The organism is Pseudomonas sp. P5_B3, from assembly GCF_056400405.1.
The window spans coordinates 1-56,865 of the sequence record NZ_JBFULI010000001.1 but is presented as its reverse complement, the minus strand read 5'-3'; the positions used below and the strand labels follow the sequence as shown (position 1 = coordinate 56,865).

Genomic DNA, 56,865 nt, shown 5'->3' with positions numbered 1-56,865 from the left:
GACATCTATTACGAACTGCTCGACCCGGCCGACATCGACATGATCTGCCGCCCCGACCAGAGTGCGGTGTACCTGGTGCCGTGGGCCATCGAGCCGACCGCCATCGTCATCCACGATACCTACGACAAGCAAGGCAACCCGATCGAGCTGTCGCCGCGCAACGTGCTCAAGAAAGTCCTGAAACTCTATACCGACAAAGGCTGGCAGCCGATCGTGGCGCCGGAAATGGAGTTTTACCTGACCAAGCGCAGTGACGACCCGGACTACCCGTTGCAGCCGCCGGTCGGTCGCTCCGGTCGCCCGGAAACCGGTCGTCAGTCGTTCTCCATTGAAGCGGCGAACGAGTTCGATCCGCTGTTCGAAGACGTCTATGACTGGTGCGAACTGCAGGACCTGGACCTCGATACGCTGATCCACGAGGACGGCACGGCGCAGATGGAAATCAACTTCCGTCACGGCGATGCCCTGTCCCTGGCCGACCAGATCCTGGTGTTCAAGCGCACCATGCGCGAGGCCGCGCTCAAGCACAACGTCGCTGCGACCTTCATGGCCAAGCCGATGACCGGCGAGCCGGGCAGCGCCATGCACTTGCACCAGAGCGTCATCGACATCGAGACCGGCAAGAACATCTTTTCTAATGAAGACGGGACCATGAGCCAGCTGTTCCTGCACCACATCGGTGGTCTGCAGAAACTCATTCCCGAGCTGTTGCCGCTGTTCGCACCCAACGTCAACTCGTTCCGCCGCTTCCTGCCGGATACTTCGGCACCGGTGAACGTGGAGTGGGGCGAAGAGAACCGCACCGTGGGCCTGCGGGTGCCGGATGCGGGGCCGCAAAACCGTCGGGTGGAAAACCGCCTGCCGGGCGCCGATGCCAACCCCTACCTGGCAATTGCCGCGAGCCTGCTCTGCGGTTACATCGGCATGGTCGAAGGCCTGAACCCGAGTGCACCGGTGGTGGGACGTGGCTATGAACGCCGCAACCTGCGCCTGCCGCTGACCATCGAAGACGCGCTGGAACGCATGGAAAACAGTTCAACCATCGAGAAATACCTCGGCAAAAATTTCATCACTGGCTACGTCGCGGTCAAGCGGGCCGAGCATGAAAACTTCAAGCGCGTGATCAGTTCGTGGGAAAGGGAATTCCTGCTCTTTGCCGTCTGATACGCCAGGCGCCGCCGCTACCTGGTGGCGCTTACACCTGATTTTTTTAGGAGATTCACATGACCAGCAACAATCCGCAAACCCGTGAATGGCAAACCTTGAGCAATGACCACCACCTGGCTCCGTTCAGCGACTTCAAGCAGCTGAAAGAGAAAGGCCCGCGGATCATTACCAACGCCAAGGGCGTTTACCTCTGGGACAGCGAAGGTAACAAGATCCTCGACGGTATGGCCGGCCTGTGGTGTGTCGCGATTGGTTATGGTCGCGATGAACTGGCCGATGCCGCCAGCAAGCAGATGCGCGAGCTGCCTTACTACAACCTGTTCTTCCAGACGGCGCACCCACCGGTACTGGAGCTGGCCAAGGCTATCGCCGACATCGCGCCAGAGGGTATGAACCATGTGTTCTTCACCGGTTCCGGCTCTGAAGGCAACGACACCATGTTGCGTATGGTTCGTCACTACTGGGCGATCAAGGGCCAGCCGAAAAAGAAAGTCATCATCAGCCGCAAGAACGGCTATCACGGTTCCACCGTGGCCGGCGCGAGCCTGGGCGGCATGACGTACATGCACGAACAGGGCGACTTGCCGATCCCGGGCATCGTTCACATTGCCCAGCCGTACTGGTTCGCCGAAGGCGGCGACATGACTCCGGAAGAATTCGGTGTATGGGCGGCCAACCAGCTGGAAGAAAAGATTCTGGAAGTCGGCGTCGACAACGTCGGTGCCTTTATTGCCGAACCGATCCAGGGTGCCGGTGGCGTGATCATTCCGCCAGAGACCTACTGGCCGCGCATCAAGGAAATCCTCGCCAAGTACGACATCCTGTTCGTGGCTGACGAAGTGATTTGCGGTTTCGGTCGCACCGGCGAGTGGTTCGGCAGCGATTTCTACGGCCTCAAGCCAGACATGATGACCATCGCCAAGGGCCTGACCTCGGGCTACATCCCGATGGGCGGCCTGATCGTGCGTGATGAAGTGGTGGACGTGCTCAACGAGGGCGGCGACTTCAACCACGGTTTCACCTATTCCGGGCACCCGGTGGCGGCGGCTGTGGGGCTGGAAAACATCCGTATCCTGCGCGACGAGAAAATTGTCGAGCGCGTGAAGTCAGAAACGGCACCGTATTTGCAAAAGCGTCTGCGGGAACTGAACGATCACCCGCTGGTGGGTGAAGTTCGTGGGGTCGGGCTGTTGGGGGCCATCGAACTGGTCCAGGACAAAGCCACTCGCAAGCGTTACGAGGGCAAGGGCGTCGGCATGATCTGCCGTCAGTTCTGCTTCGACAATGGCCTGATCATGCGCGCAGTCGGCGACACCATGATCATCGCTCCGCCACTGGTGATCACGCCGGCGGAAATCGATGAGCTGGTGACAAAGGCTCGCAAGTGCCTTGACCTGACCCTGAGTGCATTGCAGGGCTAAGTGCTAGGCTCAGAGCGAGGGAGCTGCGGCGCTCTCGCTCAAAGCTGTCACAAAGGCCGGTCTTTTCTTGAAAGACCGCCTCGGATCTTGCCAGACTAGCTGCAGTTCCAGTTGTCCGGGTTCGGCCGCTGAACAAAGTGGTTCAAAAAAGAAAAATTTGGAGCATGACGCATGAAGGCATTAGGTAAAAAGCTTGCTGGCAAGACACTTCTCGCCCTGTCCGTCGCGGGCATGATGGCGGGTGCGGTTCAGGCGGATGACAAGGTGTTGCACGTATACAACTGGTCCGACTACATCGCTCCGGACACCATCGCGAACTTCGAGAAAGAGTCGGGGATCAAGGTCGTTTACGACGTATTCGACAGCAACGAGACCCTGGAAGCCAAACTGCTGGCGGGCAAGTCCGGCTACGACGTGGTCGTGCCATCGAACAACTTCCTGGCCAAGCAGATCAAGGCCGGCGTATATCAGGAGCTGGACCAGTCCAAGCTGCCTAACTGGAAAAACCTGAACCAGGATCTGCTCAAGGCCGTTTCGGTCAGTGACCCTGGCAACAAGCACGCCTTCCCGTACATGTGGGGCTCGATCGGCATCGGTTACAACCCGGCGAAGGTCAAGGCTGCGTTGGGCGTCGATACCATCGACTCCTGGGACGTGCTGCTCAAACCGGAAAACATTGCCAAGCTCAAGGGTTGCGGTGTGAGTTTCCTCGATTCGCCGACCGAAATGCTCCCGGTCGCGCTGCACTACCTGGGCCTGCCAACCGACAGTCAGAAGAAAGAAGACATCAAGAAAGCCGAGGAACTGTTCCTCAAGATTCGTCCTTCGATCACCTACTTCCACTCGTCCAAGTACATCTCGGACCTGGCCAACGGCAACATCTGCGTAGCGGTTGGCTACTCGGGTGACGTTCAGCAGGCCAAGTCCCGTGCCGCAGAGGCGGGTGACAAGGTCAAAGTCAGCTACGCCATTCCGAAAGAAGGCGCTGGCAGTTTCTTCGACATGGTCGCGATTCCCAAGGATGCCGAGAACGTTCAGGGCGCCTACAAGTTCATGACCTTCCTGCAGAAGCCTGAAGTCATGGCCAGTATCACCAACGCCGTACGCTTCCCGAACGGTAACGCCGCTGCAACAGCTCTGGTAGAAAAAGACATCACCAGCGATCCAGGCATCTACCCGCCAGCCGATGTGCAGGCCAAGTTGTATGCCATCGCCGACCTGCCAGCGGCGACCCAGCGTGAAATGACCCGCAGCTGGACCAAGATCAAATCCGGTAAATAAGCCGGTTTGATGCAACGGCCTGTTGTCGTCACCTGCGCGGTGGCGGCAACAGGTTGAATTAAATGACAAAAGTTTTGCTGGAACGGTTTTTCGAGGGTAAGTTGCGCGCCGGTTTTGTTGCCGGGCAACTACGGTTGTCATGTAACGCGGGGCAACTTGGGCCCAACTAATTTCAGAGGACCTCCACTTGCCTGTTTTTTCTTTCTTGCGCAAAGCCATGCTGGTCGGCGCCGGGCTGACGATTGCTGTCAGTGTCCAGGCCGCCGGTACCGTGCATATTTATAACTGGTCAGACTACATCGGCGAGACCACCCTGGCCGACTTCCAGAAAGAGACCGGTATCAAGCCGGTTTATGACGTCTTCGATTCCAACGAAACCCTGGAAGGCAAGTTGCTCGCCGGGCGTACCGGCTACGACGTGGTCGTGCCGTCGAACCACTTTCTCGGCAAACAGATCAAGGCCGGGGCGTTCCAGAAACTCGACAAGTCGCAGCTGCCGAACTATTCGAACCTCGACCCGGTGCTGCTCAAGCGCCTGGAACAGAACGATCCGGGCAACCTGTACGCCGTGCCGTACCTGTGGGGCACCAATGGCATCGGCTACAACGTCGACAAGGTCAAGGCTGTGCTGGGCGTCGACACGATCGATTCCTGGGGCGTGCTGTTCGAGCCGCAGAACATCAAGAAACTGCAAAGCTGTGGTGTAGCCTTCCTCGACTCCGCCGATGAAATGATGCCGACAGTGCTCAACTACATGGGCCTGAATGCCAACAGCACCGATCCCAAGGACTACGAAAAGGCCACCGCCAAGTTGCTTGCAGTGCGACCTTACGTGACCTACTTCCACTCTTCGAAATACATCGCGGATCTGGCCAACGGCGATATCTGCGTGGCGATCGGTTTCTCCGGCGACATCTTCCAGGCGAAGAATCGCGCCGAAGAAGCCAAGAAAGGCGTGAACATCGCCTATTCGATCCCGAAAGAGGGCGGCGCGCTCTGGTTCGACATGCTGGCGATTCCGAAGGACTCGGCCAACGTGAAGCAGGCCAACGCGTTCATCAACTATTTGCTCAAACCCGAGGTGATTGCCCAGGTCAGTGATTACGTCGGCTATGCCAACCCTAATCCGGGGGCGGACAAACTGATGGAACAGTCCATTCGCACCGACGAAGCGGTTTATCCACCGCAAGCGGTGCTCGACAAGACCTACGTGTCCATCGAGCTACCGCCGAATATTCAACGTTTGATGACCCGCAGCTGGACCAAGGTCAAGTCGGGTAAATAGTTTCAAGGCTCAAACTATCCAGGTTGGCTCACCTTGAGCGAACTGCACTCTTTTTTTCTGGGAGTTTCGTAAATGGCAGTTGCCTCCGGCGCCTATAAGAAAGCCCTCGAGGGCGACCAGTCACCTAAACAGGTACTGGTCAAAATCGACCGGGTCACGAAGAAGTTCGACGAGACGATTGCCGTGGACGATGTGTCCCTGGAAATCAAGAAAGGCGAAATTTTCGCCCTGCTCGGCGGTTCGGGATCGGGCAAATCCACGTTGCTGCGCATGCTCGCAGGTTTCGAACGGCCCACGGAGGGGCGCATTTTCCTCGATGGCGTAGACATCACTGACATGCCGCCCTACGAGCGGCCAATCAACATGATGTTCCAGTCCTACGCCCTGTTTCCGCACATGACTGTGGCGCAGAACATTGCCTTCGGCCTCAAGCAGGACAAGTTGTCGGCCGCTGAAATCGATGCACGGGTGGCGGACATGCTCAAGCTGGTACAGATGAGCCAGTACGCCAAGCGCAAGCCGCATCAGTTGTCCGGCGGGCAGCGTCAGCGCGTGGCCCTGGCCCGTTCCCTGGCCAAGCGTCCGAAATTGCTGCTGCTCGACGAACCGATGGGCGCCCTGGACAAGAAGCTGCGTTCGCAAATGCAGCTGGAGCTGGTGGAGATCATCGAGCGCGTCGGCGTAACTTGCGTGATGGTGACCCACGACCAGGAAGAGGCCATGACCATGGCCGAGCGCATCGCGATCATGCACCTGGGCTGGATCGCCCAGATCGGCAGCCCGATCGACATCTACGAAACCCCGACCAGCCGCCTGGTCTGCGAATTCATCGGCAACGTGAACATCTTCGAAGGCGAAGTGATCGACGACGCCGAAGGCCACGCGATCATTACCTGCAAGGACCTGGATCGTCAGATCTATGTCGGCCACGGCATCAGCACTTCGGTGCAGGACAAGTCGGTTACCTACGCGATACGTCCGGAAAAACTGCTGGTCACCGCCAACATGCCGACCTGCCAGTACAACTGGTCCAGCGGCAAGGTGCACGACATCGCCTACCTCGGCGGCCATTCGGTGTTCTACGTCGAACTGCCAAGCGGCAAGCTGGTGCAGTCGTTCGTGGCCAACGCCGAGCGTCGCGGGCAGCGTCCGACCTGGGGTGATCAGGTCTACGTGTACTGGGAAGACGACAGCGGCGTGGTACTTCGCTCATGAACATGCGCAAACTCAAACGCCGTCTCAATCGAATAATTCCCGGTGGCCGTCAGATGGTCATCGGAGTTCCTTTCATCTGGCTGTTCCTGTTCTTCATGCTGCCGTTCTTCATTGTTCTGAAGATCAGCTTCGCCGAAGCGGACGTCGCCATTCCGCCGTACACCGAAATCTACAGCTACGCCGAGCAGAAGCTGCAGTTGCTGCTTAACCTGGGCAACTACGCAATGCTGGCCGGTGACGAGCTGTACATCGCCGCTTACCTCGGCTCGTTGAAGATGGCGCTTTTCAGCACCATCCTCTGCCTGCTGATCGGCTACCCGATGGCCTACGGCATCTCCGTTGCCCGCAAGGAAGTGCAGACGGTGCTGGTGCTGCTGATCATGATGCCGACCTGGACCGCGATCCTGATCCGCGTTTATGCGTGGATGGGCATCCTCAGCAACAACGGCCTGCTCAATGGTTTCCTGATGAGCATGGGCTGGATCGACGAACCGCTGCAGATCCTCAACACCAACCTGGCGGTCTACATCGGCGTAGTCTATTCCTACCTGCCGTTCATGATCCTGCCGTTGTACGCCAACCTGGTGAAGCACGACCAGAGCCTGCTGGAAGCCGCGTCGGACCTGGGTTCGAGCACCTTCAACAGCTTCTGGAAAATCACCGTGCCGCTGTCGAAAAACGGCATCATCGCAGGCTGCATGCTGGTGTTCATCCCGGTGGTGGGCGAGTTCGTGATCCCGGAACTGCTGGGCGGTCCGGAAACCCTGATGATCGGTAAAGTGCTCTGGCAGGAGTTCTTCAACAACCGTGACTGGCCGGTGGCGTCTGCCCTGGCGGTGGTGATGCTGGCGATCCTGATTGTGCCGATCATTCTGTTCAACCGTAGTCAGGCCAAAGAAATGGAGGGCAAGGAATGAAGCGCTTCCGTTTCTCAAGTTTCATGCTGGTAGCGGGTTTGCTATTCATCTACGCGCCGATGCTGATCCTGGTGATCTACTCGTTCAACGCCTCCAAACTGGTAACGGTGTGGGGCGGCTGGTCGGTCAAGTGGTACGTCGGCTTGCTCGACAACAGCCAGTTGATGGGCTCGGTGGTGCGCTCGCTGGAAATCGCCTGCTACACGGCGGTGGCGGCGGTGGCACTGGGTACATTGGCGGCGTTCGTCCTGACGCGCATTACGCGCTTCAAGGGCCGCACCCTGTTCGGTGGCCTGGTCACCGCGCCACTGGTCATGCCTGAGGTGATCACCGGTCTGTCGCTGTTGCTGCTGTTCGTGGCCATGGCGCAGATGATCGGCTGGCCGCAGGAGCGCGGCATCGTCACCATCTGGATCGCCCACACCACGTTCTGTGCGGCCTATGTGGCGGTGGTGGTCTCGGCGCGTTTGCGCGAGCTGGACCTGTCCATCGAAGAGGCGGCCATGGACCTGGGCGCGAAACCGTGGAAGGTGTTCTTCCTGATCACCATCCCGATGATCGCCCCATCGCTGGCGGCGGGCGGCATGATGTCGTTCGCCCTGTCGCTGGATGACCTGGTGCTGGCGAGCTTCGTGTCCGGCCCGGGTTCCACGACCCTGCCGATGGAAGTGTTCTCGGCGGTGCGTCTGGGGGTGAAGCCCGAGATCAACGCCGTGGCCAGCCTGATCCTGCTGGCCGTGTCGATCGTGACCTTCATGGTCTGGTTCTTCAGCCGTCGCGCCGAAGAAAGCCGCAAGCGTGCGATCCAGCAAGCGATCGAGGAAGCGGCAGCCGACTCGTGGAAGCAACCGGACGTGCGTCGCGCACAGGCACCGGAAGCGGCTTGAGCCCGAATTGGGTAGACCACATTTGAGTGGTCTACCCAAATCCAATGTGGGAGCAAGCTCGCTCCCACAGGTTCTTCTGCAGTCAGGAAGTCCAAGGGGATTTACGGATGACCTCGACGAAGTTCATCGGCTTGAACCCCGGCTCCTGATCCACCAGCACATCGGTCTTCACATTGCCGAACGTGGTCTGCGGACGATGGCGCAAGCCGTCGGCAAACGCGCAGATGATGCACTCCTTGAATCCCTCGCCCCGTGGATGCGCATGCACCACCGCTTCGCGCTGCACGGAGGAGAACGCCGCGTAGTCCATGCCCAGCACGTCCATCTCGACGCCGGCCGTTACCAGCGCCACGGTGGGCCGCAAGTGCTGAGGCACGCCCGGCGTGGTGTGCAGGGCAATCGATAGCCAGACCTGTTCGATATCGTCATCGCTCAATCCGTACGGCTTGAGAAATGCGGCTGCCGCGTTGGCTCCATCGACTTCGAAGCGTTCGTTGTCACTGCGATGACCTTGCACCAGGCCCAGGTCATGGAACATCGCGCCGACGTACAGCAACTCCGGGTTGTAGGCCAATCGCTTGCGCTCACCGCTCAGTGCACCGAACAGGAAGACCCGGCGCGAGTGGTGGTAGAGCAGGTCCGACTCGATGTCACGGATGTATTCGGTGGTGGCCTTGGCCAGCGCGCTGTCCGGGATCCTGATGCCGGCGATGGTGCTGCTCATTGAGTTGTCCTCGTCGTGATGAGGGTTCCAGTCTGTTCCGGCCCCCGAAACCGGACAATCGATCCATGGCTGCGATCCCGGCCAATGAGCGTGCATATCGCGCCAACCTCGCTTGTTGCTTGTGGATTGGCTAGGGTGCATGCAGACCCTGTAGGAGCGAGCCTGCTCGCGATGGACGTCAACGATGACGGGGGCTGCCTGGATTTACGCGGCGCTCTCACGTTCATCGCGAGCAGGCTCGCTCCTACAGGTGTGCGTTGCCATTCAATGCCATCAGAGGCGTTTTGAACCATGAGTAAAACCGTAGCCATTGTGGTGTTCGCCGGCGTTCAGTCTCTGGATGTCACCGGCCCCATGGATGTGTTTTCCGAGGCCAATCGTTTCCTCGCCCCGCAGGATCACTACCGGCTGGAAGTGATCGGCGTCGAGCACGGAATGATGGCGTGCTCCAACGGTCTGGCGCTCAATGCCCATCGGCATTTCAGCGAAGCGCTGGAGGCTTATGACCTGTTGCTGGTGGCTGGCGGGCCGCAGTTGCCGTTCATGAGTTTCGGCGCGGCATTCGACACCTGGCTACGCAGTGCATGCGGGCGGGCGCAACGGTTTGGCTCGATCTGCAACGGCGCGTTCATGCTCGCCCGGGCGGGGTTGCTGGAAGATCGCACGGTCACTACCCACTGGAATGATGCGTCGTCGCTGGCAATTTTGTGCCCGTCGACCCGGGTTGAAGCGGATCGCCTTTACGTAGAGGACGGGGAGCTGTTCACCTCGGCGGGGGTCACTGCGGGCATCGATCTGTCCCTGTACCTGCTGGGCCGGGATCACGGGCCGGAAGTGGCGCTGAATGTCGCCAAGCGGCTGGTGGTGTTCACCCAGCGTTCGGGCGGGCAATCGCAGTTCAGCCCGTTTCTTACACCCCACGCCGAACCGGATTCGGCGGTGGCAATGGTCCAGCATTACGTGCTGGCCAACCTGACGGGCGACCTGACCATCGCCGACCTGGCCAATGCCGCCAATATGAGCGCACGCAACTTCTCCCGGGTGTTCGCCAGGGAAGCGAAAATCACCCCGGCCGAGTTTGTCGAGCGTGCACGGGTCGATGCGGCGCGGGTGATGCTCGAAAGCACCCGCGCGCCGCTCAAGACTGTGGCCTATCAATGCGGCTTTCGCAATGCCCAGCACATGCGCAGTGTGTTTAATCGCAGATTGGGGGTGACGCCGCAGCAGTTCAGGCTGAATTTTGCGGCGATGGTTTGAACTGAATTTGTGGGTGCCTTCCAGGGCCCCATCGCGAGCAAGCTCGCTCCCACAGGTTTTTCTGTTGTTCACAAAATTTGTGCTCAACAAAGATCCCTGTGGGAGCGAGCTTGCTCGCGATGGGGCCAGCCCGGCCAGCAAAAATCTACGGTACAGCCCGCGCCGGCAACAGCTTCAAGGTGCTGCGCGTATTGGCCGTGACTTCTTCGTCATTAAGATGCGCCTGGAAGTACATCCCCTCGATGTAGGCCTCGGCCTGATCATCATAGTGACTGTCGAACAGTACGCCGCTCTGGCCGACCGGGTTGACGGTCAGGCTGTGGGCCGGGTCGGCGAAGTCGATCAGGCGCCGGGTCGAAGGGCCGTAGGTGACAGGCCACGGAGCCGGGCCGATCTTCGCCGAGAGGTTGTTCGGCACTTCATGGGTGCCGGGTGCGGCGAAGGGGCCGACGTTGAAGATCAGGTCCAGCGGCTTTTGCTGCCCCAGCGGATGGCCATGGGTCAATGTGTGCGCCTTGCCCCACTGCCATTGCGCGAAGTCTGCACCGAGGGTGGTCTTGAGGTGCGCGATGCTGGCTTGCCAGGCCGCCTTGACCGTATCGGCACGGGTTTCCTTGCCGAGTGTGCCGCGGTTGTCCCACCACGGCGAATCGGCGCTGGCGGCCAGGCGGGGTAACGCGGCGTCGATCACCCGGGTCGAGAGCAGCGTCTCGAAGAAGTCGTTGCCCAGCTCATCGCGCATCGTCGCGTCAGCCAGGTTGAACAGGAACTGGTTGAACAGCGTGGCGCTGGTGGAGTCGAGCGGGTAATCGCCTTTCCACAGGGCCAGTTGCTCCACCAGTTTGAGTTCGGCGGGATCGCTCACCACTTCGCGCAACACCGGCAACAGCGGTGCCAACAGGCGCGGGCCATAGGCGGTGGTGGTGCCCAGTTGCAGCTGCTGGCTGTTTTCCAGGTTCCATTTGACGGCTTTGTCGCTGAGTTGGCGATTGAGCTGCTGGCCACGATCGGCAAGGTTGTAGTAGCCGGGAATTTCCATGCCGGTCGGCGATAGCGGCTGAAAGTTGGCCGAAACAATGTAGCCGCGCGCCGGGTTTTCTTCCTGGGGGTTGGCCGAGAACGGGTAGAAGCCGTCCTTGTCCGCCTCGGCGGTGCTGCCGTCGAGGATGAACCACGGACGTACGCCCGCCGGACGTTTAGGCAATTGCGCCGCCGCCCACCAGCCGATGTCACCCTTGGTATTGGCCCAGACAACGTTCAGGCCTGGCGCCTGGATTTTTGCCGCGGCACCACGGGCCTTGGCCAGGGTGTCGGCGCGATTGAGCTGGTAGAAGCCCTCCAGAATCGGATTCTGGCTTTCGAGAAACGCCCACCAAATGGCAATCGGCGTCTTGCCGACGCCGTTGCTCAGGGCATCGTTGACGATCGGGCCGTGGGGTGACTGGCGCAGCACCAGCGTGACCGGTGCCTGGCCCTTGACCGCGATCTGCTGCTCGCTGGTCGTCATGTCCACCCACTTGCCGCGATACCAGACCTGATTGGGGTTGTCCGGGTTGACCTTCTCGGCGATCAGGTCGAGGTCGTCGTTCTGGAACATGGTGATGCTCCAGCCGAAGTCGTGGTTCATGCCCAGGGAGGCGAACGGCATCAAGGCCTGATAGTGGCCGTAGAGTTCAAAGCCCGGAGCCGAGAGTTGCGCTTCGTACCACACCGACGGCGCGGAAAAACGGATATGCGGATCACCCGCCAGCAGCGGCTTGCCGCTTTGGGTCCGGCTGCCTGCGACGACCCAGGCGTTGCTGCCCTCGAACTGTGGCAGGCCGTTGTCGGCCAAGGCTTGTTCGCTCAGGCGGGCGAGGGCATTGAGGTCTTTCCAGTCGGCGCTGGCCAGGGAGGGTGCGGTCCCGTTGAGCACGCCTTTTGGCTGCCAGTCGAGATCGAAGATGTTCAGGTATCCGGGCCCCAGTTGATCGCGCACGAATGTCAGCAAGGGTTCGGTACGAAATGCGGCTGCAAAACTGTAGGCCATGTACCCGGCGATGCTGATGGTGTCCTGGGCCGTGAATGGACGTTTTGGAATGCCCAGCACGTCGAACTCCACGGGTTTTGCGTGACTGTCCTGATACTGGTTGATGCCGTCCAGATAGGCTTGCATGGCAATGAAGGCGGGCGACTGCTTGTCGAGATTCGCGAAGTAGGTTTCGGCGCGTTCGCGAATGCGCAGGCTGCGCATCAGTTTGTCGGTGTCGAGCAGTTTTGGCCCGAGCACTTCGGCCAATTCGCCACGGGCCAGGCGACGCAAGACTTCCATCTGGAACAGGCGGTCCTGGGCATGCACGTAGCCGAGGGCGCGGTACAGGTCGGTTTCGTTTTCGGCGTGGATGTGCGGGACGCCGCGCTCGTCGTAGCGCACGGTGACGGAGCCTTGCAGGTGTTGCAGTTCCACCATGCCCTGGCGTGACGGCTGCTTGCTGTAGAGGTACCCGCCGGCCCCGGCGGCCAGCACGACGATCAGCAGAGCGAGAGCGGTCAGGCTGCGTTTCATGGCGACTCCTTGTTGTTATTGTGATTCCTGGCGCCACTGTGTAACACGGCGCGCCGATATGGCGCATCGCCCGTAGGAGGGATTCGTATTACCAGGTCTTTGCCTACTTCGCTGGATCGACAGGCCACGGGCAGTAACAACCCACAGCCAATGTGTGCGTGGCACTCACTGCACGGCCTTCATCCAGCGCTTGCAGGATGGGTTCGATAAAACTGTTGCTCGAATTGCAGGTCAGGCCTTCGCTGTAGGGGCCGAAGTACGCCAGTTTGCCGCTGCGATCCCAGATCGCCACGGCCGGGCTGGCGGGGATCTGTTCGGAACCGGGCAGGATGTCGATGGTTTTGAGGCTGCTCAGGGTGCCCGGCAATTGGCCGTGGCTACCGGGTTTTTGCACGACATAGAATTCCACGCCATGGGGTACGTAGCGCTCGACCAGTTCGGTCAGGTGTTGTTGATTGCCGACATTGCACGGGCAGGCCGGGTCCCAGAAATGCACCAGGCGGATGGCGCCAGGGCCGGCGAGGGACTCGGGAAGGCGCAGCGGATCCCCCGAAAACATCGCCGTGTGCTCGCTGAACGCCCGCAGGTAACGCCCCTGGAACCAGTTGTAGGCCGCCCACAACATGCCGGCACACACCACGGCGAGCAGGCAGGCAAACAGGGTGGCGCGATAGGGCGAGCGCATCGGTTCAGTCCTCGAAGGTCGGCTAGCTTGCCATGCTTGCCGCGACAGAAGAATATCGCAGGCCTATAAAGTCCGTTTCACGTTCTGGAATCGTCCATGCCGGCTACTTTCGACCCTGATCTTCTACGCGCCAGCTTGCTGCCTCTGGCAGCCGGGCAGCCGTTGTCAGCACAGGCGCAGGCTTACCGGCGGTTCTACGGGCTGGATTTTGCGCAGCGTCAGGTGCGCAGTGGCCTTGGGCGGTTCGAGGTCGATGGTTATGAGCTGGTCAGCCAGTTCTGGTGGCCCGAGCGGGCGAAGGCGACGCTGTTTGTCATCCACGGTTTCTACGATCACACCGGGCTCTACCGGCATGTGATCGAGTGGGCGCTGGACCAGGGCTTTGCGGTGATTGCCTGCGACTTGCCGGGGCACGGCTTGTCCAGTGGCGAACGGGCGAGCATCAAGGACTTCGCCGAGTATCAGGACGCGTTGCAAGGGTTGTTCGGCGAGGCACAATCCCTCGACTTGCCGCAACCGTGGCACCTGTGTGGGCAGAGTACCGGCGGGGCGATCGTGATCGATCATGTGTTGAATGCGGGGGTGAGCAGCCCGGCGCAGGGTCAGGTGATTCTGCTGTCGCCGCTGGTGCGGCCGCGGGCGTGGGGTTGGTCGCAACTGAGTTACTACCTGCTCAAGCCTTTCGTCAAAGCCATCGCCCGGCGTTTCAGCGAGAACTCCAACGACCCGGCGTTTTTGCCGTTCCTGCAAGCAGATCCGTTGCAGCCGCTGCGCCTGCCGACAGCCTGGGTGGGCGCATTGGCACGCTGGATCAAGCGTATCGAAGCCGCACCCGCGAGCACGCGGCGGCCGCTGATCGTGCAGGGCCAGGCCGACATGACAGTGGATTGGGAGCACAACCTGGACGTTTTGCGGGGCAAGTTTGATCGGCCGCAGGTGCTGATGCTGCCCGAGGCACGGCATCATCTGGCGAATGAAACGTTGGTGATGCGGCAGGAGTATTTCGGGTTTTTGACCAGGCGGATCAAAGGGCACAATCTCTAGTGTCTGTTTTGGCCCCATCGCGAGCAAGCTCGCTCCCACAGGTTTTGCGGTGATCACAAATTTGTGGGGGGCGACTCAAAACACTGTGGGAGCGAGCTTGCTCCGGGCGGCGTTCCGACGATAGCGGTCTATAAGTTGGTGAGGATCACTGGGTCAGGTTCGAATTGCTCTGCCCCACCGCCAACCCCGCCCGAATTGCCGCTAGCGCCGCTTGATAATAAGCCTGGCCTTCCGCCGATTCGGCAAAGGTCGCGAACTCTTCCAGATCGTCGTCCGACAGGTCGCGATAGACATACAACAGCGTGTTGTTGAGGTCGCTGCCGATCTGGTCCATCAGGCGCTGACGTTGTCCGTTCAGCATGCCCTGTGCCTGACCGGCACCGAGCAGCCCGGGAATCATCGAGCTCAAGCTATCGGCGGCGACGCCAGCAATCGCCAGGCTGACTTCCGCGCCGGCCTCGCGTGCGGGCAGGGCTTGTGCCAAATGGCCGATGATCAGCATGCGGCTGTCGCTGGCCTGCATTTTCGGCAGACCCTTGGCGTTTTTTGCCAGTTGGTCGCGACGGGTCGCCAGTAGCTCGGCGGCGACGATTTTCTTGCCCAGGGGCGATTGGAAAAACGTCAGCGCGGGTTTGGGGTTGGCGAGGTTCTTGCGCAATTGCGCTTCGGCGCGCCGGTCCATGGCCTGGGCGGAAAATCGCTGATTGCTGTTATTGACCAGTGCCTGAAACACCGCTGGAGGCAGGCTGCCCTGATAGCGTTGCTGAGCAGCCGAGAGGGCGTCGCTGAAATGCGCGCGTTGTTCCGGCCAGCCGGCGACCTTGTACAACTGGTCGTGGCTGTCTGCCCAGGCGGGCAATACGCAGAACATCAGCAGTGATAAAAGCAAACGGCGCATAGGGACTCCAGTCAGCAGGCGACTATTCTCCGTGCGGCATCCGTACTTGTCGAGAATTCGTATCAGTCCGCTGCGCGGCTCTGTCGGATTTCCGGGTACAGGAATACTATGCGCGGCATGCAAATATCCTCTGATCACCCGCTGCTGTTACGAATCGTCGACGATCTGGCCGAGCACGGTTGGTCGCAGCAGAATATTTTCCTGCCTCTGGATCTGACCCAGGCGCTGGCGGCCGAGTGTCGCAAGCGTGCTGTCGAGGGTGAGCTGGCTCCGGCCGCCGTGGGTCGTGGGCCGTCATCGGAGATCCGCGAAGGGATTCGTGGCGACCATATCCAGTGGATCGACCCCGGCCAGGCCGAGGCTTGCGACAGCTACCTGAACTTGATGGACAGCCTGCGCGAGGCGATCAATCGCGGTCTGTTTCTCGGCCTGGAGGATTTCGAAAGCCATTTTGCGATGTACCCGCCCGGTGCCTTTTACTTGAAGCATGTCGACCGCTTTCGCGATGACGACCGGCGCATGGTTTCGGCGGTGGTTTACCTCAATGACGGTTGGCTTCCCGAGCACGGCGGCCAATTGCGCATGTACCTCGACAATGATCGCGTCCAAGACGTGCAACCTATCGGCGGCTGCCTGGTGGTGTTTCTCTCCGCAGAGGTTCCCCACGAAGTCCTGCCCGCGACCCGGGATCGCCTGTCGCTGACCGGCTGGTTCCGCCGGCGCGGTAACGAGCCGTTCTGATCATGCAGAAAATTCTCGTCAGTCGCTGCCTGTTGGGCCACCGGGTTCGTTACGACGGCGGGGCCAGCGGGCCGTTCGATCCGCTTGCGCAGTGGCTTGATGAAGGTCGGGTCGTACCCTTGTGCCCAGAGGTCGCCGGCGGCTTGCCGACGCCACGGGCAGCGGCGGAAATTCCGGGCGGGCAGGGCGCGCAAGTGCTCGACGGCCAGGCGCTGGTGATCACTACCGAGGGCGAGGATGTCAGTGCGCAGTTTTTGTCGGGGGCGTATCARGCACTTGAGCTGGTCCGCAAACATGGCATCCGCATCGCCATCCTCAAGGCCAACAGCCCGTCCTGCGGCAATCTGCTGACCTATGACGGGACATTCAGTGGTGTGAAGGTCAGTGGCGAGGGCGTGACGGCGGCGTTGCTCAGGCGCCATGGGGTGCAGGTGTTCAGTGAGCTGGAGTTGTCGCAAGTGGCGCTGACGTTGGCAGCACTCGATTAACGAGCGACACAAGACACTGTGGGAGCGAGCTTGCTCGCGATGAGGCCAGCCCAGTCAACATTGATGTTGAATGTCAGGCCGCCATCGCGAGCAGGCTCGCTCCTACAGGATCAGCTTTCACTTCAGACCTGCAACAACCTCAAGGCTTCGGCACTTCGCCCGCATCCGCCCCCAACCACTTCTGCTCCAGCGCTTGCAGTCGCCCGTCATCCTTGATCCGCTGCAACGCGTTTTCCAGGCTGGCATGGAACGCCGGATTACCTTTCTGAAACGGAATCGCCAGGCTCACGGCCGGGTTGGTTTTAGGCTTTTCTTCTGTCAGCGACTGCACCAGCAGAATGGAGCGCGGTTCTTCTTTTTGCGCGATCAACTGCGCATGGGTTTGAACGTAAGGTTCGCTGAAGTCGAAACGATCCTGGAGGTCCGGGGTCACTGCTATGTGGTTGATGGCGATGTCGTATTTGCCACTTTCGACGCCAGTCAGCAGATCGCTGCCGTCGGTGACGACAAAGTCGGCCCGGACATCGAGTTCACTTGCCAGCAGTTGGCCCAGTTCGACTTCGAAACCGGTGAGTTTGTCGTCATCCTTGAAATTGAATGGCGGGGTGTTGGCTTCAACGGCAATGCGCAATTCGCCGCGGTCGTTGACGTCATCTATCAATTCGGCGTGAGCCAAAGGGCTCAAAAGGGGTAGCAGGCAGATCAGGCCAGGCAGAAAGCGCATGGTCACTCCTTTGAATTTTTATCGCGGACCCTCTGATTCAGGCTCGCTTTGCTATGGTTGTCGAGTGCCTTCGACAACGAATGGCCATGAAGTTGTCATGGTCACGCGAATTTTACGGAAAAACTGGAGAAGAGAATGAAAACCTTTAAGTCACGTGCTGCTTTGGCTGGCCTGTTGATGGGTGTTTCGGTGCTGGCCAGTGCTGCAACGCCGGCTCCGAAAGGCGCCGAAGTGTCCATTGTTTCTCCCAAGGACGGTGCGACGATTCCACAGACCGTCGTCGTCAAGTTCGCGGTCGAGAACATTGCCTTGGCACCGGCGGGCGATACCACCAAGAACACCGGTCATCACCACGTGCTGATCGACGTCGATGAGCTGCCAGCCGCCGGTGCGCCGATCCCCAAGGATGCCAACCACCTGCATTTCGGCGGTGCGCAGACCCAGGCTGAAATAACGCTCACGCCAGGCAAACATACCCTGCAGCTTGAACTGGGCGATAGCAACCACATGCCGTTCGAGCCACCGATCGTTTCCGAGAAGATTACCGTCAATGTGAAATAAAAAAGGGAGCCCCTTCGCAGGGGCTCCCTTTTTTACAGTTGCAAGCTTCAAGCTTTAGAACAACACCCGGCTACGGATGGTGCCGTTGACGTGTTGCAGCTTCTCTTGCGCCAGGTCCGAGTACTCGGCGTCGACGTCGATTACCACATAGCCGACCTTCTCGTTGGTCYGCAGGAACTGACCGGAGATGTTGATGCCGTTTTCGGCGAAGACCTTGTTGATCTCGCTCATCACACCCGGGATGTTCTCGTGGATGTGCAGCAGGCGGTGCTTGCCAGGGTGAGCCGGCAGGGCCACTTCCGGGAAGTTCACGGACGATACCGAAGTACCGTTGTCGCTGTACTTGACCAGTTTTTCCGCCACTTCCAGACCGATGTTGGCCTGGGCTTCAGCGGTGGAACCACCGATGTGCGGAGTCAGGATCACGTTGTCCAGGCCACGCAGCGGGCTTTCGAACTCTTCGTCGTTGGAGCGTGGCTCCACCGGGAACACGTCGATGGCTGCGCCGATCAGGTGCTTGTCCTTGATCGCGTCCGCCAGGGCGTCCAGTTCGACCACGGTGCCGCGGGCGGCGTTGATCAGGATGCCGCCTTTCTTGATCGCGCGGATTTCTTTCTCGCCCATCATCCACTGGGTGGCGGCGGTTTCCGGTACGTGCAGCGAAACGATGTCGGACATCGCCAGCAGCTCGTGCAGCTTGCCTACCTGAGTAGCGTTACCCAATGGCAGCTTGGTGATGGTGTCGTAAAAGTACACCTGCATCCCCAGGCCTTCCGCCAGGACCGACAGTTGAGTACCGATCGAGCCGTAACCGACGATGCCCAGCTTCTTGCCGCGGATTTCGAAGGAGTTGGCTGCGCTCTTGATCCAGCCGCCACGGTGGCAGGAAGCGTTCTTCTCAGGGATGCCGCGCAACAGCAGGATCGCTTCGGCCAGCACCAGCTCCGCAACGGAACGGGTGTTGGAGTACGGCGCGTTGAACACTGCGATGCCGCGTTCGCGGGCAGCGTCCAGGTCGACCTGGTTGGTGCCGATGCAGAAACACCCTACAGCCACGAGCTTCTTCGCGTGATCGAAGATCTCTTCGGTCAGTTGAGTGCGGGAGCGAATGCCGATGAAGTGAGCATCAGCGATCTTTTCCTTGAGCTGGGCTTCCGGCAGAGAACCTGTGAGGTACTCGATGCTGGTGTAGCCCGCCGCCTTGAGGACGTCGACAGCCGATTGGTGGACGCCTTCGAGAAGAAGGAACTTGATCTTGCTCTTATCGAGAGAAGTCTTGCTCATCTGCGTAAACCTGTATCCCGGAGAAAAATGGCAGGAGATAGCCAGCAGACGCTGACCCGGACGGCACGACAGCCGTCACCGCAGAACAGCCCTTGGGCACTATCCTGCGGGGTCGGTATGCTAGCATATGCGCCCCGCTAAACACTCATTCCTGCGACGTGAAGCGTTCTCAGGATGACCATGAATTGTTCGAGAGTTCTGTCGATGACCAATCCTGCCCTGATTGATGAGCTGAAGACACTGGTTGAGCCTGGCAAGGTGCTGACCGATGCCGACTCCCTGAATGCTTACGGAAAGGATTGGACCAAGCATTTCGCCCCGGCCCCGACCGCCATCGTGTTCCCCAAAACCACCGAGCAGGTCCAGGCCATTGTCCTGTGGGCCAATAAACACAAGGTGGCGCTGGTGCCGTCCGGCGGTCGTACCGGGTTGTCCGCCGCTGCCGTGGCGGCCAATGGCGAAGTGGTCGTGTCCTTCGACTACATGAACCAGATCCTCGACGTGAACCTCACTGACCGCACCGCCGTTTGTCAGCCGGGCGTGGTTACCGAGCATCTGCAGAACGTGGCCGAAGAAAAAGGGCTGTACTACCCGGTAGACTTCGCTTCGGCAGGATCGAGCCAGATTGGCGGCAATATCGGCACCAATGCCGGCGGGATCAAGGTGATTCGCTACGGCATGACCCGTAACTGGGTTGCTGGCATGAAAGTGGTCACCGGCAAGGGCGACGTGCTGGAACTGAACCGCGACCTGATCAAGAACGCCACCGGCTACGACATGCGTCAGCTGTTCATTGGCGCCGAAGGCACCCTCGGTTTCGTGGTCGAAGCGACCATGCGCCTGGATCGCGCGCCGAAAAACCTCACCGCGATGGTCCTCGGTACCGCCGATTTCGACTCGATCATGCCGGTGCTGCACGCCTTCCAGAGCAAGCTTGACCTGACCGCCTTCGAATTCTTCTCCGACAAGGCCCTGGCCAAAGTCATGGGCCGTGGCGATGTCCCGGCGCCGTTCGAAACCGACTGCCCGTTCTACGCGCTGCTGGAATTCGAAGCGACCACCGAAGATGTAGCCAACCACGCCCTGGAAACCTTCGAGCACTGCGTCGAGCAGGGCTGGGTGCTGGACGGCGTGATGAGCCAGAGCGAAACCCAGCTGCAAAACCTGTGGAAACTGCGCGAATACATCTCCGAAACCATTTCCCACTGGACGCCGTACAAGAACGACATCTCGGTCACCGTGTCGAAAGTCCCGGCGTTCCTGAAGGAAATCGACGCGATCGTCGGCGAACACTACCCGGACTTCGAAATCGTCTGGTTCGGCCACATCGGCGACGGCAACCTGCACTTGAACATCCTCAAGCCGGATACCCTGAGCAAGGACGAGTTCTTCGCCAAGTGCGCCACCGTCAACAAGTGGGTGTTCGAAACCGTCGAGAAGTACAACGGTTCGATTTCCGCCGAGCATGGCGTGGGCATGACCAAGCGTGACTACTTGACCTACAGCCGCTCCCCGGTCGAGATCGAGTACATGAAAGCGGTCAAGGCAGTGTTCGACCCGAACGGCATCATGAACCCGGGCAAGATCTTCGCGGTTTGATCTGCAATTTTTAAGCATCCATGAAGGCAGGAGTCGGTAATGAGCTATCAGCACCAGTATGTCGACGGTACGCGTATTCATTTCCCGTTGGGGAAAGTGGTGTGCATCGGCCGTAACTACGCCGAACACGCCAAGGAACTGGATAACCCGGTACCGACCGAGCCACTGCTGTTCATCAAGCCAGGCAGTTGTGTTGTGCCGCTGGAAGGCGGTTTCAGCATTCCGACCGAGCGCGGCTCGGTGCATTACGAAGCGGAAATCGCGGTCTTGATCGGCAAGCCGTTGTCGACCAGGCCGAGCCGTGAAGAAGTGCTCGACGCCATCTCCGGTTTCGCCCCGGCCCTGGACCTGACCCTGCGCGACAAGCAGGCCGAGCTGAAATCCAAGGGCCTGCCCTGGGAAATCGCCAAGTCCTTCGACGGTGCGGCAGTGATTGCTCCGTTTGTGTCCGGCAGCACGTTTGCCGATCTGACCGACATCGGCATTCGCCTGACCATCAACGGTGAAGTGCGCCAGGACGGCAACAGCAGTGCAATGCTCAACCCGATCGTGCCGATGATCCAGCACATGGCCGGCTGCTTCTCGTTGCAAGCCGGTGATGTGATTCTGACTGGCACACCAGTGGGCGTCGGTCCGCTGAATGTCGGTGATGAGATCGTTCTGGAGCTGCCGGGCGCGAGCCGCTTCATCAGCAGCGTCCGCTAGTCCAGGCACTGCCAAACCCTGTGGGAGCAAGCTCGCTCCCACAGTAGTATTTGGTGGGTTGAAGTCCAGATTCCACACAGCTCCACCCTGTCATTTCCCGTTTTTTTCACATCCGGTCTGGATAATTTCAGGGCTGTTGGCCTCTGAGCCGACCCTAAATTGTGCTATTACCCCTAGCCTGAATTTCTGGAACGCATCCCTGATGGCCACTCCTCCGCTTTCCACGTTGAAACCTGCCCGCCGCTCACGCTTCGCCCTGCGTTGGCAAATCTGGCTACTGCTGGTGGTCGTTGTCGCCTACGGCGTTGCATTTGCCATGCACTGGGATGCGCGGGGCGTGCTCTGGGTGAAAGAGCAATTGAAAAGCCCGGCCGAGCGTCAGGCGAGCATCTGGCTTCCGGACTACCGGGCGGTGATCGATGCCAAGCCGTTGCCGGGCATGGAGAAGGACGAAGCATCGGACCTGGCCTACGACCCCCAGACCAAGACCCTGTTTTCGGTCATGGGCAAGAACCCGTTTCTGGTCGAGTTGAACTTGCAGGGCGATGTGCTGCGCAAAATGCCGTTGGTCGGCTGGAGCAACCCTGAGGGCGTCACCGTGCTGGGCGACGGCCGACTGGCGATTGTCGATGAGCGCGAGCACCTGATAGCCATCGTCAAGGTCGATGCCGATACCCGCGAGCTGAACATCGCCGACTTCCCGAAATACGACCTCGGGCCTTCCAAAGATCAGAACAAGGCTTTCGAGGGGGTCACCTGGGATTCGCATAATCAGCAACTGGTGCTGGGCGAAGAGCGCCCGCCGGCATTGTTTACCTGGAAAGGTGACGGCCAGGTCCTGACCGGCGACAAGCTGAAACTGGCCAGTCATGCACTGGACATGCGCAACCTGTCGGCACTGGCCATCGACCCGCGGACTGGCCACATGCTGGTGCTGTCCGCCGAATCGCACCTGTTGCTGGAGCTGGACAAGAAGGGTGAGCAGGTCAGTTTCATTACTTTGCTGCGTGGCTTCAACGGCCTGAAAAATACCATTCCCCGTGCCGAAGGCGTGGCCATGGATGAAGCGGGCACGCTGTACATGGTGAGTGAGCCGAACCTGTTCTATCGCTTCGAAAAACAGAAGTAACCAGCGCCAGCGCTGATTGTCTGTACGTAAAAGGCCAGCGGCCATTAAGCTGCAGTTCAGACAGGCGTGATATTTCATCCGCCTGTATTGACCCTGAGCCCACCCGAATGCGTCGATTTGCCCGCCTCAAATCCCTGATTCTGATCCTGTCGATGGTCTCGCTGATCGCCTTGATTGCGCTCGGCCAATACCAGCGCCTGTTCGAGCGTGCCTGGTTCAATCTGCATACGCTGTGGCAACCGGTGAGTTCCCGATCCATGGGGCTGGACCAATATCAGGTCGTGACCGAGGCGCAGGTGATTGATGGCCAGGTTGAAAACGTTTCAGCATTGACCTACGACCCGGTGCGCAAAAGCCTGTTCACCGTTACCAATAAGCGAAGCGAGTTGATCGAGTTGTCCCTCGACGGCAGGATCTTGCGCCGTGTGGCACTGGTCGGTTTCGGGGATCCGGAGGCGGTGGAGTTCATCAGCGAGAACACCTACGTGGTCACTGACGAAAGCCAGCAGCGGCTGATCAAGATTCGTCTGGAGCAGGGCACCACCTTCGTCGATGCGGCAGACGCCGAGCAGATGACCGTTGGCGTACACATGGGCGACAACAAGGGCTTCGAGGGTTTGGCTTACGATTCGGTGGGCAAGCGCCTGTTCGTCGCCAAGGAGCGCGACCCGATGCTGATCTACGAGGTGTACGGTTTTCCGCGATTCAATCCTGAAGAATCCTGGTCGGTGCACGTAGTCAACGACCCCAAGCGTGATGCCGGGATGTTTGTGCGGGACCTGTCGGGTTTGCAATACGACGAGCGCAGCGGGCATTTGTTGGCGCTGTCCGATGAGTCCCGGTTGATTCTGGAACTGGATGTGGACGGGCGTCCGTTGAGCACGATGTCCCTGAGCAAGAGACAACAGGGTCTGCAAAAAGCCGTGCCGCAAGCGGAGGGGATCGCCATGGACGACGACGGTACGCTGTACCTCGTCAGCGAGCCAAACCTGTTTTACGTTTTCAAGAAACCCACGCAACTCTAACCAACACCACAAAACACTGTGGGAGCGAGCTTGCTCGCGATAGCGGCGTATCAGTCAAAATAGATTTCAACTGGCCGTCAGCAATCGCGAGCAAGCTCGCTCCCACAGGTTTTTTCATCTGCCCACAAAAATGTGGACGGTCTTAGTTATTCAGCGCGCAGGGTTTTTACACCTTCGCTGGTACCCAGCAACAACAGATCCGCCGGACGCGCCGCGAACAAACCATTGGTGACCACGCCGACGATCGCATTGATCTGCGTCTCCAGCTCCACCGGATTGGTGATCTGCATGTTGAACACGTCAAGGATGATGTTGCCGTTGTCGGTCAGTACGCCTTCGCGGTAAACCGGGTCGCCGCCGAGCTTCACCAGCTCGCGGGCCACGTGGCTGCGGGCCATCGGGATCACTTCCACCGGCAACGGGAAAGTACCGAGGACCGGCACCAGTTTGCTGGCGTCGGCGATGCAGATGAAGGTCTTGGCCACGGCCGCGACAATCTTCTCGCGGGTCAGGGCGGCGCCACCGCCCTTGATCAGGTTCAGGTGCTCGTCGCTTTCATCGGCGCCGTCGACGTAGAACTCCAGGTCGCTGACGGTGTTCAGTTCGTACACCGGAATCCCGTGGCCCTTGAGGCGCGCGGCGGTGGCTTCGGAACTGGCGACGGCGCCGTCGAATGCGCCTTTGTGCCGGGCCAGGGCATCGATGAAGCAGTTGGCGGTGGAGCCGGTGCCGACCCCGACGATGCTCTTGTCGTCGAGTTTCGGAAGGATGAAGTCGACGGCGGCCTGAGCCACTGCCTGTTTGAGTTGATCCTGGTTCATGCGGGCTCCGGGGTGCCGAGGAGGGAACGAAAGGCCGGCATTATAGCCCCATGTCTGGCTAAAACCTCTGTATTCGTGTGGTCGTACAGTTGAAAGCCGGGTTAGACTCCATGGTCCTGCCCAACCCGCTCAGTGATGCTTTCCGATGCTTGAACAGTACGTCAAAAAGATCCTCACCTCGCGCGTTTATGACGTTGCCGTAGAAACCCCGTTGCAGTCTGCTCGCCAGCTCTCCGAGCGGCTGGGCAACAGCATTTGGCTCAAGCGCGAAGACTTGCAGCCGGTGTTCTCGTTCAAGATTCGCGGCGCCTACAACAAGTTGACCCAGTTGAGCGAAGAAGAGCGCGCTCGCGGCGTGGTCACCGCGTCGGCGGGCAACCATGCCCAAGGCCTGGCTCTGGCGGCGAAGGTGTTGGGCGTGAAAGCGACCATCGTCATGCCCAAGACCACCCCGGAGATCAAGGTCGAAGGCGTGCGCTCCCGTGGCGGCAAGGTGGTGCTGCACGGCGATTCGTTCCCGGAAGCCCTGGCTTACTCGCTGAAACTGGTCGACGAAAAAGGCTATGTCTACATTCACCCATACGACGATCCCCATACCATTGCCGGGCAGGGCACCGTGGCGATGGAAATTCTGCGCCAACACCCGCAACCACTGGACGCGATTTTCGTCCCGGTGGGCGGCGGCGGCCTGATTGCCGGCATCGCGGCGTACGTGAAGTATCTGCGCCCGGACATCAAGATCATCGGCGTCGAACCGGATGACTCCAATTGCCTGCAAGCCGCCATGGCGGCGGGCGAGCGTGTGGTGCTGCCGACCGTGGGCCTCTTCGCCGACGGCGTTGCGGTGGCCCAGATCGGTCAGCACACCTTCGACATCTGCAAAGACCATGTCGATGAGGTGATCACCGTCAGCACCGACGAAATCTGCGCCGCCATCAAGGATATCTACGACGATACCCGCTCGATCACCGAACCTGCAGGCGCCTTGGGCGTGGCCGGGATCAAGAAATATGTCGAGCAGCGCGGCGTCAGCGGCCAGACCTTCGTGGCCATCGACTCCGGGGCCAACGTCAACTTCGACCGCCTGCGCCACGTTGCCGAGCGTGCGGAGCTGGGCGAGGGCCGCGAAGCCATCATCGCCGTGACCATTCCCGAAAAGCCGGGCAGCTTCAAGGCGTTCTGCGAGGCTATCGGCAAGCGCCAGATCACCGAATTCAACTACCGCTACAACACCGGCAGCGAAGCGCACATCTTCGTCGGTGTGCAGACGCACCCGGAAAGCGACCCGCGCAGTGCGTTGATCGCCAGTCTGAGCGAGCAGGGTTTCCCGGTGCTGGACCTGACCGACAACGAACTGGCCAAGCTGCACATCCGTCATATGGTGGGTGGGCGTGCGGCGCATGTGGTCGATGAAGTGATTCTGCGTTTCGAGTTCCCGGAGCGTCCGGGCGCGCTGTTCAACTTCCTCAACAAGCTGGGCGGGCGCTGGAACATCTCGATGTTCCACTACCGCAACCATGGCGCGGCGGACGGCCGGGTAGTCGCGGGCCTGCAAGTGCCCCACGACGAGCGCCATTTGGTGCCGGCGGCGCTGGAAGAAATCGGCTACCCGTACTGGGACGAAAGCGACAACCCGGCCTATCAGCTGTTTCTTGGCTGAGGGGCTACGCTGATGGGCAGGCAATAAGGAAATCTGACAATGGAAACGTTAACTGCCCTGAAAACGGCGCACATGGTGGCAACTGTTGTACTGCTGGCTTGTGCGCTGGGTCTGGGCGTCTGGGTTTTGCTTGCGCGGCGCAAGGGTGATGCGACGGCGGGAAGCCGCACCCTGCAACGGCCACGTGTATTTGTCTGGTTGTTGATGGGGTTGGCGCTGCTGAGCATGCCGTTTACCGGCTGGTGGATGGTGCATCTGGTGGGCTGGCCATTGGGGCAGACCTGGTTGCTGGCGTCCAGTGTGCTGTACACCGTGGCGGCGCTGGCTTGGTTCTGGTTGCTGGTGCGGCTCGACAAACTGCGCAAGGCGCCGGAGAGCGCGGGTAAATTCACCTTTGCCTTGGCGTTGTTCGGTTTTGTCTGTTTTGTGGCCATTGCCGGTTTAATGGGGGCCAAGCCTGTTTAAGGCTTGAGACCGTGTCGCCCCCATCGCGAGCAAGCTCGCTCCCACAGAGTTTTCTGGTGTTCACTAAATCTGAATTCACTGAAGATCCCTGTGGGAGCGAGCTTGCTCGCGACAGCGGTTTCAGCCGCGCAGACTGATCACCGGCCAACCCCGCTTCTCGGCCTCGACCCGCAGATTCGGATCCGGATCGACCGCAACCGGATGGGTCACTTGCTCCAGCAACGGAAAATCATTCATCGAGTCGCTGTAGAAATAGCTGTCTTCCAGCGTATATCCGGTTTCTTCCAGCCACCGATTCAAGCGCGTCACCTTGCCTTCGCGGAAGCACGGCACATCGGTGCTGCGCCCGGTGTAGCGGCCGTCGACCATCTCGCATTCGGTGGCGATCAGGGTTTCGACGCCCAGGCGCTTGGCAATCGGCCCGGTGACGAAGCGGTTGGTCGCCGTGATGATCACCAGTTTGTCGCCGGCTGAACGGTGTTTGGCCAAAAGGTCGATGGCCTTGGGCAGCACGATCGGTTCGATGCAGTCACGCATGTAATCGCTGTGCCACTGATCCAGCGTGGCCATTTCGGTGCGGCCGAGAACTTCCAGGCAGAAGTTCAGGTAAGCGGCATTATCGAGTTTGCCGGCCAGGTAATCCTGGTAGAACGCATCGTTGCGAGCCTTGTAGGCGACGGCGTCGAGAAAGCCGCGCTCGCATAGGTAATCGCCCCAAGCGTGATCGCTGTCACCGCCCAGAAGGGTGTTGTCCAAATCGAATAAAGCCAGGCGCATCGCAGTTACCCGCTGAAAAGTCAGTAAAAAGGCGACAAGAATACGGTCTTTTCACAAGAGTGCACATAAGGTAGGAACCTTCGTTGCCGCCTTCACAACCTTTGTGGAACAATGCGGCGACATGCGTTTGCGAGGTTGTTGCCGTGATCGACCCCGATGGTTTTCGCCCCAATGTCGGGATCATTCTGACGAATGACGCCGGCCAGGTGCTATGGGCTCGCCGAATCAATCAGGATGCCTGGCAATTTCCGCAGGGGGGAATCAACCCCGAAGAGACGCCGGAAGACGCCTTGTACCGCGAGCTGAACGAAGAAGTGGGCCTTGAACGCGAAGATGTTGAAATTCTCGCCTGCACCCGGGGCTGGTTGCGCTATCGTTTGCCGCAACGTCTGGTACGTACCCACAGCCAGCCGCTGTGCATCGGCCAGAAGCAGAAATGGTTTCTCCTGCGCCTGATCTCCAACGAGCAGCGGGTGCGGATGGATTTGACCGGTAAACCGGAGTTCGATGGCTGGCGCTGGGTCAGCTATTGGTATCCGTTGGGCCAGGTGGTGACATTCAAGCGCGAGGTGTATCGACGCGCTCTCAAAGAGCTTGCCCCGCGCCTTTTAGCGCGCGACTGACGACGGAGTTCGACCCCGAGCCATGCTCAATACGCTGCGCAAGATCGTCCAGGAAGTTAACTCCGCCAAGGATCTCAAGGCGGCGTTGGGGATTATTGTGTTGCGCGTCAAAGAGGCCATGGGCAGTCAGGTCTGCTCGGTCTACCTGCTTGACCCTGAGACCAACCGCTTCGTGCTGATGGCCACCGAGGGCTTGAACAAGCGCTCGATCGGTAAAGTCAGCATGGCACCCAACGAAGGTCTGGTTGGCCTGGTCGGTACGCGCGAAGAACCCCTGAATCTCGAAAACGCTGCGGATCACCCGCGCTACCGCTACTTCGCCGAGACCGGTGAAGAGCGCTTCGCCTCATTCCTCGGGGCACCGATCATTCACCACCGCCGTGTTGTCGGCGTGTTGGTCATCCAGCAAAAAGAGCGCCGCCAGTTCGATGAAGGTGAAGAAGCCTTCCTCGTGACCATGAGCGCGCAGCTCGCCGGCGTTATCGCCCACGCCGAGGCCACCGGTTCGATCCGCGGCCTGGGCCGTCAGGGTAAAGGCATTCAGGAAGCCAAGTTCATCGGCGTGCCGGGTTCGCCGGGTGCGGCGGTCGGTACGGCGGTGGTCATGCTGCCGCCCGCCGATCTGGACGTGGTGCCGGACAAGAACATCACCGACATCGACGCCGAACTCGGTTTGTTCAAGACCGCCATTGAAGGCGTGCGCGCCGACATGCGCACCTTGTCCGCCAAACTCGCCACGCAGCTGCGCCCGGAAGAGCGGGCCTTGTTCGACGTCTACCTGATGATGCTCGACGATGCCGCGCTGGGCAGCGAAGTCACCACCGTGATCAAGACCGGGCAGTGGGCCCAGGGCGCTTTGCGCCAGGTGGTCACCGATCACGTCAACCGTTTCGAATTGATGGACGACGCCTACCTGCGCGAGCGGGCCTCGGACGTCAAGGACCTTGGTCGGCGATTGCTGGCTTACTTGCAGGAAGAGCGTCAGCAAACGCTGGTCTACCCCGACAACACCATTCTGGTCAGCGAAGAACTGACGCCGGCGATGCTCGGCGAGGTGCCGGAGGGCAAGCTGGTCGGCCTGGTGTCGGTGCTCGGCTCAGGCAACTCCCACGTCGCCATCCTCGCCCGCGCCATGGGCATTCCGACCGTGATGGGCCTGGTCGACCTGCCGTATTCCAAGGTCGACGGCATCCAGATGATCGTCGATGGCTACCACGGTGAGGTCTACACCAACCCGAGTGAAGTGCTGCGCAAGCAGTTCGCCGAGGTGGTCGAGGAAGAGAAACAACTGGCCCTCGGGCTCGATGCGCTGCGCGATCTGCCGTGCGTGACAGTCGATGGCCACCGCATGCCACTGTGGGTCAACACCGGTTTGCTGGCGGATGTGGCGCGGGCGCAGAAGCGCGGTGCCGAAGGCGTGGGCCTGTACCGCACCGAAGTGCCGTTCATGATCAACCAGCGTTTCCCGAGCGAAAAGGAACAGCTGGCGATCTACCGCGAACAACTGGCCGCGTTCCACCCGCAACCGGTGACCATGCGCAGCCTGGACATCGGCGGCGACAAGGCGCTGTCGTATTTCCCGATCAAGGAAGATAACCCGTTCCTTGGCTGGCGCGGCATTCGTGTCACCCTCGACCACCCGGAAATCTTCCTGGTGCAGACCCGCGCCATGCTCAAGGCCAGTGAAGGCTTGAATAATCTGCGCATCCTGCTGCCGATGATCTCTGGCACCCATGAGCTCGAAGAGGCCCTGCACCTGATTCACCGTGCCTGGGGTGAAGTACGCGATGAAGGCACCGACGTGCCGATGCCGCCGGTTGGCGTGATGATCGAGATTCCGGCAGCGGTGTATCAGACCAAGGAACTGGCGCGGCAAGTGGACTTCCTTTCGGTCGGTTCCAACGACCTGACCCAGTACCTGCTGGCCGTGGACCGCAACAACCCGCGGGTGGCCGACCTCTACGATTACCTGCACCCGGCAGTGCTTCAGGCGCTGCAGAATGTGGTGCGTGATGCCCATGCCGAAGGCAAGCCAGTGAGTATCTGCGGTGAAATGGCCGGTGATCCGGCGGCGGCCGTGCTGTTGATGGCGATGGGGTTCGACAGTCTGTCGATGAACGCCACCAACCTGCCGAAGGTGAAGTGGATGCTGCGCCAGATCAACCTGAGCAAGGCCAAGGAATTGCTTGCCGAACTGATGACCATCGACAACCCGCAAGTGATTCATAGCTCGTTGCAATTGGCGCTGAAGAACCTCGGGTTGGCGCGGATGATCAATCCGGCAGCGATCAAGCCCCTCTGAAACGCTGACGGCCCCATCGCGAGCAAGCTCGCTCCCACAGTGGGCTTGTGTAGGCTCACTGTTTTGTGAACAACACAAAACTCTGTGGGAGCGAGCTTGCTCGCGATGGGGCCAGTCCAGGTAACACAAAACTAAAGCCTGATCTCCACTTCCCCAAGATGCCCGCCATGCGGCCCGAAACTGTGTTCGACCATATGCCGCGCCCCATCCGCCTGCACAATCAACGCCGTACTCGCCCGCGTTCCATAACTCTGACTGGCAATGAACACGCTCGACAGCAACGTCTCGGTGGCCAGCCCCACTCCGGTATCCGGCAACTCGGCAAGCGGTGCGGTCTGCGCATCGCTCAATAACGCCAACAGCGCCTGAGGCTGCGGATCATCCAGCACCTCGCTCAACGCCGCCTTGGCCTTGAGCAACTTCGGCCACGGCGTATCCAGCCCGGCATTGGATAACCCGTAGATCCCCGGGGCCAACATCACCGCTGCTGGTTCCCGGGCGTTGAAGTGCCAGAGTTCATTGGCATTGCCGACCAACAGGTTAAAACCACCATATTCCTGCGAACGTTCGACAACGTCGGCTAAATAGTCGTCAATTGATATTTCCCCGGTTAGAAAACGCGCGACCAGCTCCCCACGAGATTTTCGCCCTGGTGGTCGATTGGGATCTCGGATATTGGTCAGCGCCGCAAAACGTCCGTTGGCACCGACACCGAGCCAGGTGCCACCGGCCTCGAGGTCGCGCCCCGCATGTACGTGCGGCGCTTCGGGCCATGGCGCCAGAGGCAGGCTGGGGCGGGCGTAGAACTCATCGCGATTGGCCGCCACGACCAGCGGCTGGGCATGACCCGGACGCCAGGCAAAAACAATCAGGCACATAAGGCTGTCCTTGTGTGTTTTTTGCTCACTCTACGCAGACATCGCTCATCGATCCATCGCCTTGCGCAGTGGAGCTTGAGGCCATGCATCCGTTACCATGCCGCTCCGGTTTTGGGATGCGGGCGAGACAACCATGGAATTTCTGCTCTATCTGGCGCTCGGCGCCTGTGCAGGTGTACTCGCCGGGCTGTTTGGCGTGGGCGGCGGGATCATCATCGTCCCGGTGCTGGTGTTCAGCTTCAAGGCCCAAGGGTTCGATCCGTCGATCCTCACGCACCTGGCAGTGGGCACCTCCCTGGCGACGATCATCTTTACCTCGGTCAACGCGGTACGTGAGCATCACCGCCGTGGAGCCGTGCGTTGGCCGATCTTCATGTGGATGACCGTCGGCATTCTGGTCGGTGCCGGATTCGGCGCGCTGACGGCGGAAGCGATTTCCGGCCCTAACCTGCAGAAACTCATTGGTGTGTTTGCCCTGGTGATCGCCGCTCAGTTGGCGCTGGAGGTTAAACCCAAGGCCAGCCGAACCGTGCCGGGCAAACTCGGTCTGACCGTGGCCGGTAGCGCGATTGGCTGGGCTTCGGCGATTTTCGGCATTGGTGGAGGTTCGCTGACCGTGCCATTCCTGACCTGGCGCAGTGTGCCGATGCAGCAAGCCGTGGCTACTTCGTCGGCCTGCGGTCTGCCGATTGCCCTGGCCAGTGCATTAAGTTTCATGATTCTGGGCTGGCACGATCCGTTGCTCCCGGCCCATAGTCTCGGTTTCATTTATTTGCCGGCGTTGCTGGGCATTGCCCTGACCAGCATGGTGTTCGCCCGCTTGGGCGCGCGATTGGCTCACAGGTTGTCGCCAAAGTTGCTGAAACGGCTGTTTGCCGCTTTGCTGTTCTGCGTCGGTCTGAACTTCCTGCTCTGACCGGCAGCGCAATCCTGGCTTAATCCTGAGGTGGCAGCGTCGCCCGGGAATTTTTAAGATTTGAACTCTAACGAGGAGTCGCAATGCTGCCTTACCCGCAGATCGACCCGGTGGCCCTGGCCATCGGTCCGCTGAAAATCCACTGGTACGGTCTGATGTACCTGATCGGCATCGGCGGCGCCTGGCTGCTGGCGTCCCGCCGCTTGAACCGTTTCGACCCGACCTGGACCAGGGAGAAACTCTCCGACATGGTGTTCTGGATGTCGATGGGGGTGATCGTCGGCGGGCGACTGGGTTACGTGCTGTTCTACGATCTGAGCGCTTATCTGGCCAACCCGACGCTGATTTTCGAAGTGTGGAAGGGCGGCATGTCATTCCACGGCGGTTTCATCGGTGTGATGCTGGCGGCGTTGTGGTTCGGTAAAAAGAACAGCAAGTCGTTCTTCCAGCTGATGGATTTCGTTGCGCCGATGGTGCCGATTGGCCTGGGTGCCGGTCGTATCGGCAACTTCATCAATGCCGAGCTGTGGGGCAAGCCGACCGACGTGCCGTGGGCAATGATCTTCCCGCCGTTCAGCGACCCGGCGCAGTTGCCTCGTCACCCGTCGCAGCTGTACCAGTTCGCCCTTGAAGGCGTGGCGCTGTTCCTGATCCTCTGGCTGTTCTCGCGCAAGCCACGGCCGACCATGGCGGTCTCGGGGATGTTCGCGCTGTTCTATGGCATCTTCCGTTTCATCGTCGAGTTCGTCCGTGTACCGGACGCGCAACTGGGCTATCTGGCCTGGAACTGGCTGACCATGGGCCAGGTGCTGTGCGTGCCGATGATCGTCGGCGGGTTGTTCCTGATCTGGCTGGCCTATCACCGCACTCCGGCGACTCCAGCGGCAGCAGTATAAAATTCGAACCCCGGGGCTTCGGTCCCGGGTTCAAGGACACAGGTAACTCATGAAGCAATATCTCGAACTGGTTGCCCACGTCATCAAGAACGGCACCAAGCAGGCCAACCGCACCGGCGTGAACACCATCAGTTTTCCCGGTGCGATGCTGCGTTATGACCTGCAGGAAGGTTTTCCGGCGATCACCACGCGCAAGATGGCGTTCAAATCGGCCATCGGCGAAATGTGCGGATTCCTGCGTGGCGTGAACAACGCTGCCGAATTCCGTGAGTTGGGCTGCAAGGTCTGGGACCAGAACGCCAATGAAAACGCCCAGTGGCTGGCCAACCCGTTCCGCCAGGGCGAAGACGACCTTGGCGAAATCTACGGTGTGCAATGGCGCAAATGGCCGGCGTACAAGCAGATTCCGGTCAGCAACCCGGCCGCCATCGAGCAGACCCTGAAGCAAGGCTACCGCCAGATCGCCGAAGGCTCCGATGCCGGTCAGGCCTACGTGGTGCTGTACAAGGCCATCGATCAGGTCCGCCAGTGCGTAGACACCATCATCAATGACCCGGGCAGCCGTCGCATCCTGTTCCATGGCTGGAACTGCGCCCAGCTCGATGAAATGGCCTTGCCGCCGTGCCACCTGCTGTACCAGTTCCACCCGAATGTCGAGACCAGGGAGATTTCCCTGACCCTCTACATCCGCTCCAACGACCTGGGCCTGGGCACGCCGTTCAACCTCACCGAAGGTGCTGCGCTGCTGAGCCTCATCGGTCGCCTGACCGGCTACACGCCGCGCTGGTTCACCTATTTCATCGGTGATGCCCACGTCTACGAAAACCACCTGGACATGCTCAACGAACAGCTCAAGCGCGAGCCGTTCCCGATGCCGAAACTGGTGATTTCCGAGCGTGTGCCGGAGTTTGCCAAGACGGGTGTGTATCAGCCGGAGTGGCTGGAGCTGGTGGAACCGGGCGATTTCTCCCTGGAAGGCTACGAGCACCACGCACCGATGACCGCGCCGATGGCGGTCTGAAAAACCACCACCGACCCTGTGGGAGCGAGCTTGCTCGCGATAGCGGTTTGTCAGTCACATCAATGTTGAATGTGCCGCCGTCATCGCGAGCAAGCTCGCTCCCACAGGGTTTTGCGGTGTGCTTAGTGGCCGTGACTGCGGCCCACATGGGAATGCTCCACCTCCGTCGTCACAACCCCGCCACTCACTTCCAGCCGCTGCAAAATCCCGCATTGATCGATACCCGGCCCCTCGTCGCAGCGTTGGCGCAGGTCGAGCAGTTGCGTCTGCAAGGCCAGCAAGCCGTCGATCCGCGCCCTGACGTGGTGGATGTGCTCGTCGATCAGTGAGTTTACGCTTTCGCACTGATCTTGCGGGCTGTCGCGAAACGCCAGCAGGCTGCGGATTTCTTCAAGCGTCATGTCGAGGGTGCGACAGTTGCGGATGAAGGTCAGGCGCTCGGCGTGGGCCTGGGTATAGACGCGATAATTGCCGTCACTGCGGGCCGGTTCCGGCAGCAGGCTCTCGCGCTCGTAGTAGCGGATCGTTTCCACGGCACAGTCCGTGAGCTTTGCCAACTCTCCAATTTTCATGACGACAATCTCCAAAACTCCAAAATGGGTGCTTGACCCTATAGTGGCTACAGGGTCTTTACTTGGCAACAGGCACTCTATATGGACACAACCAATGAGCGATTCCCTGCACTCCCGCAAACCCGGGGCTGAACACGAGCACAGCGACAAGCTCAAGCCCGTGCAAAAACATGGCCACGGTGGTCACGGCGACGCCTGTTGCTCATCTAAAGCGGCAGCGCCTGCGTTTGTAAAACTGAGCGAATCGCCGACGCCCGGGGCTCGACTGAGCAGTTTTCGCATCGAAGCGATGGACTGTCCAACCGAACAGACGCTGATCCAGAACAAGCTAAGCAAACTGACCGGTGTGCAGCAGCTGGAGTTCAATCTGATTAATCGGGTGCTCGGCGTGACCCACGATTTGCCTGGTATCGAGCCGATCGTCGAGGCCATCAAGTCCTTGGGCATGCAGGCCGAGCCGCTGGATCAAGGTGCTGACACCCCGGCGCCGGCGCTCCAGAAAAAGCCATGGTGGCCCTTGGCACTGTCTGGTGTTGGTGCATTGCTGGCAGAAGTTATTCACTTCACCGGTTCCGCGCCGAACTGGGTGGTGGCGGCTATCGCGCTGGTCTCGATCCTCAGCGGTGGTCTCGGCACTTACAAAAAAGGCTGGATCGCCCTTAAAAACCGCAACCTGAACATCAACGCGCTGATGAGCATTGCCGTGACCGGCGCGGTGCTGATCGGCCAGTGGCCGGAAGCGGCAATGGTGATGTTCCTGTTCACCGTGGCCGAGTTGATCGAAGCCAAGTCCCTTGATCGTGCGCGTAATGCCATCGGCGGCCTGATGCAGATGACCCCGGACACGGCAACGGTGTTGCAGAATGACGGGAACTGGCTAGAGCAGGATGTCAAAAGCATCGGGCTCGGTGCGCGGGTACGGGTTCGTCCCGGCGAGCGCATCGGCCTGGATGGCGAAGTGCTGTCTGGTCGCTCAACCATCGATCAGGCGCCAATCACCGGTGAAAGCTTGCCGGTGGAAAAAACCATCGGCGACAAAGTATTCGCCGGCACCATCAATCAGGCCGGATCCCTGGAATATGAAGTAACCGCTGCGGCCGACAACTCGACCCTGGCGCGCATCATCCACGCGGTCGAGCAGGCCCAAGGGGCGCGGGCGCCGACCCAGCGTTTCGTCGACAGTTTCTCGAAAGTCTATACCCCGGCGGTGTTCGTCCTGGCACTGGCCGTGGCGGTGATCCCGCCAATGTTCATGGGCGAGTTGTGGTTCGACTGGATCTACCGGGCGCTGGTGCTGCTGGTGGTGGCCTGTCCGTGTGCGCTGGTGATTTCCACGCCGGTGACCATCGTCAGCGGCCTCGCGGCGGCGGCGCGCAAAGGCATCCTGGTCAAGGGCGGCGTCTATCTGGAGGGCGGTTACAAGCTCGACTACCTGGCCCTGGACAAGACAGGCACCATCACCCACGGCAAACCGGTGCAGACCGATTACCTGTCGCTGGACCCGACCGCCGATGAGTCGGCGCCTGCCATAGCCGCCGCGCTGGCCAGGCGCTCGGATCACCCGGTTTCTCAGGCCATTGCCAAAGCGGCTGTGGATAACCAGACCGCGACGCTGATTGTGGATAACTTCGAAGCGCTGGGCGGGCGCGGTGTGCGCGGCGAGATCAACGGTCAGCTCTACCATTTGGGCAACCATCGCCTGGTGGAGGATCTGGGTTTGTGTTCGCCGGCGCTGGAAGAAAAGCTGTTTGCCCTGGAAAAGCAGGGCAAGTCGGTGGTGCTGCTGCTTGATCAGTCCGGGCCATTGGCGCTGTTCGCCGTCGCCGATACGGTGAAAGCGTCCAGCCGCGAAGCCATCCGGCAATTGCATGACCTGGGTATCAAAACCCTGATGCTCACGGGCGATAACGTCCACACTGCGCAAGCCATTGCCGCGCAAGTCGGCATCGACGAGGCCAAGGGAGACCTGTTGCCAGGCGACAAATTGCAGGCTATCGAGGCTCTTTATGCCCAAGGGCATCGGGTCGGCATGGTCGGCGATGGCATCAACGACGCCCCGGCGCTGGCGCGTTCCGAGATCGGTTTCGCCATGGCCGCCGCAGGCACCGATACCGCGATTGAAACTGCCGATGTCGCCCTGATGGACGACGATCTGCGCAAGATTCCGGCATTCATTGGCCTTTCGCGACGGACATCGAGCATCCTCAAACAGAACATCGCCCTGGCTTTGGTCATCAAGGCGATCTTTCTTGGGGTAACCTTCGCCGGGGTCGCTACCATGTGGATGGCCGTGTTCGCCGACATGGGGGTGAGTTTGCTGGTGGTGTTCAACGGTTTGCGCCTGCTGCGCAAGTAAAGGATGAGGGACGGTTGTGCTGAGTGCCGAGCTGAAGGCGTTTTACATGGTGGCCCGCCTGGGCAGCATTACCCAGGCTGCAAAAAAGCTTGGCCTGAGCCAGCCAACGGTGACGACGCAGATCCGCAACCTCGAAAGTCAATATTCGGTCGAGCTGTTCTACCGTGGTGGCCGGCGTCTCAGTGTCAGCGAAGAGGGCGCGCGGCTGTTACCGATGGTCAAGGCACTGATGCAACAGGAGGCCGACATCGAGTTTTTCCTGCGTAACTGCGGCCAGGTCCAGGGCACATTGCGCATTGCCGCCACGGCGCCGTATTACATCCTCGACCTGGTGAAAACATTCCGCGAACGTCTGCCGCAAGTGGAGGTGTCGGTGGAAATCGGTAACTCCCAGCAGGTGCTTGAAGCGCTGGAGGATTATCGGGTCGATGTCGCGGCGTCGTCGCAGTTGCTCGATGACGCGCGGCTGATTCGCCGGGTGCTCGGCAGCGATCCGCTGGTGCTGGCGGTGCATCGCAATCATCCGCTGGCGGTTCACGATCACGTTTCGCTCAGTGCATTGGCCGGGCATACCCTGCTGATGCGCGAACCGGGTTCGACCACCCGTCGCCTGACCGAAGAATTGCTGGCCAGCGCCGGCGTGTGTTTCGGCCCGCTGCTGGAAATCGGCAGCCGCGAATCGATCCGCGAAGCGGTACTGCGCAATATCGGTATCAGCATCATTGCCCGCCAGGAAGTGCCCCATGATCCGCAGCTGCGGGTACTGACCATCGAGAGTGCGCCGCAGATTCCCGAGTATCTGTACTGCCTCAGGGAGCGCAAAGGCGCGCGGCTGCCGGCGGCGTTTCTGGGATTGGCGCAGGAAATGGCCCCGGCCTGAGATCTTTTGCCTGTCCAGGCCTCATCGCGAGCAGGCTCGCTCCTACAGTTGACCGCATTCCCCTGTAGGAGCGAGCCTGCTCGCGATGGCGGTAGATCAGTCAGCACAGGAATAACCAAAAATCCCGAATACCACTATCGGCAGTTTTTGCCTTACTGCCACATGACGGACTCATTACAACTCTAGGATGGCCCCCATCTGCCAGATGAGGTCCGTCCATGAACAACCCGATCGCAACTGCCCTGACCAACCCCGGCGCACCGATGAAGGTGCGCGGCGTGCAGAAGCGCTTTGGCGCCTTCACGGCGCTGGATAATGTTTCCCTCGACGTGGCGGCCGGTGAGCTGGTGTGTCTGCTCGGCCCGTCGGGCTGTGGCAAGACCACCTTGCTGCGCTGCATCGCCGGTCTGGAGAAGCAGGACAGCGGCGAGTTGTACTTGGGTGATCGCGACGTTTCCCACTTGGCACCCCAGGCGCGGGACTACGGCATTCTGTTCCAGTCCTACGCGTTGTTCCCCAATCTCACCGTCGAAGCGAACATTGCCTACGGCCTCGCCGGCAATGGTCGCGACCAGATTCGCCAGCGCGTCGGTCAGATGCTGGAGCTGGTCGGCCTGAGCGGCAGCGAGAAAAAGTACCCCGGCCAATTGTCCGGCGGCCAGCAGCAGCGGGTTGCACTGGCTCGTGCCTTGGCCCCGGCCCCTTCGCTGTTGCTGCTGGACGAACCGATGTCGGCCCTCGATGCCCGGGTGCGCGAGCATCTGTGCACCGAATTGCGCCAACTGCAACGCAACCTCGGCATCACCACCCTGATGGTCACCCACAATCAGGACGAGGCCATGCTGATGGCCGACCGTATCGCCGTGATGAACAACGGCAAGGTCGAGCAGTACGCCACGCCGCAGGAAATCTACAACCGTCCGGCCACGCCGTTCGTGGCGGAGTTCGTCGGCCAGGGCAACTGGTTGCCGTTCCAGCGCAGCAGCGACAGCCACGCCCAGGTCGGCGGGCTGAGCATGCGTCTGGCCGATGGCGGCGCCAAGACCGCGTCGGGCCGATTGTTCTGCCGTCCGGAAGCGATCAACGTCAACCCGCTGGTGCACGAGGAAAACCTGTTCCCGGCCAAGGTTCGTGAAATCACCTTCCTCGGCAACCGCTGCCGCATGAGCTTCGAACTCGATCAATTGCCGGGCCACGCGCTGTTGGCGGAACTGGCGCCGGAAGCCATGCCGCGCCTTGGCGCCCAGCAGATCATGGTCGCGTTGCCGCCGCGCAGCCTGCAGGTGTTTGCCTGATGAGCGCGAACATCGCGCTGCCGTTGCCGCACAAGCAGGTTCGGCAGACCACTCGCGCCGAGGTCGGTGACCGGTTGTTCGTGGTCGGCGGCAAAGTCCTTCTGCTGGTGTTGTTGGGTGTTGCCGTATTGATGCCGTTGCTGGCGATCTTCTGGCGCGGTTTCAGCGCCGAAGCCGGGCAGGGCGGTGGTTGGATTGCCGCCAAGGAACTAGTGACCAGCGAGAACTTCCATTGGTTGCTCGGTAACAGCCTGAAGGTTTCTCTCAGTGTCGCGGCCATTGTCGTACCGCTGGCTTACCTGTTTGCCTACGCCCTGCAACGCACCTTGATTCCGGCTAAAGGCATCTGGCGTGGCATTTCGTTGCTGCCATTGATGGCGCCATCAATGCTGCCCGGCATCGCGCTGGTTTACCTGTTCGGCAACCAGGGTATGTTGCGTGGCCTGCTCTCGGACAACATCTACGGCTTCTGGGGCATTGTGCTCGGCGAAGTCATCTACACCTTCCCGCACGCCTTGATGATTCTGCTGTCAGCCCTGTCCCTGGCCGATGCGCGACTGTTCGATGCCGCTTCCAGCATGGGCGCAAGTCATGCGAAAGCTTTCCGCAGCATCACCTGGCCGGCGACTCGTCAGGCCGTGTTCGCCGCGTTCTGCCTGGTGTTCACCCTGACCATCACCGATTTCGGTGTGCCAGTGGTGGTCGGTGGCGACTATCAGGTGCTGGCGCTGGAGGCCTACAAGGCGGTGGTCGGCCAGCAACAGTTCGGTCGTGGTGCCTTGATCGGCATGGTGTTGTTGCTGCCGGCGCTGCTCAGCTTTGGCGTCGATGCCTGGTTGCGTCGTCGTCACGGAGACTCCATGAGCGGTCGCGCCCAAGTGTTCAAGCCCGCGCCGTCGAAGCTGCGCGACGGTTGCTACCTGGCCATCGTCCTGCTGATCTGCGCCGCGTTGCTGCTGGTGTTCGGCATGGCGGTGTTCTCGTCCCTGGTGAAGTTCTGGCCGTACAACCTGTCGCTGTCGCTCAACCACTATCAGTTCAATGAAACCGCCGGCGGTGGCTGGCTGGCCTACGGCAACAGCCTGAAGATGGCCTTGGGCACGGCGCTGATCGGCAGCCTGCTGATCTTCACCGGTGCGTACCTGATGGAAAAAACCAAGGGGCAGCGCGGCCTGAACCTGACCTTGCGCATGCTCAGTTTCGTACCGATGGCGGTGCCGGGCCTGGTGTTGGGGTTGGGTTACGTCTTCTTCTTCAATCTCACCGGCAACCCGCTGCATGTGCTCTACGGGACGATGACCCTGCTGATCGTCTGCACCATTGCGCACTATTTGACCACCGCGCAAATGACTGCCACCACGGCGCTGCGTCAACTCGATGCCGAATTCGAAGCGGCTGCGCTGTCGCTCAAGGCGCCGCTATATCGCCACTACCTGCGAGTCACCGTGCCGATTTGCCTGCCGGCGCTGCTGGACATCGTGCGCTACCTGTTCGTCTCGGCCATGACCACTGTTTCGGCGGCGATCTTCCTCTACAGCCCCGACACCATCCTCGCGGCGGTGGCGGTGCTGAACATGGACGACGCCGGCAACGTCGGTGGCGCGGCAGCGATGTCGACCCTGATCCTGATTACCTCGGCGGGCGTGTCCCTGCTGCTGGCTTGGGCCTCGCGCGGTTTGCTGCGCCGCTCCCAGGCATGGCGGCAGACCGCGCCCGGTCATTGAATCTGCACAACCCCTCAACTCAAAAAACAGGAAAAGATCATGTTCAAGCCTATGGCCCTGGCCGCCGCTGTCCTCACCGCTTTCAGCCTGAACGCCTTTGCGGCGAAAACCGAGTTGACGGTGTACACCGCCCTCGAAGCCGAACAACTGAAGACCTACAAAGAGGCTTTCGAGAAGGCCAACCCGGACGTCGAAATCAAGTGGGTGCGTGACTCCACCGGCATCATCACCGCCAAACTGCTGGCCGAAAAAGCCCGTCCACAGGCGGATGCTGTGTGGGGTCTGGCCGCTTCCAGCCTGGCGATCCTCGATCAGCAAGGCATGCTGCAAAGCTATGCACCGAAGGATCTGGGCAAGATCGGCGCGAACTACCGCGACGCTGCCAACCCGCCAGCCTGGGTCGGCATGGACGTCTGGGCCGCAACCATCTGCTTCAACACCGTCGAAGCCGAGAAGCAGGGCCTGACCAAACCCGTGAGCTGGCAGGACCTGACCAAGCCTGAGTACAAAGGCAAGATTGTCATGCCGAACCCTGCATCGTCCGGTACCGGTTTCCTCGACGTCAGCGCCTGGCTGCAAACCTTCGGCGAGAAGCAGGGTTGGGCGTACATGGACGGCCTGCACCAGAACATCGGCCAATACGTTCACTCCGGTTCCAAGCCTTGCAAACTGGCGGCGGCTGGCGAATTCCCGATCGGTATTTCCTTCGAGTACCCGGCTGTTCAACTGAAGCGCCAGGGCGCACCGCTGGACATCATCCTGCCGAAGGAAGGCCTGGGCTGGGAGATCGAAGCGACTGCCGTGATCAAGGGCACTGCCCACGAGGAAGCGGCGAAGAAACTGGCTGACTTCTCCGCGAGCCCTGAGGCGATGGAGCTCTATAAAGAAAACTTTGCCGTACTCGCCCAGCCTGGCATCGCCAAGCCACAGAGCGAACTGCCAGCCGACTACGAACAGCGCCTGATCAAGAACGACTTCGCCTGGGCTTCGAAGAACCGCGACGAAATCCTCACCGAATGGCGCAAGCGCTATGACGGCAAGTCCGAGAAAGTGGCGGCCAAGTAAGATCTTTATCGACTGACAGGGCCCCTTCGTCGGAACGCCGCCCGGACCAAGCCCGCTCCCACAGGTCCTGTGGCGGTCACAAAATTTGTGCCCACCACAAATCACTGTGGGAGCGAGCTTGCTCGCGATTGCGGTCTTGAATTCAGGACAATTCGTCATGACACAACACAACGACATGCTGATCGTCGGCGCCGGCATCCTGGGTTTGTCCCACGCGTATGCCGCCGCCAAGCGCGGTCTCAAGGTCACGGTTTTCGAGCGCAGCGAAACGCCCCTTGGCGCTTCGGTGCGTAACTTCGGCCAGGCACTGGTCACCGGCCAACCGCCGGGGCCGATGCTGGAGCTGGCCCGGGCCAGTCGCGAAATCTGGGGCGACTGGGCGCAACTCGCCGGCCTGCAACTCAAGCGCAATGGCTCGTACCTGTTCGCCCGCACCGAAGCAGAAGAACAGTTGCTGGAAGCCTTCTGTGACGGCCGCGCCGTAGAGCACGGCTACCGTGTCGATCTGCTGCACGGTGCTGCATTGCGCGATTTGTACGGCGGCCAGTTCCGCCATCATCGCGCGGCGTTGCACGGCATGGACGACCAGCAACTGTATTCCCGCGAAGCGATTCCGGCGCTGATCGACTTCCTGCGCCGCGACCTGGGCGTCGAGTTTCACTTCTCTACCCTGGTGCGCGATATCGAGCCGGGTCGCCTGTACAGCACCGCCGGCAGCTTCAGTGCCGAGCAGATCATCGTCTGTTCCGGCCACGATTATCAGACCTTGCTGGCCGAACAGATCGCCGAACTCGACCCGCAAATCTGCCGCCTGCAAATGCTCCGCGCCCGACCGCAAATCAACCTGAACCTGCAACATGCATTACTCACCGGTTTGAGTTGCGTGCACTACGGCGCCTTCGCTGACTTGCCGGAAGCTGCAGCGGTGCAGGCCGAGATTCTGCGACACGCGCCGCACCTGCACGAAAACGGCATCCACTTGCTGATCAGCCCGACGCCCTATGGCGAGCTGATCATTGGCGACTCGCACCATTACGGCAGCGATCCATCGCCCTTCAATGCCGAGCGGGTCGACGACTGGATGATCGAATTGGCCGAGCAGACCCTGGGCTGCAAGGTGCAAGTGGTCGAACGCTGGCAGGGTGTCTATGGTTCACGGGGCCCGGGGCCCTTCTCGTTCCTGCGCCCGGCAAAAGGCCTGGGCGTGGCATTGATGCACACTGGTGTCGGCATGAGCGTCGGGCCGGCGATGGCCGAGCGAAACGTCGCCACGGTACTGGAGGAAATCTGATGGAACGCAATAAGCAAGTGATTGCCGAGGTGTTCGGTTTGTACGAGCGCTTTGGCGACAGCGACTACATCGGCGAGCCGGTGTCGCAGATCGAGCACATGTCCCAGGCGGCGCAACTGGCCATGGACGAAGGCTTCGACGATGAAGTGATTTTAGCGGCGTTCTTCCACGACATCGGGCATATCTGCACTGAAAGCGCGGAGAACATGGGTGGCTTCGGTGTGGTCAGCCATGAGCGCCTCGGCGCCGACTACTTGCGCCAGGCCGGTTTCAGCGAGCGCATGGCGCGGCTGGTCGAGTATCACGTTCAGGCCAAGCGTTATCTGACACTAAAGGAGCCTGGCTACTACGAGCGCCTGAGCGAAGCCAGTCGTCAAACCCTGGAATATCAGGGCGGGGTGATGACGGCTGTAGAGGCAGAGGCGTTCGAGCAGGACCCGCTGTGTGCCGTGAGTTTGCGCATGCGCCAGTGGGATGAATTGGCGAAAGAGATGCATGTGCCGGTGATTGATCTGGCAGTGTTGAAGGGCAAAGCGGTGCGGCTGTTGGCTGCATAAAGCCTTTGAACCGAGGCGCGGCCATCGCGAGCAAGCTCGCTCCCACATTGGATCTGTGTCTGGACACAGATTGATGTCCCAGCACAAAACCCTGTGGGAGCGAGCTTGCTCGCGATGGCGTCAGCCCAGGCAACACAAGTGTTCCTGCCTCTACAGCTGTTGTGCCAGAACCTCCACCTGCTCCTGCCGCTCCGCCTGATTCAATTTGGGATGAGGATTGAGCGACGACCACTGCGGATGCGCCCGCGCCTTGTTCAAAGCCTCGGGCAGCTTGCCTTCGCGCCAGCTCTTGTCCAGGGGTGTGGCCACCTGGATGCTGTCCATCGCCGCATGCCCACGGGCATTGAGTGCTTGCAGCAATTGCCGCTGGCGCAGCGCCAACAGCCGCAGCACATTGTCATCCACCGTCAGTTCGCGCTGGCCCTTGAGCTTGCCGAGCAAGCGACTGCCATAACTGCGTGCGGTTTGCAGGGCGCCGCCGGCAATCGCTCCGGCCAATGCCGCTGCGCCTAGCGTGATGCCACCGACCAGCAGATCAACCCCGGCCCCGGCGGCAGCACCCGCGGCGATACCGCCACCGACCCGCACGCCCAGTTGTTTCAGGGTTTCCGGATTGAACAAATCGTCGCCCCAACGACCGTCGAGCAGCGGCAAATCACCCGCAGCGGCATCCTGTGGGCGGAAGGCGTACAGCTTGAGCAGGGCCTCGACGCAACGCTGCTCGCGCTGGCGCACGGCTTTGCGCAGTTCGCTGATCGCCTGTTGTTCCTGCTCGGTGTCACTGACCACGCTGCGCCGGCAAGCTGCGCAATCGATCAGCAATTCGGCAATCAATCGCTCTGCGCTTTGTTGGCGAGCCAGACGTTGGGCTTGCTGATCGGCGATCAGGCGTTCCAGTTGTGGCCGCGCGGTTTCCAGCAGCAGGGCGAGACTTTCATAGAGTCGGCGTTCGCCATCCTCTGGCGGCGCGACGCTATCGAAACGCACCAGGGCATGCAGGCCCAGCCGCGCCAGCGCTTCACGCCATGCTGGCTCGCGGTGGTTGGCGCTGCTGACGAAGTTCAGCACCGGCAGCAAGGGTTTGCCGCAATTGGCCAGTACTTCCAGCTCGTCGCGATACTTGGCCAGCACCGGCTCCCGGGCATCGATCACATAGAGCCCGGCGTCCGACGCCAGCAACTGGCGCAGCACTTTGGCCTCCTGTTCGAAGCGTTGTCGGGCTTCGCTACCCTCAAGGAAACGCGTCAGGCGTGCCGGGCCGTCGAGGCGTTCGCCGGGACGCTCCAGGCGTTCGAGGTAATCGAGCAGGGCGATGGCGTCTTCCAGTCCGGGGGTGTCATAAAGGTCGAGCAACGGCTCGCCGTCCACCGACAATCGTGCGCCCTCGACATGCCGCGTGGTGCTGGGGCGATGGGACACTTCACCGAAGCCGACGTCGCGGGTCAGGGTGCGCAGCAACGAGGTTTTACCGACGTTGGTGTGGCCGACCACGGCGAGTTTCAGAGGCTGTTTCCAGGTGTCAGTCATGACCCGTCTCCAGCCAGTTCATCGGTGCACAATCGGCAAACGGCAGCTCAAGCTGTTGCAGCGCCACGTGCCAGTCGCCGAGGCGTTCGGCGTCCAGCGCTTCGCCGGGGGGCGCCTGCAACAACCACACGCGGGTGGCGCTGGCGCTGCGGGCCAGTTCGGCAATCAAGGCCAGGCTGCCGCGATCCGGCGAACGCCGTGGATCGCACGCAATGGCCAGGCGCGCCGGGGGAAAGCGGCTCAGTTGTTCGAGGAGTTTGTGCCGCGATTCGCGGCTGTCGAGGATGCCGGCGTTGCTCACGTTTTTCGGCAATTGCGGTGGCCACGGGCGCTGGTCGTCCAGCTCGATGGCGACCAGTAACGCGCCGTCGCTTTGCTGTTCAGTCACGCCGCTTTCCACGCGATGCAGCTGCGCGGGTGCCACATCGCTGACGCCGAGGCGCTCGCTGGTGGGCATCAAGCGTTCGCGCAGTTGTGCGTAACCGGGCAGGTTCAAATCCAGACGCAGCGCCGTTTGCCCGGTCTTCCAGCGCCACAGGCAAAACAGCGCCAGCAGCAGGCGCGGCACAACGCCGTAGACCAGCAAGACGCCGACCAGCCACGCGGCCCAGGCCTGGCGGGCACTTTCGATGTTCAGTGCGGCATCGCCACTGGCGCGGATCATTTCCTCGGTCGGTACGCTGAAGCCGAGCAGGGCCGGTAGCACGCCAAGCGCCTGAGTGACGGCGATAAAAGTGTCGGCACTGAGGATCGTGGTTTCCCAGACGAAGCCGTAGCGCCGGGTCGCCATCAACATCAGCAGGATCACCAAGGCGCTGATCATCGCCAGCAACCACAGGCTGTTGACCAGCACACCGATGGCCCAGCGATTGAGTTTCTGGCGTTGCAGCAACAGGAGCAGGGCCGGAGCCAGTTGCGCGGCTTTGGCGTCACGCGCGAGTTTTTCGCTGAGCCACAGCCACGGGCGTGCGAGGCTGGCGCCTTGTTCACCGGCGAACACCAGTCCCAGGGCCCAGCTCAGCAGCAGGATCAGATTGAGCCCGAGCAGGCTGCCCAAGGCCCAGAACACATTCACCGGGTGCAGGCCGTCGCCCAGTGCAGCAAAGGCCAGGCCGGCGCCGCTGACCACGGCCAGCACCGCCATGACAATCAGCGCCAGTCTCGCACCTTGCAGCCAGTGTTTGAGGGCCGTAGCCAGGCCATCGCGTTCAGCCAGCCATAGGGCCCGGCGTTGAATGCGCGACGGCAAATCGCCGCCGGCGCTGCGGGCCAGTCGGTTGGCTTCAAGGTCTTCCAGAGGACCTGCGTGTTCTTCGCGCAGTCGAATGGTTTCTGTCAGCCAGAGGGTATTGAGTTCAGTCACGCGGCATCCCGTCGCTTAATTGAGCTGTGAGCATAACCGCTGTGGCGCTTATCGGCGAAAGCCCGGCTCTGCTATCCTCGCCGGCATGACTAAATCACTCCCTCTCAGCCTGATCGCAGCCCTCGGTGAAAACCGCGTGATCGGCGTCGACAACAGCATGCCCTGGCACTTGCCGGGGGACTTCAAATATTTCAAGGCCACCACCCTCGGCAAACCGATCATCATGGGGCGCAAGACCTGGGATTCCCTGGGGCGCCCGTTGCCCGGCCGCTTGAACATCGTGGTCAGCCGTCAGGCAGATCTGCTGCTCGAAGGCGCGGAGGTTTATCCGTCGCTGGAAGCCGCCGTCATTCGTGCCGAAGCATGGGCGAAGGAACAGGGTGTCGATGAGCTGATGCTGATTGGCGGTGCGCAGTTGTATGCGCAAGGGCTGGCCCAAGCCGATCGGTTGTACCTGACCCGCGTGGCGCTGAGTCCGGAAGGGGATGCGTGGTTTCCGGAGTTTGATTTGAACCAGTGGAAACTGGTGTCGAATGTGCCGAACCCGGCGGAAGGCGACAAACCGGCGTACAACTTCGAAGTATGGGAAAAAGCCTAAAAGCATCGCGAGCAAGCTCGCTCCCACAGTGTTTTGAGGTGAAACACAAATTGTGTGAACACAACAGATCCCTGTGGGAGCGAGCTTGCTCGCGATAGCGGTCTATCAGACGCTACTCAAGCCTGCGCCAACGCCGAATGCTCATCCGCATCCAGCAGCGCCTTATCCGTCTGCTGCATCACCTGACTGGTAATCGCCCCGGCCGTCATCGAACCACTAACGTTCAACGCCGTACGCCCCATATCAATCAGCGGCTCGACCGAAATCAGCAACGCCACCAGCGAAACCGGCAAGCCCATCGCTGGCAGCACGATCAGCGCGGCAAACGTCGCACCGCCGCCAACCCCGGCCACACCGGCCGAACTCAGCGTGACAATCGCCACCAGCGTCGCGATCCACAGCGGGTCCAGCGGATTGATGCCCACGGTCGGCGCCACCATTACCGCCAACATCGCCGGGTACAGGCCGGCACAACCGTTCTGGCCAATGGTCGCGCCGAACGAAGCGGCGAAACTGGCGATGGACTGCGGAATGCCCAGACGACTGGTCTGGGCTTCGATGCTCAGCGGAATCGTCGCAGCGCTGGAACGGCTGGTGAAGGCAAACGTCAGCACCGGCCAGATCTTGCGGAAGAAGCGCAGCGGATTGATCCCGGCAACCGACACCAGCACGCCATGCACCACAAACATCAGGCCCAGGCCGATGTAAGACACCACGACAAAACTGCCGAGCTTGATGATGTCTTGCAGGTTGGAACCGGCGACCACTTTGGTCATCAGCGCCAGTACGCCATACGGGGTCAGCTTCATCACCAGGCGCACCAGGCGCATCACCCAGGCTTGCAAGGTGTCGATGGCGTTGATCACTTTCTGACCTTTTTCGGCATCATCCTTGAGCAATTGCAGGGCCGCGACACCCAGGAACGCCGCGAAAATCACCACGCTGATGATCGAGGTCGGTTTGGCCCGCGCCAGATCGGCAAACGGGTTCTGCGGGATGAACGACAGCAGCAACTGCGGCACGTTAAGGTCAGCGACCTTGCCGGCGTAATCGGTCTGGATGGTTTGCAGCCGCGCCATTTCCTGGGTGCCGGCCACAAGGCCTTCGGCGGTCAGGCCGAACAGGTTGGTCAGGCCGATGCCGATCAGCGCTGCAATGGCGGTGGTGAACAGCAGCGTGCCGATGGTCAGGAAGCTGATCTTGCCCAGCGACGAAGCGTTGTGCAGACGGGCCACGGCGCTGAGGATCGAGGCGAATACCAGCGGGATCACGATCATTTGCAGCAGTTGTACATAACCGTTGCCTACCAGATCGAACCAACCGATCGAGGCTTTCAGCACCGGGTTGCCGGCACCGTAAACGGCGTGCAAGGCCACACCGAACGCCACGCCCAGCACCAGCGCGAGCAGGACTTTTTTCGCCAGGCTCCAAGTGGTGTGGCGGGTTTGCGCGAGGCCCAGGAGCAGGGCGAGGAACACCAGCAGATTGAGGATCAGCGGCAGATTCATGAGAACTCCGAGTGAGACTTGTGCCAGCTACCATCCGGGGCAGCTGCGAACGGGCAAGCCTAACAGCTTGAAAACTAATGAATTAATATCAAAAACGTATGGTATTCGTCGCTTTTGGAATAAGCGGATGTCGCTGTCAGAAATGCAACTGGCGCGAAAGGGACGCGGGCGGTCGCTGACAGACGAGGACTGTCACACTTATTTGTTAGCGTCGATATCTTTCATTCAGGGAGAAACGCAGATGAAGTTCGCACCGAAACTACTGGCCGCAGCACTTTGCCTCGGCCTCGCCGGCCAGGTCCTCGCCACGGATCTGAAACACTGGCCGGCCGATCAGGCCAAGGCGCTGGACGCGATGATCGCCGCCAACGCCAACAAAGGTAACTACGCGGTGTTCGACATGGACAACACCAGTTACCGCTACGACCTCGAAGAGTCGTTGCTGCCGTTCATGGAGAACAAGGGCCTGATCACCCGCGACAAGCTCGATCCCTCCCTGAAACTGATGCCGTTCAAGGACACCGCCGACCACAAGGAAAGCCTGTTCAGCTACTACTACCGCCTCTGCGAAGTCGACGACATGGTCTGCTATCCATGGGTCGCCCAAGTGTTCTCCGGCTTCACGCTCAAGGAACTCAAGGGCTATGTCGACGAAATGATGGCGTCCGGCAAACCGGTGCCGGCCACTTATTACGAAGGTGATGTGGTCAAGAAACTCGACGTCAACCCGCCGAAAATCTTCACCGGCCAGCAAGAGCTGTACAACAAACTGATGGAGAACGGCATCGAGGTCTACGTGATGACCGCCGCCTCCGAAGAACTGGTGCGCATGGTCGCGGCCGATCCGAAGTACGGCTACAACGTCAAACCGCAGAATGTGATCGGCGTGTCGCTGCTGCTCAAGGATCCGAAGACTGGCGAGCTGACCACCGCGCGCAAGCAGGTCACCGCCGGCAAATATGACGAGAAGGCCAACCTCGGCCTGGAACTGACCCCGTACCTGTGGACCCCGGCGACCTGGATGGCCGGCAAGCAGGCGGCGATCCTGACCTACATCGACGAGTGGAAAAAACCGGTGCTGGTGGGCGGCGACACCCCGAGCAGCGATGGTTACATGCTGTTCCACAGTGTTGACGTGGCCAAGGGCGGTATCCACCTGTGGGTCAATCGCAAGGACAAGTACATGACCCAGATCAACGGCATGATGGCCAAGAATGCCGCAGCCCAGTCCAAGGAAGGCTTGACCGTGACTGCCGACAAGAACTGGGTGATCGTCAAGCCGGAAGACATCCAGTAAGACCGCGGCGCCGCCATCGTCGGAACGCCGCCCGGACCAAGCTCGCTCCCACAAAGATCTCGGGTGAAACACAGACTGTGTGAGCACCGAAGATCCCCTGTGGGAGCGAGCTTGCTCGCGATGAGGCCCGTCAGTGCAATGAAAGACCCCGCTTGAAAGACATCTCCTGACAGTCACACCCTACGCATTCTTGCGCAAGGGACTACGACTACGCCAGAATCCGCCGGCTTGTGCGTCTGGGTACCGGCTTCTATCGTTTCCGCGTCGCTGAACATCAGTGATCGGGTTTGGTAGCCCGTGTTCACCTCGGCGCATTGCGCCACCCTTTGCAGGGTTCGTTTCTGTCTCTGCTCATATGGTGGCCATGCGCAGGGCATCTTCGGACGCGCCGGGTTCCTGGTGACCGGTCTACCAACCTGCGTATGGCCGCCACCCACGCCTGCGAACCCCTCGCCTCGGCCAATGTGATGGCCAGCGATTTCGCCGGACTGCTGGAAGGCTCGCAACGCAGCACAATGCTGGGGATTGCGCAGGTGATCATGCTGGGCGAGTTGGCGGTGAATCAGGTGTTGGATAACCTCGACCCTCAGGAATAGCGCGGACAAAAAAATACCCCGCACTTGGCGGGGCATTTTCATGTTCGATGCTTAAGCCTTACAGCCCGTCAARCATCGCCTTGTTACGTACAGCACCCTTGTCGGCACTGGTCGCCAGCAGGGCGTAGGCTTTCAGCGCGGTGGTCACTTTACGTGGACGCACTTCCACCGGTTTCCAGCCTTTCTTGTCCTGCTCGACCCGGCGTGCAGCCAGTTCTTCGTCGCTGACCAACAGGTTGATCGAGCGGTTCGGAATGTCAATCAGCACCTTGTCGCCGTCCTGCACCAGGCCAATCGCGCCGCCGGCAGCCGCTTCAGGCGAAGCGTGGCCGATGGACAGGCCCGAGGTGCCGCCGGAGAAACGGCCGTCGGTGAGCAGGGCGCAGGCTTTGCCCAGGCCTTTGGATTTCAGGTACGAAGTCGGGTAGAGCATTTCCTGCATGCCCGGGCCGCCTTTCGGGCCTTCGTAGCGAATGATGACGATGTCGCCTTCCTTCACTTCGTCGGCGAGGATGCCGCGCACGGCGCTGTCCTGGCTTTCGAAGATCTTCGCGTTGCCTTCGAACACGTGGATCGACTCGTCGACGCCGGCGGTTTTCACCACGCAGCCGTCCAGGGCGATGTTGCCGTAGAGAACGGCCAGGCCGCCTTCTTGCGAGTACGCGTGCTCGACACTGCGGATGCAACCGTTTTCACGGTCGTCGTCCAGGGTTTCCCAGCGGGTCGACTGGCTGAACGCGGTTTGCGTCGGGATGCCTGCCGGACCGGCCTTGAAGAAGTGGTGCACCGCTTCGTCGGTGGTCTGGGTGATGTCCCACTTGGCGATGGCTTCTTCCATGCTGCGGCTGTGCACGGTTGGCAACTGGGTGTGCAGCAAACCGCCACGGGCCAGCGAGCCGAGGATGCTGAAGATCCCGCCGGCGCGGTGCACGTCTTCCATGTGGTACTTCTGAATGTTCGGCGCGACCTTGCACAGTTGCGGCACGTGACGGGACAGACGGTCGATGTCGCGCAGGTCGAAATCGATCTCGGCTTCCTGGGCAGCGGCCAGCAAGTGCAGGATGGTGTTGGTGGAACCGCCCATGGCGATGTCCAGGGTCATGGCGTTTTCGAACGCCTGGAAGTTGGCGATGTTGCGCGGCAACACCGACTCATCGTTCTCGCCGTAATAACGCTTGCACAGCTCGACGATGGTGCGCCCGGCCTGCAGGAACAGCTGCTCACGGTCGCTGTGAGTGGCCAGGGTCGAACCGTTGCCCGGCAATGCCAGGCCCAGGGCTTCGACCAGGCAGTTCATCGAGTTGGCGGTGAACATGCCGGAGCACGAACCGCAGGTCGGGCAGGCGCTGCGCTCGTACTCAGCGACTTTCTCGTCAGAAGCGCTGGAGTCGGCGGCGATCACCATGGCGTCGACCAGGTCGAGGCCGTGGGAGGCGAGTTTGGTCTTGCCGGCCTCCATCGGGCCGCCAGAGACGAAGATCACCGGGATGTTCAGGCGCAGGGCGGCCATCAACATGCCAGGGGTGATCTTGTCGCAGTTGGAAATGCACACGATCGCGTCGGCGCAGTGGGCGTTGACCATGTACTCGACGGAGTCGGCAATGATTTCGCGGCTCGGCAGCGAATAGAGCATGCCGTCGTGGCCCATGGCGATGCCGTCGTCGACGGCGATGGTGTTGAATTCCTTGGCCACGCCGCCAGCGCGTTCGATCTCGCGGGCGACCAGTTGCCCCAGGTCTTTGAGGTGCACGTGGCCCGGTACGAACTGGGTGAAGGAGTTGGCAATGGCGATGATCGGCTTCTTGAAGTCGTCATCTTTCATCCCCGTGGCGCGCCACAGTGCGCGGGCGCCGGCCATGTTGCGGCCGTGGGTGGATGTTTTCGAGCGGTAATCAGGCATGAAGCACTCCGGGCGGCTAATCAGGTATCAAAAGGGAAGTGAGCTTCTATTGACGTCTGGAACACTCAGAAATGGCCGCGTGTCCGGAAGTTGCCGATAACTTTGCGGGATCGCCGCGCGCTTCAGCTTGAGCTCATAAACCCGCCGGGGATGACTGGCGATGAATGTTCGCGATTCTACACGGCTGGCGGCTGGAGGGAATGGTTGCAAGCATTCACGAGACGTGCGGAAAGAGGCAATCCTGCAGGAGCGAGCATGCTCGCGATGAACCCAAGAACGCCGCGGGGTGTCAGGTYGCCAGCGTTATCGTTGACGAYCATCGCGAGCATGCTCGCTCCTACAGAGGGGGAAAGGGGCGTCAGAGCCAGATAGCGTCCCAGAGTGGGTAATCGCCGATATGGTCGACGAGGCCTGCGCGTAGGGGGTTGGCGATGATGTATCGAGCAGCGGCTTTCAGGTCTTCCTCCCGACGCAGAGCCCTGTCGAAATAACCTCTCTGCCATAGCCTCTCGGGCTGGCCTCGCTTGAGATTGATAGCGCGGGCACTTCGAGCTTTGGTGGCTTGCATCAGTTTCGGCAAATCACCGTTGTGTAACTCGAGCAGCCAGTGAAAGTGATCCGGCATGACTACCCAAGCGATAGATGTGGCATTTCCTGTTTCATGAGCCTTTCTGAATTCATGCACGAGAAGGCGCCCCATGCGCCAGTCTTTGAAGAACGGGGTTCGCTCGTGGGTAACAGCGGTGAGCAGATAGATGCGGCCATGTTCTGAGTGCCGGCCGGTGCRTAAACGGTGGCCGTGTGGCGTGCTGGACATTCCGTTGTCCTCTTCTGTGATTGGAAGAGAAAACGTTAGACGCCACAGGCGAGGCTGTCGTAATGACAGAGAATCAAAATGTGTCGCTGTCTGTAGGAGCGAGCATGCTCGCGATGGTCGTCAACGATAACGCTGGCGACCTGACACCCCGAGGTGCTTTGTCGTCCATCGCGAGCAAGCTCGCTCCTACAGTGGTTTGCGGTTTTAGCTATTCGGCAACAACCGGCAAGTAATGCTCTTGATATAGCGCGTCTCGGCAATGGCCGGATGCACCGGATGATCCGGACCCTGACCGCCACGCTCCAGCATCTGGATATTGCGGTCCAGGTGGCGGGCGCTGGTCAGCAGGATGTTCTGCAGGTCGTCTTCCGGCAGGTGCATCGAGCACGATGCGCTGACCAGGATGCCGTCCTTGGTGAGCAGGCGCATGGCTTGCTCGTTCAGGCGGCGGTAGGCGCCTTCGCCGTTTTTCATGTCTTTCTTGCGTTTGATGAACGCCGGCGGGTCGGCCACGATCACGTCGAAGCGTTCTTCGCTGGCTTTCAGCTCTTTGAGGGCTTCGAACACGTCGCCTTCGATGCAGGTCATTTTCTCGGCAAAGCCGTTCAGTGCGGCGTTGCGCTCGACACCGTCAAGGGCGAAGGCCGAGGCGTCGACGCAGAACACTTCACTGGCGCCGAATGCAGCGGCTTGTACGCCCCAGCCACCGATGTAGCTGTACAGATCCAGTACGCGCTTGCCTTTGGCGTAAGGGGCCAGGCGGGCGCGATTCATGCGGTGGTCGTAGAACCAGCCGGTTTTCTGGCCTTGAATGACTGGCGCTTCGAATTTCACGCCGTTCTCTTCGAGGGCAACCCACTCCGGCACCAGGCCGAACACGGTTTCGACGTAGCGGGTGAGGCCTTCGGCGTCACGGGCAGCGGAGTCGTTCTTGAACAGGATGCCGCTTGGCTTGAGCACCTGGGTCAGCGCCGCGATCACGTCGTCTTTATGGGCTTCCATGGTGGCCGAAGCGATCTGTACCACGAGGATGTCGCCGAAACGGTCAACCACCAGGCCCGGCAGCAGGTCGGAGTCGCCGTAGACCAGGCGATAGAACGGCTTGTCGAACAGGCGCTCGCGTAGCGACAGGGCCACGTTCAGGCGATGCACTAGCAGCGACTTGTCTAGCGGCAACTTGATGTCGCGCGACAGCACACGGGCGCAGATCAGGTTGTTCGGGCTCATGGCAACGATGCCCAGCGGCTTGCCGCCGGCGGCTTCGAGGATCGCCTGGTCGCCGGCCTTGAAGCCGTGCAAAGGCGTAGCGGCTACATCGATTTCGTTGCTGTAGACCCACAAGTGACCGTTGCGCAGACGACGGTCGGCGTTGGCTTTGAGGCGCAGGCTAGGCAGGGACATGTCGTCGCTCCGGAAAAAAGAGCGGGAGTATAGCGTGTTGAGCCCCCGGATTGGCCTGCAAGTGGACATGTGGCGAGGGTTGTCTTGCGATTTGGTATGTCGGATCCAACTTCATAAAGGTTAGAATCGGTGTCTGACCCAGAGTGTGCACAAATGTCCCAAGAGCTGACATCCGAACAGATCCAACAAGCCCTGCAGGGCATCAGCGTACCGGCCCAGCCGCAAATCATGGTGGATTTGCAGATGGAGCAGTACATGCCCGACCCGGATCTGGAAGTCATCGCCAGGCTGATTTCCCAGGACCCGGGTCTTTCCGGCTCCCTGCTGAAGATCGTCAATTCGCCGTATTACGGCCTGAGTAACAAGATTGCCTCGATCCAGCGCGCGGTAAATCTGCTGGGCAGCCGCTCGGTCATCAACCTGATCAACGCGCAGTCGATCAAGGGCGAGATGAATGACGACACCATTGTCACCCTGAACCGTTTCTGGGACACCGCCCAGGACGTGGCCATGACCTGCCTGACCCTGGCCAAGCGCATCGGCGTTGAGAATGGCGACGAAGCGTATGCCCTGGGCCTGTTCCACGACTGCGGCGTGCCCTTGATGCTCCAGCGTTTCCCCGACTACATGGGTGTTCTGGAGCAGGCCTATGCCAGCGCCAGTGCCGAATGYCGGGTGGTGGATACGGAGAACCAGGTGTTCAATACCAATCACTCGGTGGTCGGGTATTACACGGCCAGGTCGTGGCGCTTGCCGGAGCACGTGAGCGCGGCGATCGCCAATCACCACAATGCCCTGGCGATCTTCAGCGATGAGTCGTCGCGCAACAGTTCGCTGAAGAACCTGCTGGCGATACTGAAAATGGCCGAGCATATTTGTGCTTCTTATCGGGTACTGGGTAACCAGACCGAAGATCACGAGTGGAACAGCATCGCGGCGCTGGTGCTCGATTATGTCGGCCTCTCGGACTACGACTTCGAGACACTCAAGCAGACGATCCGCGACCTCGGCACTCATCGCTGAGTGTCGGAACTTTCTTCTTTCAAGAGCACACCATGCCGGAACTGCCAGAAGTCGAAACCACCCGTCGCGGCATCGCGCCGTACCTGGAAGGCCAGCGCGTCAGCCGGGTGATCGTGCGTGATCGGCGCCTGCGCTGGCCGATTCCCGAGGACCTCGATGTGCGCCTGTCCGGCCAGCGCATCGTATTGGTGGAGCGGCGCGCCAAGTACCTGCTGATCAATGCCGAAGTCGGTACCTTGATCAGTCATTTGGGCATGTCAGGCAATTTGCGTCTGGTGGAGGTCGGGCTGCCGGCGGCCAAGCATGAGCATGTGGACATCGAGCTGGAGTCGGGCCTGGCCCTGCGTTACACCGACCCGCGGCGCTTCGGCGCGATGCTCTGGAGCCTCGACCCGCTCAATCACGAATTGCTGATTCGCCTGGGGCCGGAACCGCTGACCGACCTGTTCGATGGTGAGCGCCTGTTCCAGCAGTCCCGTGGCCGCTCGATAGCGGTCAAGCCGTTCATCATGGACAACGCGGTGGTGGTGGGCGTCGGCAATATCTATGCGACCGAAGCGTTGTTCGCCGCCGGGATCGACCCGCGCCGCGAAGCCAGGAGCATTTCCCGGGCGCGTTACTTGAAGCTGGCCATCGAGATCAAGCGCATCCTGGCGGCCGCCATCGAGTGTGGCGGTACCACGCTGCGGGACTTTATCGGTGGTGATGGTCAGCCCGGTTATTTCCAGCAGGAACTGTTCGTGTACGGCCGTGGCGGCGAACACTGCAAGGTCTGTGGCACGGGGCTGCGGGAAGTGAAGCTCGGGCAGCGTGCCAGCGTTTTTTGCCCGCGTTGTCAGAGCTGATACGCGCGACAATCCGTTAGAGATTCGGCGTGGCTGATGGCCTCATCGCGAGCAAGCTCGCTCCCACAGGGGTTTGTGAACGACACAGATCCAGTGTGGGAGCGAGCTTGCTCGCGATGAGGCCCGAAAGAGCACTACATCATTCAAGCCTTACCGGTAATTTTCCGGTACTTCTCCATCAACTGTTCTTCAGTCTCCGGATGAGCTTCGTCCAGTGGAATGCAATCCACCGGGCAGACTTGCTGGCACTGCGGTTCGTCGTAGTGGCCGACGCACTGGGTGCACAGGTTCGGGTCGATCACGTAGATC

Annotated in this window: 52 protein-coding genes (1 of these 52 only partly in view); 35 read left to right on the top strand and 17 right to left on the bottom strand. The window is 60.5% G+C overall.

Annotation, left to right across the window (positions count from 1 at the left end; all coding sequences use genetic code 11):
- From AC1DRN_RS00260 to AC1DRN_RS00230, 7 genes are all read left to right on the top strand, one after another.
- Positions 1-1,164, top strand: the 3' portion of a protein-coding gene (locus AC1DRN_RS00260) for a glutamine synthetase family protein (RefSeq protein ID WP_223456570.1). 195 nt of this gene lie to the left of the window's left edge; 1,164 of the gene's 1,359 nt are visible here — the last part of the coding sequence; the start codon falls outside the window, past its left edge; the stop codon is at positions 1,162-1,164.
- 59 nt (positions 1,165-1,223) lie between these two features.
- Positions 1,224-2,588, top strand: coding sequence for an aspartate aminotransferase family protein (locus AC1DRN_RS00255; protein WP_223456571.1), 1,365 nt, complete (start codon positions 1,224-1,226; stop codon positions 2,586-2,588).
- A gap of 171 nt (positions 2,589-2,759) precedes the next feature.
- On the top strand, positions 2,760-3,869 hold the full coding sequence (locus AC1DRN_RS00250; protein WP_223456572.1) for a polyamine ABC transporter substrate-binding protein: 1,110 nt from the start codon (positions 2,760-2,762) through the stop codon (positions 3,867-3,869).
- A 187-nt stretch (positions 3,870-4,056) separates the two neighbouring features.
- The gene (locus AC1DRN_RS00245; protein WP_317851105.1) at positions 4,057-5,154 is read left to right on the top strand and encodes a polyamine ABC transporter substrate-binding protein; all 1,098 of its coding nucleotides are present in this window, start codon (positions 4,057-4,059) and stop codon (positions 5,152-5,154) included.
- Between the two features lie 72 nt (positions 5,155-5,226).
- Positions 5,227-6,369 carry an ABC transporter ATP-binding protein gene (locus tag AC1DRN_RS00240; protein WP_223456574.1) on the top strand — a complete coding sequence of 381 codons (1,143 nt, stop codon included), beginning with the start codon at positions 5,227-5,229 and terminating at the stop codon, positions 6,367-6,369.
- A 35-nt stretch (positions 6,370-6,404) separates the two neighbouring features.
- On the top strand, positions 6,405-7,286 hold the full coding sequence (locus AC1DRN_RS00235) for an ABC transporter permease subunit (protein ID WP_191622238.1): 882 nt from the start codon (positions 6,405-6,407) through the stop codon (positions 7,284-7,286).
- Positions 7,283-8,173, top strand: coding sequence for an ABC transporter permease subunit (locus tag AC1DRN_RS00230; protein ID WP_223456576.1), 891 nt, complete (start codon positions 7,283-7,285; stop codon positions 8,171-8,173). The genes AC1DRN_RS00235 and AC1DRN_RS00230 overlap by 4 nt, the downstream gene beginning before the upstream one ends.
- 82 nt (positions 8,174-8,255) lie before the next feature.
- Here the strand turns inward: AC1DRN_RS00230 and AC1DRN_RS00225 are convergent, their stop codons facing one another.
- Positions 8,256-8,897 carry an HD domain-containing protein gene (locus AC1DRN_RS00225; protein ID WP_223456578.1) on the bottom strand — a complete coding sequence of 214 codons (642 nt, stop codon included), beginning with the start codon at positions 8,895-8,897 and terminating at the stop codon, positions 8,256-8,258.
- Positions 8,898-9,188: 291 nt separating this feature from the next.
- On the opposite strand from AC1DRN_RS00225, the gene AC1DRN_RS00220 reads away from it, so the two are divergent.
- Positions 9,189-10,154, top strand: a complete 966-nt coding sequence (locus AC1DRN_RS00220; RefSeq protein ID WP_223456581.1) for a GlxA family transcriptional regulator — start codon at positions 9,189-9,191, stop codon at positions 10,152-10,154.
- A gap of 145 nt (positions 10,155-10,299) precedes the next feature.
- On the opposite strand, the gene AC1DRN_RS00215 is transcribed toward AC1DRN_RS00220, so the two are convergent.
- On the bottom strand, positions 10,300-12,699 hold the full coding sequence (locus AC1DRN_RS00215) for a penicillin acylase family protein (protein WP_223456583.1): 2,400 nt from the start codon (positions 12,697-12,699) through the stop codon (positions 10,300-10,302).
- A gap of 103 nt (positions 12,700-12,802) precedes the next feature.
- Complete coding sequence (locus AC1DRN_RS00210) at positions 12,803-13,384, bottom strand: DUF6436 domain-containing protein (protein WP_223456585.1); 582 nt, start codon at positions 13,382-13,384, stop codon at positions 12,803-12,805.
- Positions 13,385-13,480: 96 nt separating this feature from the next.
- Here AC1DRN_RS00210 and bipL point away from each other — a divergent pair, with 96 nt between their 5' ends.
- Entirely contained in the window at positions 13,481-14,428 is a 948-nt protein-coding gene (bipL, locus tag AC1DRN_RS00205; RefSeq protein WP_223456588.1) for a phospholipase BipL, read from the top strand.
- A gap of 145 nt (positions 14,429-14,573) precedes the next feature.
- Here bipL and AC1DRN_RS00200 read toward each other — a convergent pair whose 3' ends face one another.
- The gene (locus AC1DRN_RS00200; protein WP_223456590.1) at positions 14,574-15,326 is read right to left on the bottom strand and encodes a DUF2059 domain-containing protein; all 753 of its coding nucleotides are present in this window, start codon (positions 15,324-15,326) and stop codon (positions 14,574-14,576) included.
- A gap of 108 nt (positions 15,327-15,434) precedes the next feature.
- Between AC1DRN_RS00200 and AC1DRN_RS00195 the strand changes: the two genes are divergently transcribed.
- The gene (locus tag AC1DRN_RS00195) at positions 15,435-16,067 is read left to right on the top strand and encodes a 2OG-Fe(II) oxygenase (protein WP_223456592.1); all 633 of its coding nucleotides are present in this window, start codon (positions 15,435-15,437) and stop codon (positions 16,065-16,067) included.
- 2 nt (positions 16,068-16,069) lie between these two features.
- Positions 16,070-16,555: a 2-thiouracil desulfurase family protein gene (locus AC1DRN_RS00190; RefSeq protein WP_223456594.1), complete on the top strand. Its 486-nt coding sequence runs from the start codon at positions 16,070-16,072 to the stop codon at positions 16,553-16,555.
- Between the two features lie 139 nt (positions 16,556-16,694).
- Here AC1DRN_RS00190 and AC1DRN_RS00185 read toward each other — a convergent pair whose 3' ends face one another.
- Positions 16,695-17,279, bottom strand: a complete 585-nt coding sequence (locus tag AC1DRN_RS00185; protein ID WP_223456597.1) for a transporter substrate-binding domain-containing protein — start codon at positions 17,277-17,279, stop codon at positions 16,695-16,697.
- A 135-nt stretch (positions 17,280-17,414) separates the two neighbouring features.
- On the opposite strand from AC1DRN_RS00185, the gene AC1DRN_RS00180 reads away from it, so the two are divergent.
- Complete coding sequence (locus tag AC1DRN_RS00180) at positions 17,415-17,840, top strand: DUF4399 domain-containing protein (protein ID WP_223456599.1); 426 nt, start codon at positions 17,415-17,417, stop codon at positions 17,838-17,840.
- 54 nt (positions 17,841-17,894) lie between these two features.
- Here AC1DRN_RS00180 and serA read toward each other — a convergent pair whose 3' ends face one another.
- A complete protein-coding gene (serA, locus tag AC1DRN_RS00175; RefSeq protein WP_477786595.1) occupies positions 17,895-19,124 on the bottom strand; it encodes a phosphoglycerate dehydrogenase in 1,230 nt (409 codons plus the stop codon).
- A 204-nt stretch (positions 19,125-19,328) separates the two neighbouring features.
- Here serA and AC1DRN_RS00170 point away from each other — a divergent pair, with 204 nt between their 5' ends.
- From AC1DRN_RS00170 to AC1DRN_RS00155, 4 genes are all read left to right on the top strand, one after another.
- On the top strand, positions 19,329-20,723 hold the full coding sequence (locus AC1DRN_RS00170; RefSeq protein ID WP_223456603.1) for an FAD-binding oxidoreductase: 1,395 nt from the start codon (positions 19,329-19,331) through the stop codon (positions 20,721-20,723).
- A gap of 39 nt (positions 20,724-20,762) precedes the next feature.
- Positions 20,763-21,428 (top strand): fumarylacetoacetate hydrolase family protein, encoded by a 666-nt coding sequence (locus AC1DRN_RS00165; protein WP_223456605.1) that lies wholly within the window; start codon positions 20,763-20,765, stop codon positions 21,426-21,428.
- 202 nt (positions 21,429-21,630) lie between these two features.
- Positions 21,631-22,557: an SdiA-regulated domain-containing protein gene (locus AC1DRN_RS00160; protein ID WP_223456607.1), complete on the top strand. Its 927-nt coding sequence runs from the start codon at positions 21,631-21,633 to the stop codon at positions 22,555-22,557.
- Between the two features lie 107 nt (positions 22,558-22,664).
- On the top strand, positions 22,665-23,582 hold the full coding sequence (locus tag AC1DRN_RS00155; protein WP_223456609.1) for an SdiA-regulated domain-containing protein: 918 nt from the start codon (positions 22,665-22,667) through the stop codon (positions 23,580-23,582).
- Positions 23,583-23,728: 146 nt separating this feature from the next.
- Here the strand turns inward: AC1DRN_RS00155 and rpiA are convergent, their stop codons facing one another.
- The gene (gene rpiA, locus AC1DRN_RS00150) at positions 23,729-24,403 is read right to left on the bottom strand and encodes a ribose-5-phosphate isomerase RpiA (protein WP_223456611.1); all 675 of its coding nucleotides are present in this window, start codon (positions 24,401-24,403) and stop codon (positions 23,729-23,731) included.
- A gap of 145 nt (positions 24,404-24,548) precedes the next feature.
- Here rpiA and ilvA point away from each other — a divergent pair, with 145 nt between their 5' ends.
- Together ilvA and AC1DRN_RS00140 are read left to right on the top strand one after the other, a co-directional pair.
- Positions 24,549-26,063 carry a threonine ammonia-lyase, biosynthetic gene (ilvA, locus tag AC1DRN_RS00145; protein WP_223456613.1) on the top strand — a complete coding sequence of 505 codons (1,515 nt, stop codon included), beginning with the start codon at positions 24,549-24,551 and terminating at the stop codon, positions 26,061-26,063.
- 39 nt (positions 26,064-26,102) lie between these two features.
- On the top strand, positions 26,103-26,528 hold the full coding sequence (locus AC1DRN_RS00140) for a DUF2269 domain-containing protein (RefSeq protein ID WP_223456615.1): 426 nt from the start codon (positions 26,103-26,105) through the stop codon (positions 26,526-26,528).
- Between the two features lie 120 nt (positions 26,529-26,648).
- On the opposite strand, the gene AC1DRN_RS00135 is transcribed toward AC1DRN_RS00140, so the two are convergent.
- The gene (locus AC1DRN_RS00135) at positions 26,649-27,305 is read right to left on the bottom strand and encodes a histidinol-phosphatase (protein WP_223456617.1); all 657 of its coding nucleotides are present in this window, start codon (positions 27,303-27,305) and stop codon (positions 26,649-26,651) included.
- 143 nt (positions 27,306-27,448) lie between these two features.
- Here AC1DRN_RS00135 and AC1DRN_RS00130 point away from each other — a divergent pair, with 143 nt between their 5' ends.
- A complete protein-coding gene (locus AC1DRN_RS00130) occupies positions 27,449-27,928 on the top strand; it encodes an RNA pyrophosphohydrolase (protein ID WP_003229203.1) in 480 nt (159 codons plus the stop codon).
- A 22-nt stretch (positions 27,929-27,950) separates the two neighbouring features.
- Positions 27,951-30,230: a phosphoenolpyruvate--protein phosphotransferase gene (gene ptsP, locus AC1DRN_RS00125; RefSeq protein WP_223456619.1), complete on the top strand. Its 2,280-nt coding sequence runs from the start codon at positions 27,951-27,953 to the stop codon at positions 30,228-30,230.
- A gap of 131 nt (positions 30,231-30,361) precedes the next feature.
- On the opposite strand, the gene AC1DRN_RS00120 is transcribed toward ptsP, so the two are convergent.
- Complete coding sequence (locus AC1DRN_RS00120; protein ID WP_223456621.1) at positions 30,362-31,108, bottom strand: NRDE family protein; 747 nt, start codon at positions 31,106-31,108, stop codon at positions 30,362-30,364.
- Positions 31,109-31,241: 133 nt separating this feature from the next.
- Between AC1DRN_RS00120 and AC1DRN_RS00115 the strand changes: the two genes are divergently transcribed.
- The 3 genes from AC1DRN_RS00115 to AC1DRN_RS00105 all read left to right on the top strand — a co-directional run bounded on the left by AC1DRN_RS00115 (position 31,242) and on the right by AC1DRN_RS00105 (position 33,941).
- Complete coding sequence (locus AC1DRN_RS00115) at positions 31,242-32,024, top strand: sulfite exporter TauE/SafE family protein (protein WP_218431789.1); 783 nt, start codon at positions 31,242-31,244, stop codon at positions 32,022-32,024.
- A gap of 83 nt (positions 32,025-32,107) precedes the next feature.
- A complete protein-coding gene (gene lgt / locus AC1DRN_RS00110) occupies positions 32,108-32,920 on the top strand; it encodes a prolipoprotein diacylglyceryl transferase (protein ID WP_223456623.1) in 813 nt (270 codons plus the stop codon).
- 49 nt (positions 32,921-32,969) lie between these two features.
- The gene (locus AC1DRN_RS00105; RefSeq protein ID WP_223456625.1) at positions 32,970-33,941 is read left to right on the top strand and encodes a thymidylate synthase; all 972 of its coding nucleotides are present in this window, start codon (positions 32,970-32,972) and stop codon (positions 33,939-33,941) included.
- Positions 33,942-34,063: 122 nt separating this feature from the next.
- Here the strand turns inward: AC1DRN_RS00105 and cadR are convergent, their stop codons facing one another.
- The gene (cadR, locus tag AC1DRN_RS00100; protein WP_223456627.1) at positions 34,064-34,513 is read right to left on the bottom strand and encodes a Cd(II)/Pb(II)-responsive transcriptional regulator; all 450 of its coding nucleotides are present in this window, start codon (positions 34,511-34,513) and stop codon (positions 34,064-34,066) included.
- Between the two features lie 94 nt (positions 34,514-34,607).
- Here cadR and AC1DRN_RS00095 point away from each other — a divergent pair, with 94 nt between their 5' ends.
- The 7 genes from AC1DRN_RS00095 to AC1DRN_RS00065 all read left to right on the top strand — a co-directional run bounded on the left by AC1DRN_RS00095 (position 34,608) and on the right by AC1DRN_RS00065 (position 43,681).
- Complete coding sequence (locus AC1DRN_RS00095) at positions 34,608-36,869, top strand: heavy metal translocating P-type ATPase (RefSeq protein WP_223456628.1); 2,262 nt, start codon at positions 34,608-34,610, stop codon at positions 36,867-36,869.
- Positions 36,870-36,885: 16 nt separating this feature from the next.
- The gene (locus tag AC1DRN_RS00090; RefSeq protein ID WP_223456629.1) at positions 36,886-37,749 is read left to right on the top strand and encodes a LysR family transcriptional regulator; all 864 of its coding nucleotides are present in this window, start codon (positions 36,886-36,888) and stop codon (positions 37,747-37,749) included.
- 218 nt (positions 37,750-37,967) lie between these two features.
- Positions 37,968-39,044, top strand: coding sequence for a putative 2-aminoethylphosphonate ABC transporter ATP-binding protein (locus AC1DRN_RS00085; protein WP_223456630.1), 1,077 nt, complete (start codon positions 37,968-37,970; stop codon positions 39,042-39,044).
- On the top strand, positions 39,044-40,768 hold the full coding sequence (locus tag AC1DRN_RS00080; RefSeq protein WP_223456631.1) for a putative 2-aminoethylphosphonate ABC transporter permease subunit: 1,725 nt from the start codon (positions 39,044-39,046) through the stop codon (positions 40,766-40,768). The genes AC1DRN_RS00085 and AC1DRN_RS00080 overlap by 1 nt, the downstream gene beginning before the upstream one ends.
- Positions 40,769-40,807: 39 nt before the next feature.
- Positions 40,808-41,833: a putative 2-aminoethylphosphonate ABC transporter substrate-binding protein gene (locus tag AC1DRN_RS00075; protein ID WP_223456632.1), complete on the top strand. Its 1,026-nt coding sequence runs from the start codon at positions 40,808-40,810 to the stop codon at positions 41,831-41,833.
- Between the two features lie 157 nt (positions 41,834-41,990).
- Positions 41,991-43,124, top strand: coding sequence for a TIGR03364 family FAD-dependent oxidoreductase (locus AC1DRN_RS00070; RefSeq protein ID WP_223456633.1), 1,134 nt, complete (start codon positions 41,991-41,993; stop codon positions 43,122-43,124).
- Positions 43,124-43,681 carry a phosphonate degradation HD-domain oxygenase gene (locus tag AC1DRN_RS00065; protein ID WP_223456635.1) on the top strand — a complete coding sequence of 186 codons (558 nt, stop codon included), beginning with the start codon at positions 43,124-43,126 and terminating at the stop codon, positions 43,679-43,681. The genes AC1DRN_RS00070 and AC1DRN_RS00065 overlap by 1 nt, the downstream gene beginning before the upstream one ends.
- Positions 43,682-43,831: 150 nt before the next feature.
- Here the strand turns inward: AC1DRN_RS00065 and AC1DRN_RS00060 are convergent, their stop codons facing one another.
- Both AC1DRN_RS00060 and AC1DRN_RS00055 read right to left on the bottom strand, forming a co-directional pair.
- Positions 43,832-45,208, bottom strand: a complete 1,377-nt coding sequence (locus AC1DRN_RS00060; RefSeq protein ID WP_223456636.1) for a GTPase/DUF3482 domain-containing protein — start codon at positions 45,206-45,208, stop codon at positions 43,832-43,834.
- Complete coding sequence (locus AC1DRN_RS00055) at positions 45,201-46,571, bottom strand: DUF2868 domain-containing protein (RefSeq protein WP_223456638.1); 1,371 nt, start codon at positions 46,569-46,571, stop codon at positions 45,201-45,203. Before AC1DRN_RS00055 ends, AC1DRN_RS00060 begins: the two co-directional genes overlap by 8 nt.
- Before the next feature lie 85 nt (positions 46,572-46,656).
- Here AC1DRN_RS00055 and AC1DRN_RS00050 point away from each other — a divergent pair, with 85 nt between their 5' ends.
- Positions 46,657-47,169, top strand: a complete 513-nt coding sequence (locus AC1DRN_RS00050; protein ID WP_223456639.1) for a dihydrofolate reductase — start codon at positions 46,657-46,659, stop codon at positions 47,167-47,169.
- 116 nt (positions 47,170-47,285) lie between these two features.
- On the opposite strand, the gene AC1DRN_RS00045 is transcribed toward AC1DRN_RS00050, so the two are convergent.
- Complete coding sequence (locus AC1DRN_RS00045) at positions 47,286-48,677, bottom strand: L-cystine transporter (protein WP_223456640.1); 1,392 nt, start codon at positions 48,675-48,677, stop codon at positions 47,286-47,288.
- A gap of 241 nt (positions 48,678-48,918) precedes the next feature.
- Between AC1DRN_RS00045 and AC1DRN_RS00040 the strand changes: the two genes are divergently transcribed.
- Positions 48,919-49,974 (top strand): HAD family hydrolase, encoded by a 1,056-nt coding sequence (locus AC1DRN_RS00040; protein ID WP_223456641.1) that lies wholly within the window; start codon positions 48,919-48,921, stop codon positions 49,972-49,974.
- Positions 49,975-50,300: 326 nt separating this feature from the next.
- The gene (locus AC1DRN_RS00035; protein WP_411740677.1) at positions 50,301-50,570 is read left to right on the top strand and encodes a DUF6124 family protein; all 270 of its coding nucleotides are present in this window, start codon (positions 50,301-50,303) and stop codon (positions 50,568-50,570) included.
- A gap of 58 nt (positions 50,571-50,628) precedes the next feature.
- On the opposite strand, the gene ilvD is transcribed toward AC1DRN_RS00035, so the two are convergent.
- The 3 genes from ilvD to AC1DRN_RS00020 form a co-directional block, all read right to left on the bottom strand.
- Positions 50,629-52,470, bottom strand: coding sequence for a dihydroxy-acid dehydratase (gene ilvD, locus AC1DRN_RS00030; protein ID WP_477786594.1), 1,842 nt, complete (start codon positions 52,468-52,470; stop codon positions 50,629-50,631).
- A gap of 358 nt (positions 52,471-52,828) precedes the next feature.
- Positions 52,829-53,287, bottom strand: coding sequence for an REP-associated tyrosine transposase (locus AC1DRN_RS00025; RefSeq protein WP_477786593.1), 459 nt, complete (start codon positions 53,285-53,287; stop codon positions 52,829-52,831).
- A gap of 204 nt (positions 53,288-53,491) precedes the next feature.
- A complete protein-coding gene (locus tag AC1DRN_RS00020) occupies positions 53,492-54,688 on the bottom strand; it encodes a class I SAM-dependent rRNA methyltransferase (RefSeq protein WP_007978942.1) in 1,197 nt (398 codons plus the stop codon).
- Positions 54,689-54,841: 153 nt separating this feature from the next.
- Here AC1DRN_RS00020 and AC1DRN_RS00015 point away from each other — a divergent pair, with 153 nt between their 5' ends.
- Entirely contained in the window at positions 54,842-55,711 is an 870-nt protein-coding gene (locus AC1DRN_RS00015; protein WP_223456645.1) for an HDOD domain-containing protein, read from the top strand.
- A gap of 32 nt (positions 55,712-55,743) precedes the next feature.
- Complete coding sequence (gene mutM, locus AC1DRN_RS00010; RefSeq protein WP_223456647.1) at positions 55,744-56,556, top strand: bifunctional DNA-formamidopyrimidine glycosylase/DNA-(apurinic or apyrimidinic site) lyase; 813 nt, start codon at positions 55,744-55,746, stop codon at positions 56,554-56,556.
- 143 nt (positions 56,557-56,699) lie between these two features.
- Here mutM and AC1DRN_RS00005 read toward each other — a convergent pair.
- On the bottom strand, positions 56,700-56,865 hold a 166-nt coding region (locus AC1DRN_RS00005; protein ID WP_477786606.1), incomplete at its 5' end, for a 4Fe-4S dicluster domain-containing protein.

What these genes read in the sequence shown, in the direction of transcription:
- AC1DRN_RS00215 (WP_223456583.1), bottom strand. Translation starts at nt 12,699, where the DNA reads ATGAAACGCAGCCTGACCGCTCTCGCTCTGCTGATCGTCGTGCTGGCC.
- AC1DRN_RS00140 (WP_223456615.1), top strand. Translation starts at nt 26,103, where the DNA reads ATGGAAACGTTAACTGCCCTGAAAACGGCGCACATGGTGGCAACTGTT.
- AC1DRN_RS00250 (WP_223456572.1), top strand. Translation starts at nt 2,760, where the DNA reads ATGAAGGCATTAGGTAAAAAGCTTGCTGGCAAGACACTTCTCGCCCTG.
- lgt (WP_223456623.1), top strand. Translation starts at nt 32,108, where the DNA reads ATGCTGCCTTACCCGCAGATCGACCCGGTGGCCCTGGCCATCGGTCCG.
- AC1DRN_RS00155 (WP_223456609.1), top strand. Translation starts at nt 22,665, where the DNA reads ATGCGTCGATTTGCCCGCCTCAAATCCCTGATTCTGATCCTGTCGATG.
- AC1DRN_RS00045 (WP_223456640.1), bottom strand. Translation starts at nt 48,677, where the DNA reads ATGAATCTGCCGCTGATCCTCAATCTGCTGGTGTTCCTCGCCCTGCTC.
- AC1DRN_RS00070 (WP_223456633.1), top strand. Translation starts at nt 41,991, where the DNA reads ATGACACAACACAACGACATGCTGATCGTCGGCGCCGGCATCCTGGGT.
- AC1DRN_RS00080 (WP_223456631.1), top strand. Translation starts at nt 39,044, where the DNA reads ATGAGCGCGAACATCGCGCTGCCGTTGCCGCACAAGCAGGTTCGGCAG.
- AC1DRN_RS00185 (WP_223456597.1), bottom strand. Translation starts at nt 17,279, where the DNA reads ATGCGCTTTCTGCCTGGCCTGATCTGCCTGCTACCCCTTTTGAGCCCT.
- AC1DRN_RS00115 (WP_218431789.1), top strand. Translation starts at nt 31,242, where the DNA reads ATGGAATTTCTGCTCTATCTGGCGCTCGGCGCCTGTGCAGGTGTACTC.
- AC1DRN_RS00240 (WP_223456574.1), top strand. Translation starts at nt 5,227, where the DNA reads ATGGCAGTTGCCTCCGGCGCCTATAAGAAAGCCCTCGAGGGCGACCAG.
- bipL (WP_223456588.1), top strand. Translation starts at nt 13,481, where the DNA reads ATGCCGGCTACTTTCGACCCTGATCTTCTACGCGCCAGCTTGCTGCCT.
- AC1DRN_RS00065 (WP_223456635.1), top strand. Translation starts at nt 43,124, where the DNA reads ATGGAACGCAATAAGCAAGTGATTGCCGAGGTGTTCGGTTTGTACGAG.
- AC1DRN_RS00225 (WP_223456578.1), bottom strand. Translation starts at nt 8,897, where the DNA reads ATGAGCAGCACCATCGCCGGCATCAGGATCCCGGACAGCGCGCTGGCC.
- AC1DRN_RS00020 (WP_007978942.1), bottom strand. Translation starts at nt 54,688, where the DNA reads ATGTCCCTGCCTAGCCTGCGCCTCAAAGCCAACGCCGACCGTCGTCTG.
- ilvA (WP_223456613.1), top strand. Translation starts at nt 24,549, where the DNA reads ATGCTTGAACAGTACGTCAAAAAGATCCTCACCTCGCGCGTTTATGAC.
- AC1DRN_RS00085 (WP_223456630.1), top strand. Translation starts at nt 37,968, where the DNA reads ATGAACAACCCGATCGCAACTGCCCTGACCAACCCCGGCGCACCGATG.
- AC1DRN_RS00180 (WP_223456599.1), top strand. Translation starts at nt 17,415, where the DNA reads ATGAAAACCTTTAAGTCACGTGCTGCTTTGGCTGGCCTGTTGATGGGT.
- AC1DRN_RS00255 (WP_223456571.1), top strand. Translation starts at nt 1,224, where the DNA reads ATGACCAGCAACAATCCGCAAACCCGTGAATGGCAAACCTTGAGCAAT.
- AC1DRN_RS00165 (WP_223456605.1), top strand. Translation starts at nt 20,763, where the DNA reads ATGAGCTATCAGCACCAGTATGTCGACGGTACGCGTATTCATTTCCCG.
- AC1DRN_RS00200 (WP_223456590.1), bottom strand. Translation starts at nt 15,326, where the DNA reads ATGCGCCGTTTGCTTTTATCACTGCTGATGTTCTGCGTATTGCCCGCC.
- AC1DRN_RS00060 (WP_223456636.1), bottom strand. Translation starts at nt 45,208, where the DNA reads ATGACTGACACCTGGAAACAGCCTCTGAAACTCGCCGTGGTCGGCCAC.
- AC1DRN_RS00075 (WP_223456632.1), top strand. Translation starts at nt 40,808, where the DNA reads ATGTTCAAGCCTATGGCCCTGGCCGCCGCTGTCCTCACCGCTTTCAGC.
- AC1DRN_RS00105 (WP_223456625.1), top strand. Translation starts at nt 32,970, where the DNA reads ATGAAGCAATATCTCGAACTGGTTGCCCACGTCATCAAGAACGGCACC.
- AC1DRN_RS00040 (WP_223456641.1), top strand. Translation starts at nt 48,919, where the DNA reads ATGAAGTTCGCACCGAAACTACTGGCCGCAGCACTTTGCCTCGGCCTC.
- AC1DRN_RS00195 (WP_223456592.1), top strand. Translation starts at nt 15,435, where the DNA reads ATGCGCGGCATGCAAATATCCTCTGATCACCCGCTGCTGTTACGAATC.
- AC1DRN_RS00050 (WP_223456639.1), top strand. Translation starts at nt 46,657, where the DNA reads ATGACTAAATCACTCCCTCTCAGCCTGATCGCAGCCCTCGGTGAAAAC.
- AC1DRN_RS00120 (WP_223456621.1), bottom strand. Translation starts at nt 31,108, where the DNA reads ATGTGCCTGATTGTTTTTGCCTGGCGTCCGGGTCATGCCCAGCCGCTG.
- AC1DRN_RS00210 (WP_223456585.1), bottom strand. Translation starts at nt 13,384, where the DNA reads ATGCGCTCGCCCTATCGCGCCACCCTGTTTGCCTGCCTGCTCGCCGTG.
- mutM (WP_223456647.1), top strand. Translation starts at nt 55,744, where the DNA reads ATGCCGGAACTGCCAGAAGTCGAAACCACCCGTCGCGGCATCGCGCCG.
- AC1DRN_RS00095 (WP_223456628.1), top strand. Translation starts at nt 34,608, where the DNA reads ATGAGCGATTCCCTGCACTCCCGCAAACCCGGGGCTGAACACGAGCAC.
- rpiA (WP_223456611.1), bottom strand. Translation starts at nt 24,403, where the DNA reads ATGAACCAGGATCAACTCAAACAGGCAGTGGCTCAGGCCGCCGTCGAC.
- AC1DRN_RS00230 (WP_223456576.1), top strand. Translation starts at nt 7,283, where the DNA reads ATGAAGCGCTTCCGTTTCTCAAGTTTCATGCTGGTAGCGGGTTTGCTA.
- ptsP (WP_223456619.1), top strand. Translation starts at nt 27,951, where the DNA reads ATGCTCAATACGCTGCGCAAGATCGTCCAGGAAGTTAACTCCGCCAAG.
- AC1DRN_RS00135 (WP_223456617.1), bottom strand. Translation starts at nt 27,305, where the DNA reads ATGCGCCTGGCTTTATTCGATTTGGACAACACCCTTCTGGGCGGTGAC.
- AC1DRN_RS00160 (WP_223456607.1), top strand. Translation starts at nt 21,631, where the DNA reads ATGGCCACTCCTCCGCTTTCCACGTTGAAACCTGCCCGCCGCTCACGC.
- AC1DRN_RS00220 (WP_223456581.1), top strand. Translation starts at nt 9,189, where the DNA reads ATGAGTAAAACCGTAGCCATTGTGGTGTTCGCCGGCGTTCAGTCTCTG.
- cadR (WP_223456627.1), bottom strand. Translation starts at nt 34,513, where the DNA reads ATGAAAATTGGAGAGTTGGCAAAGCTCACGGACTGTGCCGTGGAAACG.
- AC1DRN_RS00170 (WP_223456603.1), top strand. Translation starts at nt 19,329, where the DNA reads ATGACCAATCCTGCCCTGATTGATGAGCTGAAGACACTGGTTGAGCCT.